The sequence below is a fragment of the Rhizobium sp. CB3171 genome (assembly GCF_029714265.1).
Taxonomy (GTDB): Bacteria; Pseudomonadota; Alphaproteobacteria; order Rhizobiales; family Rhizobiaceae; genus Rhizobium.
In genome coordinates this window covers 2615764-2671716 of the sequence record NZ_CP121652.1, presented here as the reverse complement: position 1 = coordinate 2671716, position 55953 = coordinate 2615764, and the positions used below count along the sequence as shown (strand labels likewise).

General features: G+C 60.0%; 56 protein-coding genes (2 of these 56 cut by a window edge). 19 read left to right on the top strand and 37 right to left on the bottom strand.

Features of this window, described 5'->3' with window-relative positions:
• A protein-coding gene (locus QA648_RS13055; protein WP_104824254.1) for a lytic murein transglycosylase crosses the window boundary here: on the bottom strand, positions 1–112 show its 5' portion. It extends 1112 nt beyond the left edge of the window; only the first 112 of its 1224 coding nucleotides appear in the window; the start codon lies at positions 110–112; its stop codon lies off the left edge, out of view.
• 206 nt (positions 113–318) lie between these two features.
• Between QA648_RS13055 and galU the strand changes: the two genes are divergently transcribed.
• Positions 319–1206 carry a UTP--glucose-1-phosphate uridylyltransferase GalU gene (galU, locus tag QA648_RS13050; protein ID WP_104824253.1) on the top strand — a complete coding sequence of 296 codons (888 nt, stop codon included), beginning with the start codon at positions 319–321 and terminating at the stop codon, positions 1204–1206.
• 57 nt (positions 1207–1263) lie between these two features.
• Here galU and QA648_RS13045 read toward each other — a convergent pair whose 3' ends face one another.
• Positions 1264–2793, bottom strand: a complete 1530-nt coding sequence (locus QA648_RS13045) for an outer membrane beta-barrel protein (protein ID WP_283047360.1) — start codon at positions 2791–2793, stop codon at positions 1264–1266.
• Between the two features lie 196 nt (positions 2794–2989).
• Here QA648_RS13045 and QA648_RS13040 point away from each other — a divergent pair, with 196 nt between their 5' ends.
• Positions 2990–3985: a KpsF/GutQ family sugar-phosphate isomerase gene (locus QA648_RS13040; protein WP_283047358.1), complete on the top strand. Its 996-nt coding sequence runs from the start codon at positions 2990–2992 to the stop codon at positions 3983–3985.
• Here QA648_RS13040 and QA648_RS13035 read toward each other — a convergent pair whose 3' ends face one another.
• Positions 3986–4444, bottom strand: a complete 459-nt coding sequence (locus QA648_RS13035; protein WP_104824250.1) for an NfeD family protein — start codon at positions 4442–4444, stop codon at positions 3986–3988.
• A 1-nt stretch (position 4445) separates the two neighbouring features.
• A complete protein-coding gene (locus QA648_RS13030) occupies positions 4446–5462 on the bottom strand; it encodes an SPFH domain-containing protein (RefSeq protein ID WP_104824249.1) in 1017 nt (338 codons plus the stop codon).
• Positions 5463–5825: 363 nt separating this feature from the next.
• On the opposite strand from QA648_RS13030, the gene QA648_RS13025 reads away from it, so the two are divergent.
• Positions 5826–6734, top strand: a complete 909-nt coding sequence (locus tag QA648_RS13025; protein ID WP_283051328.1) for a S1C family serine protease — start codon at positions 5826–5828, stop codon at positions 6732–6734.
• A gap of 61 nt (positions 6735–6795) precedes the next feature.
• Here the strand turns inward: QA648_RS13025 and hemH are convergent, their stop codons facing one another.
• From hemH to QA648_RS12970, 11 genes are all read right to left on the bottom strand, one after another.
• Positions 6796–7821: a ferrochelatase gene (gene hemH / locus QA648_RS13020; protein WP_283047356.1), complete on the bottom strand. Its 1026-nt coding sequence runs from the start codon at positions 7819–7821 to the stop codon at positions 6796–6798.
• A gap of 98 nt (positions 7822–7919) precedes the next feature.
• Positions 7920–10271, bottom strand: a complete 2352-nt coding sequence (locus QA648_RS13015; RefSeq protein ID WP_283047355.1) for a 5'-nucleotidase C-terminal domain-containing protein — start codon at positions 10269–10271, stop codon at positions 7920–7922.
• Between the two features lie 149 nt (positions 10272–10420).
• Positions 10421–10741, bottom strand: a complete 321-nt coding sequence (locus tag QA648_RS13010; RefSeq protein ID WP_283047353.1) for a hypothetical protein — start codon at positions 10739–10741, stop codon at positions 10421–10423.
• Positions 10742–10775: 34 nt separating this feature from the next.
• Positions 10776–11150, bottom strand: coding sequence for an outer membrane lipoprotein Omp10 (gene omp10 / locus QA648_RS13005; protein ID WP_283047352.1), 375 nt, complete (start codon positions 11148–11150; stop codon positions 10776–10778).
• A 182-nt stretch (positions 11151–11332) separates the two neighbouring features.
• On the bottom strand, positions 11333–12784 hold the full coding sequence (locus QA648_RS13000; RefSeq protein ID WP_104824243.1) for a homospermidine synthase: 1452 nt from the start codon (positions 12782–12784) through the stop codon (positions 11333–11335).
• Between the two features lie 136 nt (positions 12785–12920).
• Positions 12921–13826 (bottom strand): DUF3445 domain-containing protein, encoded by a 906-nt coding sequence (locus QA648_RS12995; RefSeq protein ID WP_283047351.1) that lies wholly within the window; start codon positions 13824–13826, stop codon positions 12921–12923.
• 9 nt (positions 13827–13835) lie between these two features.
• Positions 13836–14204, bottom strand: a complete 369-nt coding sequence (locus tag QA648_RS12990) for a DUF4440 domain-containing protein (RefSeq protein WP_283051326.1) — start codon at positions 14202–14204, stop codon at positions 13836–13838.
• Positions 14205–14246: 42 nt separating this feature from the next.
• Positions 14247–14531 carry a YciI family protein gene (locus tag QA648_RS12985; RefSeq protein ID WP_283047350.1) on the bottom strand — a complete coding sequence of 95 codons (285 nt, stop codon included), beginning with the start codon at positions 14529–14531 and terminating at the stop codon, positions 14247–14249.
• A gap of 4 nt (positions 14532–14535) precedes the next feature.
• Entirely contained in the window at positions 14536–15177 is a 642-nt protein-coding gene (locus tag QA648_RS12980; protein ID WP_283047349.1) for an aminotransferase class IV family protein, read from the bottom strand.
• Complete coding sequence (locus QA648_RS12975; RefSeq protein WP_283051325.1) at positions 15162–16322, bottom strand: aminodeoxychorismate synthase component I; 1161 nt, start codon at positions 16320–16322, stop codon at positions 15162–15164. The genes QA648_RS12980 and QA648_RS12975 overlap by 16 nt, the downstream gene beginning before the upstream one ends.
• A gap of 23 nt (positions 16323–16345) precedes the next feature.
• Entirely contained in the window at positions 16346–18202 is a 1857-nt protein-coding gene (locus QA648_RS12970) for a M3 family oligoendopeptidase (RefSeq protein WP_283047348.1), read from the bottom strand.
• A gap of 222 nt (positions 18203–18424) precedes the next feature.
• Between QA648_RS12970 and QA648_RS12965 the strand changes: the two genes are divergently transcribed.
• The 6 genes from QA648_RS12965 to QA648_RS12940 all read left to right on the top strand — a co-directional run bounded on the left by QA648_RS12965 (position 18425) and on the right by QA648_RS12940 (position 25592).
• A complete protein-coding gene (locus tag QA648_RS12965; protein ID WP_283047346.1) occupies positions 18425–20008 on the top strand; it encodes a sigma-54 dependent transcriptional regulator in 1584 nt (527 codons plus the stop codon).
• Between the two features lie 174 nt (positions 20009–20182).
• Complete coding sequence (locus QA648_RS12960) at positions 20183–22153, top strand: DUF882 domain-containing protein (RefSeq protein ID WP_283047344.1); 1971 nt, start codon at positions 20183–20185, stop codon at positions 22151–22153.
• A gap of 306 nt (positions 22154–22459) precedes the next feature.
• Complete coding sequence (locus tag QA648_RS12955) at positions 22460–23392, top strand: LysR family transcriptional regulator (RefSeq protein ID WP_283047342.1); 933 nt, start codon at positions 22460–22462, stop codon at positions 23390–23392.
• A 142-nt stretch (positions 23393–23534) separates the two neighbouring features.
• Positions 23535–24248, top strand: coding sequence for an SDR family oxidoreductase (locus tag QA648_RS12950; RefSeq protein ID WP_283047340.1), 714 nt, complete (start codon positions 23535–23537; stop codon positions 24246–24248).
• Between the two features lie 56 nt (positions 24249–24304).
• Entirely contained in the window at positions 24305–24547 is a 243-nt protein-coding gene (locus QA648_RS12945; RefSeq protein ID WP_104824233.1) for a 4-oxalocrotonate tautomerase family protein, read from the top strand.
• Between the two features lie 370 nt (positions 24548–24917).
• Positions 24918–25592: a type 1 glutamine amidotransferase domain-containing protein gene (locus tag QA648_RS12940; RefSeq protein ID WP_104824232.1), complete on the top strand. Its 675-nt coding sequence runs from the start codon at positions 24918–24920 to the stop codon at positions 25590–25592.
• A gap of 95 nt (positions 25593–25687) precedes the next feature.
• Here the strand turns inward: QA648_RS12940 and QA648_RS12935 are convergent, their stop codons facing one another.
• The 9 genes from QA648_RS12935 to QA648_RS12895 all read right to left on the bottom strand — a co-directional run bounded on the left by QA648_RS12935 (position 25688) and on the right by QA648_RS12895 (position 37307).
• Positions 25688–27994, bottom strand: a complete 2307-nt coding sequence (locus QA648_RS12935) for a cellulose synthase (protein WP_283047337.1) — start codon at positions 27992–27994, stop codon at positions 25688–25690.
• Positions 27991–29040: a glycosyl hydrolase family 8 gene (locus QA648_RS12930; RefSeq protein WP_283047336.1), complete on the bottom strand. Its 1050-nt coding sequence runs from the start codon at positions 29038–29040 to the stop codon at positions 27991–27993. Before QA648_RS12930 ends, QA648_RS12935 begins: the two co-directional genes overlap by 4 nt.
• A complete protein-coding gene (locus QA648_RS12925; RefSeq protein ID WP_283047334.1) occupies positions 29037–31502 on the bottom strand; it encodes a cellulose biosynthesis cyclic di-GMP-binding regulatory protein BcsB in 2466 nt (821 codons plus the stop codon). Before QA648_RS12925 ends, QA648_RS12930 begins: the two co-directional genes overlap by 4 nt.
• Complete coding sequence (gene bcsA / locus QA648_RS12920; protein ID WP_104824229.1) at positions 31502–33691, bottom strand: UDP-forming cellulose synthase catalytic subunit; 2190 nt, start codon at positions 33689–33691, stop codon at positions 31502–31504. The genes QA648_RS12925 and bcsA overlap by 1 nt, the downstream gene beginning before the upstream one ends.
• A gap of 52 nt (positions 33692–33743) precedes the next feature.
• Entirely contained in the window at positions 33744–34733 is a 990-nt protein-coding gene (gene bcsN, locus QA648_RS12915; RefSeq protein WP_283047332.1) for a cellulose biosynthesis protein BcsN, read from the bottom strand.
• A 303-nt stretch (positions 34734–35036) separates the two neighbouring features.
• Complete coding sequence (locus QA648_RS12910) at positions 35037–35621, bottom strand: hypothetical protein (RefSeq protein WP_283047331.1); 585 nt, start codon at positions 35619–35621, stop codon at positions 35037–35039.
• A gap of 161 nt (positions 35622–35782) precedes the next feature.
• Positions 35783–36043, bottom strand: a complete 261-nt coding sequence (locus QA648_RS12905) for a DUF2312 domain-containing protein (protein WP_104824226.1) — start codon at positions 36041–36043, stop codon at positions 35783–35785.
• A 99-nt stretch (positions 36044–36142) separates the two neighbouring features.
• The gene (locus QA648_RS12900; protein WP_104824225.1) at positions 36143–36448 is read right to left on the bottom strand and encodes a DUF1244 domain-containing protein; all 306 of its coding nucleotides are present in this window, start codon (positions 36446–36448) and stop codon (positions 36143–36145) included.
• A gap of 61 nt (positions 36449–36509) precedes the next feature.
• Positions 36510–37307: an N-formylglutamate amidohydrolase gene (locus QA648_RS12895; RefSeq protein ID WP_283047330.1), complete on the bottom strand. Its 798-nt coding sequence runs from the start codon at positions 37305–37307 to the stop codon at positions 36510–36512.
• Positions 37308–37513: 206 nt separating this feature from the next.
• Here QA648_RS12895 and QA648_RS12890 point away from each other — a divergent pair, with 206 nt between their 5' ends.
• From QA648_RS12890 to QA648_RS12870, 5 genes are all read left to right on the top strand, one after another.
• On the top strand, positions 37514–38002 hold the full coding sequence (locus tag QA648_RS12890) for a DUF1036 domain-containing protein (RefSeq protein ID WP_028752900.1): 489 nt from the start codon (positions 37514–37516) through the stop codon (positions 38000–38002).
• Entirely contained in the window at positions 38002–39441 is a 1440-nt protein-coding gene (gene pyk / locus QA648_RS12885; RefSeq protein ID WP_104824223.1) for a pyruvate kinase, read from the top strand. The genes QA648_RS12890 and pyk overlap by 1 nt, the downstream gene beginning before the upstream one ends.
• 339 nt (positions 39442–39780) lie before the next feature.
• Positions 39781–41175, top strand: a complete 1395-nt coding sequence (locus tag QA648_RS12880) for a selenium-binding family protein (protein ID WP_104824222.1) — start codon at positions 39781–39783, stop codon at positions 41173–41175.
• A 27-nt stretch (positions 41176–41202) separates the two neighbouring features.
• Positions 41203–41832: a hypothetical protein gene (locus tag QA648_RS12875; protein ID WP_283047328.1), complete on the top strand. Its 630-nt coding sequence runs from the start codon at positions 41203–41205 to the stop codon at positions 41830–41832.
• 77 nt (positions 41833–41909) lie between these two features.
• Positions 41910–42545 (top strand): LysE family translocator, encoded by a 636-nt coding sequence (locus QA648_RS12870; protein ID WP_104825200.1) that lies wholly within the window; start codon positions 41910–41912, stop codon positions 42543–42545.
• Between the two features lie 3 nt (positions 42546–42548).
• Here the strand turns inward: QA648_RS12870 and QA648_RS12865 are convergent, their stop codons facing one another.
• The 4 genes from QA648_RS12865 to QA648_RS12850 all read right to left on the bottom strand — a co-directional run bounded on the left by QA648_RS12865 (position 42549) and on the right by QA648_RS12850 (position 44975).
• Positions 42549–43520: a threonine/serine dehydratase gene (locus QA648_RS12865; protein WP_283047326.1), complete on the bottom strand. Its 972-nt coding sequence runs from the start codon at positions 43518–43520 to the stop codon at positions 42549–42551.
• 89 nt (positions 43521–43609) lie between these two features.
• Positions 43610–44182 (bottom strand): DUF4865 family protein, encoded by a 573-nt coding sequence (locus QA648_RS12860; RefSeq protein WP_283047324.1) that lies wholly within the window; start codon positions 44180–44182, stop codon positions 43610–43612.
• Positions 44183–44184: 2 nt separating this feature from the next.
• Complete coding sequence (locus tag QA648_RS12855) at positions 44185–44580, bottom strand: cupin domain-containing protein (protein ID WP_283047322.1); 396 nt, start codon at positions 44578–44580, stop codon at positions 44185–44187.
• A gap of 5 nt (positions 44581–44585) precedes the next feature.
• Positions 44586–44975: a tautomerase family protein gene (locus tag QA648_RS12850; RefSeq protein WP_104824217.1), complete on the bottom strand. Its 390-nt coding sequence runs from the start codon at positions 44973–44975 to the stop codon at positions 44586–44588.
• A 110-nt stretch (positions 44976–45085) separates the two neighbouring features.
• Here QA648_RS12850 and QA648_RS12845 point away from each other — a divergent pair, with 110 nt between their 5' ends.
• Positions 45086–46027, top strand: a complete 942-nt coding sequence (locus QA648_RS12845; RefSeq protein WP_283047321.1) for a LysR substrate-binding domain-containing protein — start codon at positions 45086–45088, stop codon at positions 46025–46027.
• Here the strand turns inward: QA648_RS12845 and QA648_RS12840 are convergent.
• From QA648_RS12840 to QA648_RS12815, 6 genes are all read right to left on the bottom strand, one after another.
• The gene (locus QA648_RS12840) at positions 46006–47055 is read right to left on the bottom strand and encodes an alpha/beta hydrolase (protein ID WP_283047320.1); all 1050 of its coding nucleotides are present in this window, start codon (positions 47053–47055) and stop codon (positions 46006–46008) included. The two genes, QA648_RS12845 and QA648_RS12840, sit on opposite strands and share 22 nt — an antisense overlap.
• 137 nt (positions 47056–47192) lie before the next feature.
• The gene (locus QA648_RS12835) at positions 47193–47822 is read right to left on the bottom strand and encodes a hypothetical protein (protein ID WP_283047319.1); all 630 of its coding nucleotides are present in this window, start codon (positions 47820–47822) and stop codon (positions 47193–47195) included.
• A 98-nt stretch (positions 47823–47920) separates the two neighbouring features.
• Positions 47921–48046 (bottom strand): type B 50S ribosomal protein L36, encoded by a 126-nt coding sequence (ykgO, locus tag QA648_RS12830; RefSeq protein ID WP_003582204.1) that lies wholly within the window; start codon positions 48044–48046, stop codon positions 47921–47923.
• Between the two features lie 153 nt (positions 48047–48199).
• Complete coding sequence (locus QA648_RS12825) at positions 48200–49258, bottom strand: 5-(carboxyamino)imidazole ribonucleotide synthase (protein WP_283047315.1); 1059 nt, start codon at positions 49256–49258, stop codon at positions 48200–48202.
• On the bottom strand, positions 49255–49749 hold the full coding sequence (gene purE / locus QA648_RS12820; RefSeq protein ID WP_028752912.1) for a 5-(carboxyamino)imidazole ribonucleotide mutase: 495 nt from the start codon (positions 49747–49749) through the stop codon (positions 49255–49257). The genes QA648_RS12825 and purE overlap by 4 nt, the downstream gene beginning before the upstream one ends.
• Positions 49750–49767: 18 nt before the next feature.
• Complete coding sequence (locus QA648_RS12815) at positions 49768–49971, bottom strand: DUF465 domain-containing protein (protein ID WP_283047313.1); 204 nt, start codon at positions 49969–49971, stop codon at positions 49768–49770.
• A 229-nt stretch (positions 49972–50200) separates the two neighbouring features.
• Here QA648_RS12815 and QA648_RS12810 point away from each other — a divergent pair, with 229 nt between their 5' ends.
• Positions 50201–50374 (top strand): DUF465 domain-containing protein, encoded by a 174-nt coding sequence (locus tag QA648_RS12810; protein ID WP_081670329.1) that lies wholly within the window; start codon positions 50201–50203, stop codon positions 50372–50374.
• Positions 50375–50583: 209 nt separating this feature from the next.
• On the opposite strand, the gene QA648_RS12805 is transcribed toward QA648_RS12810, so the two are convergent.
• Together QA648_RS12805 and QA648_RS12800 are read right to left on the bottom strand one after the other, a co-directional pair.
• On the bottom strand, positions 50584–50844 hold the full coding sequence (locus tag QA648_RS12805; protein ID WP_104824212.1) for a metalloregulator ArsR/SmtB family transcription factor: 261 nt from the start codon (positions 50842–50844) through the stop codon (positions 50584–50586).
• Between the two features lie 75 nt (positions 50845–50919).
• Positions 50920–51444: a tetratricopeptide repeat protein gene (locus tag QA648_RS12800; RefSeq protein WP_283047311.1), complete on the bottom strand. Its 525-nt coding sequence runs from the start codon at positions 51442–51444 to the stop codon at positions 50920–50922.
• A gap of 211 nt (positions 51445–51655) precedes the next feature.
• On the opposite strand from QA648_RS12800, the gene QA648_RS12795 reads away from it, so the two are divergent.
• Positions 51656–52309: a thiamine phosphate synthase gene (locus QA648_RS12795; RefSeq protein ID WP_283047309.1), complete on the top strand. Its 654-nt coding sequence runs from the start codon at positions 51656–51658 to the stop codon at positions 52307–52309.
• A gap of 9 nt (positions 52310–52318) precedes the next feature.
• Complete coding sequence (locus QA648_RS12790; RefSeq protein WP_283047308.1) at positions 52319–53560, top strand: tetratricopeptide repeat protein; 1242 nt, start codon at positions 52319–52321, stop codon at positions 53558–53560.
• A gap of 57 nt (positions 53561–53617) precedes the next feature.
• Here the strand turns inward: QA648_RS12790 and QA648_RS12785 are convergent, their stop codons facing one another.
• Complete coding sequence (locus QA648_RS12785; protein WP_283051322.1) at positions 53618–55309, bottom strand: chemotaxis protein; 1692 nt, start codon at positions 55307–55309, stop codon at positions 53618–53620.
• 403 nt (positions 55310–55712) lie between these two features.
• On the opposite strand from QA648_RS12785, the gene QA648_RS12780 reads away from it, so the two are divergent.
• Positions 55713–55953: the 5' portion of an STAS domain-containing protein gene (locus QA648_RS12780; RefSeq protein ID WP_283047307.1), read on the top strand. The gene runs 83 nt beyond the window's last position; 241 of the gene's 324 nt are visible here — the first part of the coding sequence; the start codon lies at positions 55713–55715; the stop codon falls past the right edge of the window.

Sequence of the window (55953 nt, the reverse complement as noted above, 5' to 3'; positions counted from 1 at the left end):
ATTTCTGGAACCCGGGGTCCGCATTGGCGTTAATGGGAGTTAGTCCCGCAAAGGCACCGAACGCGAGCGCCAGAGCGAGACCACGAAGGGAGTGTTTGCGGTTTGGGGTCATCAACAGCCGTGTCCATCAATACTTGGATTTCGGTGCGGCGATGCCGGTGGCATTCGCCCAAGCGTGACACTACAGGAACGAAGTCAACAAATTCTTTACCATGGAAGCCGGGGTCAGTCATCATTTGCAAAACAGTAGCAAATTTATACTACTGACCCTTCGATTAGCTTTGGCGCAAAAGCGACGTAATTCCCCAGGAGGTATGCGTGGGACAGCATAAAAAGGTGCGTAAGGCAGTATTTCCGGTCGCCGGACTAGGGACGCGGTTCTTGCCGGCGACCAAGGCGGTGCCGAAGGAGATGCTGACCGTCGTCGACAAGCCGGTGATTCAGTACGTCGTCGACGAGGCGATGGAAGCTGGCATCGAGCATTTCGTGTTCGTGACCGGCCGCAGCAAGCATGTCATCGAGGACTATTTCGACATTCAGTTCGAACTCGAGCACACGCTGCGCCAGCGCAACAAGAATGCCGAACTGTCGCTGCTGAACGGCCTGCTGCCGAAGGCCGGCACGGCGAGCTTCACGCGCCAGCAGGAGCCGCTCGGGCTCGGCCATGCCGTTTGGTGCGCCCGCGAGATCGTCGGCGACGAACCGTTCGCGCTGCTTTTGCCCGACATGGTCATGCGTGCCGAAAAGGGCTGCATGAAGGGTATGATCGAGCTTTATGAGCATAGCGGCGGCAACGTTATCGCCGTCGAGGAATGCGCTCCGGATCAGACGCATAAATACGGCATCGTCGGCGTCGGCGAGACGATCGGCAGCGGCTTCCGTATCACCGAAATGGTGGAGAAGCCGGCCAAGGGCACGGCTCCGTCGAACTTCTTCATCAATGGCCGCTACATCCTGCAGCCGGAGATCTTCCATATCCTGGAACGCCAGGAGCGCGGTGCGGGCAATGAGATCCAGTTGACGGACGGCATGCTGAAGCTTGCGCAAGAGCAGGATTTCGCCGGCTATCACTTCCAGGGCCAGACTTTCGACTGTGGCGCCAAGGATGGCTTCATCCTCGCCAACGTCGCCTTCGCGCTCGCCCGCGCGGACATCCGCCCGACCATCGAGGATGGGTTCAAGGCGCTGGTCGACGCGCTGAAATAGTAGAAAGATCAAAGCACCCTCTCCCCGCTGATGCGGGGCGAGGGAGTGACCGGGGCTTTACCTCTTCACCGTCAACCCCACGCCCGCCTGAAGCTGGCGCGTATCGTCGCCCGTCTTTCGTGACGTGAGCTGATAGCCGACGTTACTGGTCAGATCGAGATAGCGATTGATGCCCCAGGTCAGGCCGAGGGCCGCATCATATTCGGTTTCGTCGGAGATGGTGCTGCCGGACGGATAGTCGCGCCAGATCGTGCCGCCGGTCAGCTTGGCCGTGAGATCGTCGCGTAGTTCCTGGCTCAATGTGCTCGTCAACTGATAGGCGGTGTAGCCGCTTTCGCCCGCTGTCGTGGAGGGTTGGACCGTTGTCGAAAGGCCGATGCTGACGTCGGTGCCGCGCTGCGGCGACCAGGCGAGATTGCCGTCCACGGTCGGCGAATCGATCGAAGCCAAGCGCGAATCGTCGAATTCCGTATGCTGGTAGCCGAAACCGAGCTCGCCCTTCATCTTGTCGCCAAGATCGAGCTCGATACCCGCTTTGCCGCCATAGCTTTGGTTCGAGCGGGCGTAGCCGTTGCTGTCGTGGGACTGGTCGTAGAAGGTGCGGCCGAGATCGGCCTCCAGGAAGGGAATGAGGACAGGCGACAATTCGTAGCCGATGCGCCCGCGCCAGGTGCCGGCCGTCTGATTGCGGTCGCTAAGCGTCACCTGTGTTCCGTCCGACAGGGTGGCATCGGAATAGATGGTGCGGGTTAGCGCCACGGCCGTCGTGCCGCGCAGCAGGCCGAAATCGCGCTCCAGCGATGTGCCTGCGTTGAATTGATTGACGGCCGATTGCTTCGAGGCGCCGGCAATCGCGTTCGGGTCGCTCGTATCTTCGCGGAAGAACTGATAGCCGGCGGTGATATGCGCGGTGGTGTCACTGGGAAGATCAAGGCGCAGATCGGCGTTGATATTGACATTTGGCTGTTCGGCGCCGCTGCCGCTCAGGTTTTTCTGCCAGACGCCCTCACCGGTGACGATCAGCGCATGGCGGTCCCAATCCGATGTCAGGGTGCTGCGCAGATCGGTCTGCAGGAAGCTCCGATCGTCATTGGTCGAGCCGGTGCGGTTGCGCTCGAAGTTGATGGACTGGTTGACGGAAGGCCGCAGAGTGAAGGTGCCGAGCGGTATGCCTTGCACATCCTCGCGATCCGGATGCTGCCGCGCTTTCAGATCATCGACACTGGTCTCGCGCAGATTGACGCGGCGCAGATCGTCATCCAGCGTCGAGCCCGTCGTGGTCGGATCGATGCCGAGTCGCAGGCGTGAACTGGACGGCGTGTCCGAATCCGTCGTCGTCTGTTTCGCGGCTTTGGTCGTCTTGGATTTGGAGGATGTCGTGCCCGTCGTGTCCGAACCGGGAAGATCGAAACTATCTGTGTCGGTCGATGTTGCCGTCAGATTGGTGCTGGAACTCTGGCTCGCGTCGAGCGATTGCGCCTGAACCGGCATCGGCATGGCGAATGCAGCCCAGCCCAGCAGAGCGGATGCAGCGCATGCCGTCAGCCGGAGGGAGCCACCGCCCGCCTTGTTCTTGCCGATGTCCATTTGATCTATGTCTGGCCTTACTGGAAATGCTTTAAATCGTTACCCAAGCGTAAAGGCCCATGGTTAACGCTTCCTTGCCAGCCGACTACAAGGAGTCATGGTGACGGAACTGGCTTTGGTGGCGCGACGGCCGATCTCCGCTGCACAAAATCGATCTCCGGTGGACAGATTTGCAGAAAAGCGTTAGGCCTCCCTCATGAATAAGAGAGCTGTAAGACTCATCGAGAACGGTGCGATCGAATCCGCGATGCGGACGATCGAGACCGAGAGACGGGGCATGGAGGCGCTGGAACGCGCACTGACCAATGGTCTGGCCGAGCCCTTCAGCCGCGCGGTCGAGATCATCGGCGACATCAGCGGCCGCGTCATCATCACCGGTGTCGGCAAGAGCGGTCATATCGGCAACAAGCTTGCCGCCAGCTTGGCCTCCACCGGAACTCCGGCCTTTTTCGTGCATCCGGTCGAGGCCAATCACGGCGATCTCGGCATGATCACGCAGGACGACGTCATCATCGCGATGTCCTGGAGCGGCGAAAGTGCGGAGTTGCGCGGCATCATCAGCTATTCCCGTCGCTTCTCGATCCCGATGATCGCCATTACATCGGGCGAGACCTCTACGCTGGCGCGCGAATCGGATGTCGTTCTATTGCTGCCTAAGGAACAGGAAGCCTGCCCGCACGGGCTGGCGCCCACCACATCGACGCTGCTGCAGCTCGCGATCGGCGATGCGCTCACCGTGGCTCTGCTGGAGGCGCGCGGCTTCACCGCCGAGGATTTCCGCACCTTCCATCCGGGTGGCAAGCTGGGCGCCAGCCTCTCGCATGTCGCCGATATCATGCACAAGGGCGATCGCGTACCCCTGGTCAAGCTGGGCACGGGCATGCGCGAAGCGGTCATGACGCTAGCGCAAATGCGCTTTGGTTGCGTCGGCGTCGTCGATGATGACGGTTGCCTTTGCGGCATTGTGACCGATGGCGACATTGCCCGCAATCTCGGCAACAACCTTGCGGAGATGCGCGTGGACGAGGTGATGACGCGCAATCCGAAGACGGTGAAGGAAACGACGCTGGCGACCGGCGCAATGGCCGTACTCAATCGTCACAACATCTCGGCGCTGATCGTCGTCGACGATGCCCGGCGGCCTGTCGGCATCGTCCACTTCCACGATCTGCTGCGGATCGGCGTCGCCTGATCAGACGGGTTCGACCGTGAGGTCGCGGCCGCTGCTGGCAACGACCTTGACGCGGGTGCCGACTGGCAGATCCGGTCCGTTGACCGTCCAATAAGTATCGTTCAGGCGAATGCGCCCCCGGCCTTCGGTGATCGGTTGGTCGAGCGTCGCCGTGCGTCCGACCAAGCTGGCGCTGCGCTGGTTGAGGAACGGCTCGTCGGTGGCCTGGCTGTTGTTATAGAGATAGTGGCGGCCGATGAGGGTGACGATCACGGCCGTCGCGGCGAAGACAAGTCCCTGCAGTTGCCAGACCCAGAAGGCGCTATCCCAGAAAAGCAGTGACAAAGCGCCGACGATGATGCCGGCCAAGCCGATCCATACCAGGAAGAAGCCCGGCAGGATCAGTTCGGCCGCGAGCAGAATCAGACCTACCAGCCACCAGCTCCAGGGGCCGAGTTCGACGACGAGATTGTCGAACATTTCAGCTCTCCTTTGATGTCAGCGGATTGATCGTCGGCGTGGTGCGTGCGGGGCCTGTCCGGGGACGAGGAGGCTGTGGCGCGCCGCTGCCATCGCCATTGTCGCCGAAGACTTCGCGGGCGATAGCGCCGATGCCGCCGAGCGAGCCGATGATGGAGCTGGCCTCCATCGGCATGAGCACAATCTTCGAATTGCCGGCCGAGCCGATTGCGCTGAGGGCTTCGGTGTATTTCTGCGCAATGAAGTAGTTGATCGCCTGGACATTGCCCTCGGCAATCGCCTCGGACACCACGCGCGTCGCCTTGGCTTCAGCCTCGGCCAGGCGCTCTCGGGCCTCGGCATTGCGGAATGCAGCCTCCCGCTGGCCTTCGGCCTGTAGGACAGCCGCCTGCTTGGCTCCTTCGGCGCGCAGAATCTGCGCATTGCGCAAGCCTTCCGCTTCGAGAACCTGCGCACGCTTTTCGCGCTCGGCCTTCATCTGCCGCGCCATGGCATCGACAAGATCCTTCGGCGGCTGGATGTCCTTGATTTCCACGCGCGTCACCTTGATACCCCAGGGCTCGGCTGCTTCGTCGACCACGCGTAGCAGCCGCTCGTTGATGGCGTCGCGGTTCGACAGCAATTCATCGAGGTCCATCGAGCCCATGACGGAGCGGATGTTGGTTTTGGTGAGATTGAGGATCGCGGTTTCGAGATTGGTAATCTGATAGGCGGCCTGCGCCGCATTCAGCACCTGGAAGAAGGCGACCGCATCTGCTGAGATGCTGGCGTTGTCCTTGGTGATGACCTCCTGCGTCGGCACGGCGAGGACCTGTTCCATCACGTTCATGCGTGCGCCGACCGTTTCGATGAAGGGCACGATCAGATTGAGCCCCGGCTCCAGCGTGCGCATATAGCGGCCGAAGCGCTGGACCGTGTAGCGATATCCCTGCGGCACCGTCTTGATACCCGCAAACAGCACCAGGATGACCAAAACAACCAAGGCAACCGCAAAGATGCTGAACCCACCGATTACCATAAAATCCTCCATGGACGCCCCACACGATGCAGGGTTTGCGTCACTTCAAAGCACTGCCGCGATCTCTGCGTATTCGGGCGAACAAGCGACGCAGCAGGTCAATCAGATGTGGTGGGTTAGCATGTTCTCGGCAAGGGCGGAATGGGCGGTGCCATCCGACTCCTTGCCCTATTTCACGTACGAAAGGGCGGGGGGAAATCTCGTTGTTTGCGGCTGGAACAGACGGTTCCGTCACCCTCCCAATTTCACTCAGGCCTTGCACCTGACCGCACATGTTCATACCTTAAGGGGAGGAAAAGTATCCGGTTTCTGCCGCCGCGCGACCCTCCGAGCCGCGGCATGGCACATCACCAGGGTGAGACGATGAATATCGACAGGACTTTGCGGTCAATCGTGGCCGTGCACGCTTCAATTCCGGACGATGCCTTTACGGCTGGGGCGCTGGGAACCCGGCGGGAAGGCAGCGGTGTGGTCATCAGGGATAACGGACTGGTTCTCACGATCGGCTATCTCATCACCGAGGCCGAGGAGGTTTGGCTTACGACCAATGAAGGCCGCGTGGTGCCCGCCCATGCGCTTGCCTATGATCAGGAGACCGGTTTCGGTCTGGTCCAGGCACTCGGGTCGCTTGGTGTCCCCGCTTTGGAATTCGGCAACGTGGCCAAGGCCGCGATCGGCGATCCCGTGATGATTGCCGATGGGGTCGGTCAATTCGTCCGGGCAAGCATCGTGGCCAAACAGGAATTCGCCGGCTATTGGGAATATCTGCTGGAGGAGGCGATCTTCGTCGCGCCCGCCCATCCTTCATGGGGAGGTGCCGCGCTTCTCGACGCGCACGGTAAGCTATTGGGCATCGGCTCGCTTCACCTGCAGATGGCCTCACAAAATAATGAGGCTGCCGATATCAATATGGTCGTGCCGATCGATTTGTTGCCGCCCATTCTTGATGATCTGCTCAACCGCGGTCAGGTCAATAAGCCGCCGAGACCTTGGCTCGGGGCTTTCTCCGCCGAAAGCAACGGCGAGGTTGTGGTCATGAGCGTGGCAGAAGGAGGTCCGGCCGCCCAGGCGGGCCTGCGTCGCGGCGACGTCATCTCCGAGATCCGGGATGGGGAAGTGGACAGCCTGGCCGATTTTTACCGCAAGGTCTGGGAAAGCGGCCCCGCCGGTGCAGAAATCCCCATGAGGATATTGCGCAACGGCCGCGAAGCATGGCTACGCGTCAAGTCGGCCGACCGCAGCAGCTTTCTGAGGAAGCCGCAGTTGCAATGAGGCAGGGCGGTCGTGGCGGGCGGCTGGAACAGCATCCGACGCCACGGGCGCATGGCAGGCATCAAATCCAGCCAAGCAACTCCCGCCTGACCACTTTTTCCAGCACCCGCATGCCGTCTTCACCGTCGTTCAGGCAGGGAATATGCGTGAATTTCTCGCCGCCATTGTGGCGGAAGGATTCGGCGGCCTGTTCGGCGATTTCTTCGAGCGTTTCCAGGCAATCCGATACGAAGCCAGGGTTGAGGACGGCGATGCGTTTGGTGCCTTCCTTGGCAAGGTGCTCCACCGTCTTGTCGGTATAGGGTTGCAGCCATTCCTCCGGTCCGAATCGGGACTGGAAGGTAAGCATGAATTGGTCTTCGGAGAGCCCGAGCTTTTCGCGCAGCAAACGGCTGGTCTCGACGCATTGCCGATAATAGGGATCGCCTTTCTCGGAATAGGAAAGCGGAATGCCGTGGAAGGAGGCCAGGATCTTCTCCGGTTGCCAGCCGAGCGTGGCGAGGTGCCGGGTGACGGAGTTGGCGAGCGCCTCGATGTAGGTGGGGTCGGCATGATAATCCGGCACGGTGCGCAGTGCCGGCTGCCAGCGCATGGCCATCAGCTTTTCGAAAGCCTTGTCATTGACGGTGGCAGTGGTCGCAGCCGCATACTGCGGATAGAGCGGAAACAGCAAGATACGGTCGCAACCCTGATCCTTCAGCACCTGGATACGCTCGCCGATCGACGGCTTGCCGTAGCGCATCGCCCAATCGACGATAACGTCCGGTAAGTCCATCAGCCGCGCCGCCATCAAATCCGATTGGTTGCGGGTATAGGTGCGCAGGAAACTTTCGTTCTTTTCCTTGTTCCAGATCGTCTCATAGGCCTTGCCGACCTTGCCGGGGCGGGTGTTGAGGACGATGCCGAACAGGATCGGATACCACTTCCATGGCGACCACTCGATGACGCGCTTGTCCGTCAGGAATTCGCGCAGATAGCGCCGCATCGACGTGTAGTCGGTGCCGTCGGGTGTGCCGAGATTGACGAGAAGGACGCCGATCTTGCCGGATTTTTGCTGCGATTGGCCAGTCGGGGCTTCTGCGATCATCAATTGTGGTCCTCTCAACGAAACGGAGCACCTCACATAGGAACAAAAACCGGCCCGGGAAAGCCCGGACCGGCTGACTTTTACGAGACAAATCGTCCTTACTTGGCCGGAATCTTCAATTCACGGCCGATGGTAAGGTGGCGCGCTCTGAGATTGCGGTTGGCGGCCACGAGTTTGCGCCATTCGCCGGCATCGCCGTAGTAGGTCTTGGCGAGATCCCAGAGTGTGTCGCCGGCGGCGATGACATGGGTGGTCGGCGTTTTCGGAGGCTCGCTTGCCTGGGGTGCCGGTGCGGGAGTCTCCGGTGCCGTCGTCGCGGCAGCAGGAGCGGTTGTTGTCGGCGTGGTGGTTGGTGTTGCCGGAGCAGCCGTCGCTGGCGCCGCGGCCTCCGGCGTTGATGTGGCAGGCGTGGTGGTGCCGGGTGCTGAAGTAGCGGGTGCGGTAGTCTCGGGCGCTTTGGTCGTCGCCGGAGCGGTGGTAGCTGGGGCTGTTGTTGCGGGAGCTGTCGTCGTCGGAGGCGTCGCGGCGGGGGCCGTGGTCTCAGGCGTTGACGTGGCAGGTGTGGTGGTGCTGGGTGTCGACGCAGCGGGCGCGGTCGCGGTCGGCGCAGTCGTCGTTGCCGGAGCGGTAGTAGCTGGGGCTGCTGTTTCCGGAGTGGTGGTCGTCGCCGGAGGGGTCGCGGCGGGTGCTGCCGTCTGAGATGTTGACGTCGAAGCAGCGGGAGCCGTCGTGGAGGGGGCGGCGCCGGTATCGGCCGCAGCCGGGGCGGGCTTCTGATCCGATGATGCTGCCTGTTGCGTTTCCGCCGGCTTGCCTGCCTCCGGTTGGGCAGCGGTTGCGGTGCCGCCGAGCTGTGCGATGCGGCCATCGGTGTAGGGCTTGTAGGGATTATGCGACGCCAGATAATCGGCGACCACCGCTTCGAGGTCGGGGCCGAAGTCATAGGCGTTCTTGCCGTTCTGCGCGAAGACGACGTAACCGTCTCCGCCGGCGCGCATGTAATTATTGCTGACGACGCCATAGGTCTTGTTGGGATCGAGCGGCACGAACTCCGTGCCTTCCTGCACAACGACGGAGACGACCCGGCTGCCGGGCGGCTTTGATTTATCGAAGGTATATTTGAGGCCAGCGACCTGCGGGAAACGACCGGCGCCGTCGTCGATCTGGCTGAGGCCGTTCTCCAGCGCTGCCTTCACGTCAGCGCCAGTCAATTGGAAAGTGGCGATGGTGTTCTGGAACGGCAGCACGGTCAGCACGTCACCCATGGTGACGTCGCCGGCGCCGATCGAGGCGCGCAGGCCGCCGCCGTTCTGGATGGCGATAGCGATGTTCTGGTTTTTTGTACGGTCCAGCATGGCGTCGGCGACGAGATCGCCCATGGAGCATTCCTGAACGCGGCAAATCTCACGCGCGCCTTCGATCGGGGCCTGCGTGGCGCCAATGATTTTATGGCGCAGTTCCTCGATCGGCTTGGCCATCTCCTGGACACGGGCGGCAATGGCGGGGTCCTGTTTGATCGAAGAATCGAGCAGGATCGGATCGCCCTTGGCTTCCTTGACGACGCCATTGTCATCGAAGGTGATGACGACATCGCCGAGATATTTGCTGTAGGAGGCCGCCTGGACGACTGGGACTTTATAACCTGCAGGGTTGTCGACCATGGTCGGATAGGGGCCAGCGGCTTTCGGGTCCGTATTCGACAGCAGCGTATGCGAATGACCGCCGACGACGACATCGACGCCGGCGATTCTGGCGATCTGGGCGATGTCGCGCGGATAGCCGACATGGGTGAGCGCGATGATTTTGTTGACGCCCTGCGATTTCAGTGCATCCACTTCGGCACTGATGGCGGCCGCATCGTCGGTGATCTTGACGTGTGGGCCGGGGGAGGAGAGCTCCGGCGTCTCGGTCGTGACCGCGCCGACGATGCCGATCTTCTGGCCGCCAATATCGAGCACGATCGATTTCTTGATGCGGTCGCCGATTTTCGATTCGCCGTCGATGACCAGATTGGCGGTGACCACGGGGAATTGCGCCTTGTCGAGGAAGGCTGCGAGCGGGCCTTCGCCGTCATCGAATTCATGGTTGCCGACGGTCATGGCGTCGATCTTCATATCGTTGAGGAATTCGACCTCGGCAGCTCCCTTGTAGGTCGTGTAGAAAAGCGAACCCTGAAAATTGTCGCCGGCATCGAGCAGCAGGACATTTTGGCCGGCAAGTGCGGCGCGACGCTGGTCGATCGCGGTCTTCAGCCGCGCTGCGCCGCCGAAGCATTCATTCTTGCTTTCTTCGGCGGCAGAGCAGGTGGCGTCGAACTTGTTGATCGGTTCCACGCGCGAATGGAAATCGTTGAAGTGCAGAATGTTGAGCTGGTAATCCGCGAAAGCGGTGCTGGCGCTGAGCGCCAAGGCCGCAACGGCCAAAAGACCCATACCCAAGGGCTTCGTCATCTCTCTCTCCTGTTACTCACCATATCCGGCCCGCCATGTCCCGTAGCGGTACCCCCGGGCCGAATCTTTCCATCCCGGCGAAAAGAGCGCAAGCAAAAGCTGTTGGCTTTATTAGGATTTTGCAAATCAACGGAAAAGAAGCCGCTGTATCAGGCGCAAGCCTCAATGGAGGCATCGCCATAGGATTCCCGCAGGGCGGCGGCGACATTCCAGCCGACGGCAAGAGTGAGAAGCAGGCAGCAAAGTGCTGCGATGCGATGAAAGCGCCGGCTGCCATCGCGGTAAAGCAGGATCGTGCCGGCGCCATAGATCAGCAAAGCAGGCAGGGCGATGATGAAGACGCTTATCGGTCCGTCACAATCGAGCGCCGCGATGCCTTGTGCCTTATAGCTATTGGCAGGCAAAGCCGCCGCCAGGATAGCGACCGGCAATGCGGCGACCAAAACGAGATAGAGCACCAATCTGCGCATGGCGATCTATCCGTCCGCAGCGCCCGTTTCAGCCCTAGCGGCGAGTGAGGGAGAACTGCTTCCCGGCATCGGACGTGCAGTTGAGCTGGGCGGGGCTGATCATGGCGCAGTTGATCTTGGACTGAGTCTTGCGCACCAGCGAGGTCATGTTGATCTCGATCAGGCTGGGAGAAACGCTGGTATAGGTGCCGGAGGCAAGAACCGAATTGCTGTCGGTGGTGTGGGTCGTGAATGTGCCGGCCTGGAAGGTCGAAATGAGGCCGTTTGCATCGCTCCAGTTGCCTTCTACCCCTGTCTGCGGCTGGACGCTGGCGCGCATGGCCGGTGGAGGCCTCGATCCGCCGAAATCGACACAGGCGGACAAGGCTGCTGCGGCGGCGAGAAGGGCAATGCTGGTTCTGATCTTCATAAATGTCTCCCGCGATTGAAGGCGGACTAATGTCATGTTGGTTGCGGGAAACCATGCCGTGGCCATCTGTTGAAAGCAAGGCTTCAGAACCCGTCAGGTTGATTTATCCGGCGAGCGTAACAAAAATGCCCGCACGACCAGTGCGGGCATTTGAGTTTCTGACTGTTCGGATGATCCGTCGATCAGCGAACCAGGATGTTCTTGAACTGCCAAGGATCCTTGGTGTCGATGTCTTCCGGGAACAGGCCCGGACGGCCGTCAAGCGGCGTCCAGTCGGTGTAGTGGCCTTCAACCGGACCGAGATACGGCAACTGCACTTCGAGGCAGCGCTTGTAGTCGATCTCGTCAGCTTCGACGATGCCGGCGGTCGGATTTTCCAGGGCCCAGACCATGCCGGCGAGCACGGCGGAGGTTACCTGCAGGCCGGTTGCATTCTGGTAAGGAGCGATGCGGCGGGTCTCTTCGAGCGACAGACGCGAACCGTACCAATAGGCGTTCTTGTCATGGCCATAGAGCAGCACGCCGAGTTCGTCGATGCCGTCCTCAAGCTCGTCCTCGTCCAGAACGTGATGGACCGGCTGCGCCGTGCCGCCGTTGCCGAACATTTCGTGCAGCGACAGCACGGCGTCGTTGGCGGGATGATAGGCGTAGTGGCAGGTTGGGCGGAAGGTGACGTCGCCATCCTTGTCGCGGACCGTGAAGAAATCGGCGATCGAGATTGACTCATTGTGCGTGACGAGGAAGCCGTATTGCGGGCCAGGGGTCGGGCACCAGGTACGAACGCGGGTGTTGGCGCCCGGCTGCTCGAGATAGATGGCGGCCTGGCAGCCCTTCTTGTGCTTCTTGGCGTTCTTCGGCATCCACGCTTCATGGGTGCCCCAGCCGAGTTCGGCCGGCTGCATGCCTTCGGAGATGAAGCCTTCGACGGACCAGGTGTTCCAGAAGACGTTCAGCGGCTTCGGATGCTTGGTGCGCTGAGTGTCGCGCTCAGCGATGTGGATGCCCTTGACGCCGACCTTCTTCATCAGCTTGGCCCAGCCTTCGCGGTCATGCTGATCCGGCTCGTCGAACTTGATGCCGATATCGTTGGCGAGATTGACGAGCGCCTGCTTGACGAACCAGGAAACCATGCCCGGGTTTGCGCCGCAGGTGGAAACAGCCGTCGCACCACCGGGGTTCTTTGCCTTTTCTTTGCGCACGGTTTCACGCAGCGCGTAGTTGGTGCGGTCGGCGTTTTTCATGTTCTTGTCGAAATAGAAGCCGAGCCAGGGCTCGACGACGGTATCGACATAGAGCACGTCGAGCTTGCGGCACAGCTTGATCAGGTCGAGCGAAGAGGTGTCGACCGAGAGGTTGACGCAGAAGCCCTGGCCGCCGCCTTCCGTCAGGAGGGGCTTCAAGAGGTCCTTGTAATTGTCCTTGGTGACATATTCCTCGATATAGCGGACGCCATGCTTTTCCAGGATCGCCTTGTGGTCGGCGTCCAATTGCGGGTCGATGACGACCATCCGGCTTTTGTCGAATTTGAAATGGCGTTCGATCAGGGGCAAGGTGCCGCGGCCGATGGAGCCAAAGCCGATCATTACGATCGGACCGGTAATTTCGGCATATACCGGATAGTTCTGTTCCGTCATTCTTGTCTCCTTCGAAGGGCAGGACGCCGTTCGGCCTGTGAAATTCAATCAATATGTGCGCGAAAATGCGAGGTGAACGGCTCTAACCATAAATTGATGTCACAATAAAGAGCCGTCCCGGCTTATCGGGCAAATGTCAAGCCGGTGAAGCAACGTCCGCAAGCGCTCGCAATTGTCTCGCCAGCTCGCTTTTCTGGTGCGTGAGGCCCTTATAGGCCGTCTGCTGCTCGTCCAAAGCATCCAATTGCGCGGCAAAACTCAATGCCAGTTCCGAAGCTTTGGGATGGTTCGCGATCGCGGCGATCGGGTCGACATAAACGCGGATGGTAAAGAGGATATCGCCCGATACCGGCAGCTTGCGCAGCGTCTGGCGCTCGACGCGGGCGAAGCGGGTCTCAAGCGTGGGAGGCGTGGCGGCCGGCGGACGGCTATGCTTCGACGTCCGGAGAGACAGCTCCTTCGTCGTGCTCACCGACCAGTTCATCCGCTCGACAGGCTGCGCCACCTGCAGATTGTCGAAGATGCGGGTGATGAGGATGGCATTGCGGGTGCCCTCGCCAAAGCCGGGCACGTCTCCATGAATCGCCTGCATCGGCCGAGCGAATTTTTCCTGAAGCGACCAGGAGGAGGGGAAGGCGACATGGCCGGCGACGAGATGCCAGCCATTCTCCTTGCGCCGCATGATGACGAGATCGTCGGCGACGAGCGAACCGGCCTTCAGGAGCGGCGGCAGGCCGGGATCGGCAAGATCGATCGAGTGACCGGCGGCGGAGATGGTATCGCCGTCGCGGCGATAGATTGCCGGATGCTGTTCGCAAAGATAGGTCGTCAGGAGGTCAAGACATTCCCGTTGCGCATGTTCCGAACCGGCTTCGGAAACGAAAACATCATTGCGGCGGTCGTAAAGAAGCCTTTGCTTTTCATCGAGATAGCGCCCGAGATCGGCGTCCGGCTCGATCCATCGTGCCGGATCGAGCGGCATCAGGCCGATCGTGAAGGGTTTTGCAGAGCCGTCATAGGGTGTGTAGGTCAACAAGGTCATGGATGGAGCTTACTGCGTAAGCGTTCCCTGATGGAAGAGCATTCGCCAGCGCTCCTCCGCTTCCAGCCGCCAGATCGAGCTGCGAAGCGTTCTGACTTCACGACCATCCGGGTAATGGCGGGCCGCACGATAGGTCGCGAGTGCGAGCGTACCGGAGAGCATCTTCAATTCGAAGTCGGTCAGCGTTCGCGAAATACCGTCGGGCTCACCCTCGGCAAGCCGATCGACGATGTCGTGGAACGTATAGAGAGCGCCCGAACTGCCGATCTCGCGAAACTCGGCAGACAACAGGTCCGCCAACGCCTGTTTCGATGTGCGCACCGCCGGATCGAAAAGCCGTTCTTCCAATTCTTTCAGATGTCGACAGAGATCATCCATCACGGTGACGGACGGCATCGGCGAACTCCCTCCCGTTTCAAATCAGACCTTCAGGGCCTCCAATCCTTCTCTGACGGTCGTCAGAGCGATTTCCGCGACGTCATAGGCGGCAACGCCGTGGATGGTGAAGGGATCGGCTGCGACATAGGCTTCCAGTTCGGCGCGATCGCCGCGGGCAAAGATGATGCCGCCAGTGCGCGGCACCTTGCGGCCGGACGCGAGAAACCAGCCCTTCGCATAGCCTTCCTTCACCCAGGCCATATGCGGCTCCATGTGCTTGTCGGCTTCGTCATTGCCCTTGAGATAGGTCAGCGAGAGGATGAACATTGCGTCAATTCCATATGAGTTGTGTGCGGATCAGCCCGCGCAGGGAGTTCCCGACATAAAGCGCACCTTTTTCCAGATCGTCCAGCCTTATCCGACCGACTCGGGCTTTGCGCTGGCAGATGAGTTCGGTGCGCAACACGCCGGCGAGCAGGCCGGAAGAGATCGGCGGCGTTCGCAACGGTCCGGAACCCTCGTCGAGGAAGATCGAGGTAATGGTGCCCTCGCAGACCTCGTCCTTTTCATTGAGCAACAGCACTTCGTCCGCCTCTGCCGACGAATATTCGGCGCGGGCAGCCTCATAGACGGACCGACGGGTGGTTTTGATGCGCAGTAGCTTGTCGGCAGAATCAAGACGAGTTCCAGCAATGCGGACGCGCCAGACGGTATCGGGAGCAAGGGGCGTGAAGGCGGCAGTCGTAACGTCCGTCTGCCCGGTGCGATCGAATGTCAGGCGCACCCGCAACGGAGCGTTCGCATCAGCAACAGCAGAATCGAGTTTCGCAAGCGCATCCTTCGGCGCGGGAAAACCCAATCGGCGGGCGGAACGTTGCAGTCGGGCAAGATGGAGGCGCAGGCGCACGAAGCCCGTCTGCGGCTCGTAGCGCAACGTCTCGATCAGCGAAAAATCCTCTAGCGCTTGATCCATCGATCTCCCATGGCGAAGCGCGCCTTCAACAGGCATTCTTCATATTCCGCCTCCGCCGTCGAATCGAAAACGATGCCGCCGCCGACATTGAAGACGGCACGGCCGTCATCGAACAGCGTGATGGTGCGGATCGCCACGGAAAAGCGCATGGCGCCGGATGGTGAAATCATGCCGATCGCCCCGCAATAGGCGTCGCGCGGGCCATCTTCGAGTTCGTGCAGAATTTCCATCGCCCGCATTTTCGGCGCGCCGGTGATCGAGCCGCAGGGGAAGAGCGCTGCGAAGATATCGCGAATGGTCATGTTAGGGAGTAGCTTCGCCTGCACATGGCTGACCATCTGATGCACAGTCGGATAGGTCTCGATCTCGAAGAGTTTCGGCACGTCGAGCGTGCCGACTTCGGTGATGCGTGAGATGTCGTTGCGCAGGAGGTCGACGATCATGCGGTTCTCGGCCTGCGTCTTCTCGTCGGCCAGCATGGCGTCGATGATCTCGGCATCCTCGACGGCGTCGGCGCCGCGCTTGGCTGTGCCCTTCATCGGATGCGTCTCGATCCAGCCGTCGTCGTCGGTCCGGAAGAAGAGTTCGGGCGAGCGCGACAGGATGATCGGGCCGCCGAGATCGACCAGCGCGCCATATTTTACCGGCTGAAGCTCGATCAGCGACCAGAAGGCGGCGCGGGCGTCGCCATTCCAACGGGCCGTGATGGGCATGGTCAGGTTTGCCTGGTAGCAATCGCCCCGGCGCAAATGCCAATGCAGCCGGTCGAATCTCTCTTTATATATAGGGAAGTCCCACCCGGCTGTGGCGTCGGTCAGAAACGCCTCGTTTTCAAGGCGTTGCAACGGCTGGGCGAGGGCATGACCATCCGCCGCCGGAGCGTCGAAAACGCCGAAAGAGAGCAGCGGCGTCTCGCGGTTTTCTTCAGCGAAAGGCGCAAGCTTTTCCTCGAAGAGGTGACCGGCCTCATAGGCCATATAGCCCGCCAGCCACTTTCCCCCGGCCCTTGCCTTTTGCATCCGATCAAGGGCGTTGAAGAATTCCGCACGTGTTCGAGCTGTGATGATCTCCGCCGGTTCGGCGAAGAGCATCACCTGTCCTGTGCTGTCGTCCCGGAAGAGGACGTAGGGTTGCGTATCGGCCACGTGCGATTCTTTATCAGTGTGCATCAAGCACTCTTATCAAGCGCCTCCAGCTCATCGATGAGCCCTTCGATCATCGACAGTCCCTTGCTCCAGAACGACGGATCGGTGGCGTCGAGGCCGAAGGGTTTCAGGAGTTCGGAATGATGCTTGGTGCCGCCGGCCTTCAGCAGCTCGAAATATTTCGCCTGGAAGCCCTCTTCGGCATTCTGATAGACGGCATAGAGCGAATTCACCAGGCAGTCCCCGAAGGCATAGGCATAGACGTAGAAAGGCGAGTGGATGAAGTGGGGGATATAGGCCCAATAGGTCTCGTAGCCCTCTGAGATCTTGATCGCCGGCCCGAGGCTTTCCGACTGGACGGAGAGCCACAGCTCGCCGATATCGTCTGAAGTCAGCTCGCCGTTCTTGCGCGCGGTGTGAACCTTACGTTCGAATTCGTAGAAGGCGATCTGGCGGACGACCGTATTGATCATGTCCTCGACTTTCTGGGCGAGCATCGCCTTGCGCTCGCGCTTGTCGGTGGTCTTGTCGAGCAAGGCGCGGAAGGTCAACATTTCGCCGAAGACTGAGGCGGTTTCGGCCAAGGTCAGCGGCGTCTGGCACATCAGCGCGCCTTGGCCGCCGGCAAGCACCTGATGCACGCCATGGCCGAGCTCGTGCGCCAGCGTCATGACATCGCGCGGCTTGCCCATATAGTTGACGAGCACATAGGGATGTGCGGAAGGAACGGTCGGATGCGCGAAGGCGCCCGGCGCCTTGCCGGGACGCACCGGCGCATCGATCCATTCCTCATCGAAGAAACGCTTGGCGATATCAGCCATTTCCGGTGCGAAATCGCCATAGGCGGAGAGAACGGTCTGCTTCGCCTCGGTCCAGGGGATCAGCGCATTAGAGGTCTCGGGCAGCGGCGCGTTGCGGTCCCAGAAATTCATCTGTTCCATGCCGAGCCACTTCGCCTTCATCTGATAATAGCGATGCGACAGGCGAGGATAGGCGTCGCGCACGGCGGCGGCCAATGCATCGACCACCTCGCGCTCGACGCGGTTGGCCAGATGCCGGCTGTCGGCGATATCCTCGAAGCCGCGCCAGCGGTCGGCGATGTCCTTATCCTTGGCAAGCGTATTGGTGATCAGGGTGAAGATGCGCAAATTGGCCTTGAAGGTCTCGGCGAGAGCCATTGCCGCCTTGCGGCGCAGCTCGGTGTCTTTCTCCTGAAGCATGTTCAACGTGACTTCCAGCGGCAGCTTCTCGCCGTCCACCTCGAAGCGCAGCTCCGCCATGGTCTCGTCGAACAGGCGATTGAAGGCAGCGGCGCTGGTCATGGATTTTTCCAGGAATAGCTGCTCCAGCTTGTCCTCAAGCTGGTAGGGCTTGTCCTTGCGCAGGTCGACGATCCAGGGACGGTAATGGCCGGCGGCTGGGTCGTTTGCCATGCAGGCGTCCATCACCGCATCGTCGATGCGATTGAGTTCCAGCGGAAAGAACAGCAGATGGGCGGAATAGTCGGTCAGCCGCGCCTGCACGTCGCCATAGAGCTTGCCGTTGGCCGGATCGCTGGTGTTTGAGAAATAGGTAAGGCCCGCGAAGGAGCCGAGGCGGCCCATGATATCGTCCAGGGCTTCATAGTCCTTCAGCGCTGCACCGATGCCGGCTTCACCGGTCTTGGTGGCAGCGTCCGCAAGTTTGCCTTTCCACTTTTCCTCAAACGCGATCGCCGCCTTTCCGGCCTTTTCCATATCACTGACAAAGGCGGTGGAGGTGGCGGACGGATAGAGGTCGCTGAGCTTCCAGGCGGGCAGATCGCCGAGGGCGGGATTGGTTGCGGCGGCCGCCGGGCCGGCGGAAAAATTAAAGGATGAATGGAGCGAGGTCGGGCTCATGGGCGGTATTTCCTCTGCTTTTCTTTGCGGAACAGTCCGGTTCCTCCGTGTCTATTCGGCTGAAAAGGCCGCGGCAAGGGCGATTTCCTCGAGATCGGACAACCGAATTCATAGGCACCGTTACATTCGTCATAATGATTAAAATACGATGCTTTGGCAAAACTTCGTGTTCAAGCCTTTCTGCGAAGGTCCTCATCAGGTTTCGCATGAAGTGAGGCACCAATGACCGTATTTAATAGCGCCAAGGGGGGCGCGCAGATTCTCGTTGTTGAGGATGATCCGATTCAACGCCGTCTGCTGAAAAACGCTATCGAGCGGCACGGACACGTTGCTCATCTGGCGGAGAATGGCCGTTTTGGCCTTGAGATACTGAAGCGCAACAGCGATCAGATCAATGTGATCGTGCTCGATCTCATGATGCCGGAGATGAACGGCATCGAGTTTCTGAGCGCGCTGCGCGATATGGGCACCGAGGTGCCCGTCATCGTGCAGACCGGGCAGGGCGGTATCGAGACCGTAGTGCAGGCCATGCGGGCCGGCGCCTTCGATTTCGTCGTCAAACCGGTATCGCCGGAGCGGATAGCGGCTTCGATCGCCAATGCGCTGAAGCTCGATCAACGCGAGGCTAGGGCTCGCGCCGGACGCAGGTCGCGCTCCAGCGCGATCAGTTTCGACGACATCGTTTCTGCAAGTCCGGCGATGATGCGGGTGATCGATCTTGCCCAGCGAGCAGCGCAATCGAACATCCCCGTGGTGCTCGAGGGCGAATCCGGCGTCGGCAAGGAGCTGGTGGCGCGTGCCATCCAGGCCGCCAGCGACCGCGCTGGCAAGCCCTTCGTGACGGTCAACTGCGGTGCCATTCCGCACAATCTCGTGGAGAGCATTCTCTTCGGTCACGAGAAGGGCGCCTTTACTGGCGCTGCCGAGCGGCATGTCGGCAAGTTTATGGAGGCGGACGGCGGCACGCTGTTCCTCGACGAAGTCGGCGATCTGCCGCTGGAGGTGCAGGTCAAGCTCCTGCGCGCTGTACAGCAAGGCGAGATTGAGACGGTCGGCGCCCGCGTTGCGCAGAAGGTCAATGTCCGGCTGATCTCGGCCACCAACAAGGACCTGATCGAGGAGGTGAAGGCCGGCCGGTTCCGTGAAGACCTCTACTATCGCCTCAACGTTTTCCCGATCACCATGCCGGCGCTGCGTCGTCGCAAGGAAGATATTCCGTATCTTGCTCGTGCCTTCGCCGACCGATTTGCGCTCGAACAGAAGCTCGGCCATTCGCTTTCGATCAGTCCGGGCGCCCTGGCGTTGCTGACCGCCTATGACTGGCCGGGCAATATTCGCCAGCTCGAAAACGCGATCTTCCGCGCTGTCGTGCTGTCCGAGGGTTCGGAACTGGTCGAAGCCGATTTTCCGCAGATCGCGGCACAGTTGCCCGGCTATTTCACTGCCGAGCATCCGACCTTAGTTGTGGATAATTCCGAGGCTTTCAGCATCGGCGCGGAGACCGGCGAGAGGTTTGAGCGCGGGACGCGTGTCAGTTCCACGGATGCGGTTACAACCCCGCCGCTATCGGTCGTCGAAACACCGTCTGTTTCGGCGGCAGACAATGTCATCGTCAGTACGGACCCGTCCGGTGACGTCAGAAAGCTCGCAGATGTTGAGGAAGAGCTCATTCGATTCGCTCTCAAATTCTATCGAGGACAAATGAGTCAAGTGGCAAGGAAGCTCGGAATCGGGCGGTCGACTCTCTATCGCAAGTTGAAGGACTATGGAATAGACCCGGATGACCCGCAGAAACATGCGGCTTGAGCGTATATTAACGTTTAGGCAAGCATATTTTGTTACCTGTCGTAAAGCACTTGTTAGTGCATCGTTCACCATGTATGAAGAGGGCGACCATGTGTGGCATTTTTGCCATCGTGTCACCGCAATTGACAGCCATTTGGAACACGATGCGACATTGTCTGTCGGACGGGGATCGAATTGCCGAATCTGATTGGAAATACCAAGCTTAATAGCTTGAGCAGGCTTTTTGCGTGCTCTGAGATATTTCGTAAGGTGGCCAAGGTCGTAGCCGTTGGTCTTCTTGCGATGGCTGTTTCCACTCCGGTTTTCGTTGGAACCCCCTCCCAGGCAGGCGGCGAAACCCGCAGCCTCAAGATCTATTACGTCCATACAGGCGAAAAGGCTGTTATCACCTACAAGCGCAATGGAAAATTCGATCCGGACGGTTTGGAGAAACTGAACCGCATCCTGCGCGACTGGCGTAAAAACCAGCCGACCAAGATGAACCCGCGCTTGTTCGACCTGATCTGGGAAGTCTACCGCGAAAGCGGTTCGCATGAATTCATCTATGTCGTCTGCGGCTTCCGCTCGCCGGGAACCAACGAGATGCTGCGCACGCGTTCTGCCCATACGGGCGTCGCGAAGAAGAGCCAGCATATGCTCGGCAACGCGATGGATTTCTATATTCCGGACGTCAAGCTCACCAAGCTGCGCGAAATCGGCATGAAGCTGCAGGTCGGCGGCGTCGGCTATTATCCGACATCCGGCTCGCCCTTCGTTCACATGGACGTCGGCGGCGTGCGCGCCTGGCCGCGCATGGATCGCCAGGATCTCGTCCGTCTCTTCCCCGATGGCAAGACGATGCATATTCCGGCCGACGGTCGGCCGTTGCCGGGCTATCAGGAAGCGGTTGCCGACTATAAGCGCCGCATGTCTTCCGACGATATCCAGATCGCCAGTGCTTCGTCTCCGCGTCGTGGCTTCTTCGCCAGACTGTTTGGCGGCGGTGCCGACGAGGAAGAGGACAATGCGGATGAAGGCGCACCGGCAACGGCAGCGCCGACCACGGTCGTTGCCAAGAAGGGCCAATCCGCTCCTGCGGCGACGGATGACGGCGGCGATGACAGCCAGCCCGAAACCCAGGTTGCAAGCATAAACGCGCCCGTTCCGCAGGTTCGGCCAGCCTTCGGCAATCAGCCGGCGGGCAGCGAAGTGGCTTCGGCTCTGATGTCGCCGCCGCATAACGCCGCTCAGGATGCGCTTGCCGCAGCCATGCCGGATGCGAACGACCAGCAGCAATATGCGGATCTTCGCGCCTATCACGTTCCGGTTCCGTCGCTCCTTGACCGTCGTTCGCCCGGTGATGCTGAGCTAGCTTCGGCAGAGTCAGACCAGACCGCGGGCGTGCCGGTTCCGGTTGAGCGTCCGGAAATCGCCGAAAACCTGCTTGCTTCCGCCGATGCCGATCCGGACGCGATCGATGATGCGGCCGATGAAGGCACGCTCTCGCCGTCGATCGTGGCAGCTCTCGAACAGCATCGCGTCGATCAAGCGGATGTAAATGCTGGCGTTCCGGTTAATGCTGATGTTCCGGTCAATGTGGCCGCCAACAATGCCGCATCCAAGGATGAGATGCCGGTGAAGACTGCTGCGGATACCGCGGCGCCGGCCAATGCCGTTGGCGACAGTGACGCCGTCCGGGCGATCGCTGCGGTCTCGCCGCAGAAGCGGCCGGGACAGCAGATGCCGATGCAGGTCGCGGCACTTGCGCCGACCACCAATGAGATCAAGGTCAGCAGTGGCCGCTTCAATGATAGCTTCGAACCGGCGCTGTCGCAGGAGCGTCCGATTGCTGCCGGTATCGCGACCAAGGGCGGCCGGCCGAATAGGCAGGATGCCGCAGTGGCCGATGCCGGCCGTGCGACCGTGACCACCGAGCCGAAGCTGACCGAGAAGATGATTTCGCAGTGGGCGATCGCCAATGCCCGTGTCGAAATCGTCAACCGCCCGGTCAAGGCACCGCGCTTCGTCAGCCCGACGCTGCGCGCGCAGCCGACCGCCGTCTATACCGAAGGCTTCAAGGTGCAGACGGCATCGATCGATCCGGAACGCTTCAGCGGTTCGGCCGTGAACTTCCTGCAGGTAAAGAAGTTCAATTCGGTCGAATAGCCCCACCTCCGCCGATCCAAAAGAAGACCGCCGAAGCGGTCGGTTTCGCTTCGGTGGAGCCGGCCGTTGATGTTCTCTAGGTTCGAACGGGGCTCAACGCTGTTCTGAGTTCAGCCGAAAACACTTTCTCCATCGAACACCCGCGCGATCATCAGCTCGACCCAGGCACGGGCGATGCGGGTCGGTACGATGGCGTCGCCGATACCTTTGGATTGCTTTCGGGCGCTTCGGAAGGTGCGTATTTACGCCAGGCGAAATTCCGACGAAAAGTGTCCGTCACGAACCACAATTCCGCGGAGCCTTAGAATGGATCGGATCGACGCAATGAGGGTCTTCGTCACGGCGATCGACGAGGGCAGCCTTGCCGGCGCGGCGCGCAAGCTGAAACGATCGCCGACCGCGATCAGTAGGGCCCTGAGTTCGCTGGAGGCCCATGTCGGCGTCGAGCTGCTCCATCGGACAACTCGCACGCTCAAGCTAAGCGAGGCCGGTCAACGCTATGTGGCCGCATGCCGGCGGGTACTCGTCGAGCTCGAGGAGGCCGACATGGTGGCGGGAGGCGAGCGTTCGTCACCGCGCGGCACTCTGACCATTTCGGCGCCGCCAATCCTTGGCGAAGAGGTGCTGCGGCCGATTCTGGATGATTTTCTCGAGCTTCACCCCAGCGTCTCCGTTCGGTTTCTGATGCTGGATCGCTTCGTCAACCTCGTCGACGAGGGCGTCGATCTTGCGCTCCGCATCGGCAATTTGACGGATTCGTCTCATATCTCGACCCGCATCGGCGGCGATGTAAGGCGCGTCGTCGTCGCATCGCCACGTTATCTCGCCGGCAATCCGGATATCGTCGAGCCGTCCGATCTCGCCAAACATCAGATCGTGGCCTTCAGCAATTTCGGTCTCGATTCCTGGAGCTTCACCCCAACGAAAGGATCGCCAGTTCCGCGGACGGTTCATTTTACGCCTCGATATATCGTCAATAGCGTGCGCGCCGCGGCGGCATCGGCGGTAGCCGGCATTGGATTGACGCGGCTTTATTCCTATCACGTCGCAGAATATGTCCGGGAAGGCCGGCTCAAGATTGTGCTCCCCGACGCCGAGCATCCCGCGCTTCCGGTCCATTTGCTCGCACCACCGGGCCGCATGTCCGTGCCAAAGGTTCGCGCCTTCGTCGATCATGCCGTCCCTCGTCTGCGCGTCGAACTCAATCGCATAGCGATGGAAGCAGGCTCTTTGCCTTGATTGTGCCGATATACGGAGGAGTGTCTGCCAAAGGTCGGCAATTCTCCCGAATGACGAATGCATCTAAATCAATAGCACCGACGCCGACGGCGTTGGGCGGCCCGAAACCCCGGCCGCTGCACTTGAAAAGGATGCACACATCATGAGCAGTCAACAGAAGGTCGCCATCATCACCGGAGCCTCGCAAGGGATCGGCGAGGGGCTTGTTCGAGCCTACCGTGATCGCAACTATCGTGTCGTCGCAACCTCCCGGTCGATCAAGGCCAACTCTGACGCAGGTGTACATACCGTGGCTGGCGATATCGCCGACCTGGAAACCGCGGAACGGGTAGTTCGCGAAGCACTTGAGCACTTCGGCCGCATCGATACGCTGGTCAACAACGCCGGCGTCTTCCTTGCCAAGCCGTTCATCGAGTTCACTCAGCAGGACTTCGATCATAACATGAGCGTGAACGTCGCCGGCTTCTTTCACATCACGCAGCGCGTTGCTGCGGAGATGCTGAAGCAACGCTCGGGCCATATCGTCAACATCACCACGAGCCTGGTCAATCAGCCAATTGCCGGCGTGCCAGCCGCGCTCGCCTCCTTGACCAAGGGCGGCCTCAACTCGGTCACTCAGGAACTGGCGATAGAATTCGCGAAAACCGGCGTCCGCGTGAACGCGGTATCGCCAGGGATCATCAAAACGCCGATGCATGCGCCGGAAACGCACGAGGCGCTTTCAGGCCTGCACCCCGTCGGCCGGATGGGCGAGATCCGCGATATCGTCGATGCGGTTCTCTATCTTGAGACGGCGAATTTTGTAACCGGTGAAATCCTCCACGTCGATGGCGGCCAAAACGCTGGCCGCTGGTGAAATTGCAGCGCCAAGGCAATTAAGTCCTCGAATCCAAATCTTGAAAGGAAACAGTCATGCCGATCGTTACCGTACAGGTTACTCGTGAGGGAACGAACCCCGACCGGAATTCGGTCACCGCGGAAGAGAAAGCCGCCATCATTGCCGGTGTCAGCCAAGTGTTGCTTGATGTGCTGAACAAACCTCTGGAATCCACCTATGTGGTGATCGAGGAGGTGGATCTGGACAATTGGGGCTGGGGCGGCCTTCCGACGGTCCAATATCGAAAGCAGCGCGCCGCAGCGGCGGCAAAAGCCTGAGCTTCAGGCTTGCATCGTTGACGGCGGATGGTTGATGGCAACAACGGCTGAGATGACGGGCGACGCTCTCTGTGTCGCCCGTCTCAATGTCTCTTGAGCGCAAGAATCTGAATTTTCAGGAAGCACGGAAGCGCTTTGCTTGGTAAAGTGCAGGTGCTTGTCGGGCAAGGCGGTAGAAACCCGTGCCTGGCGGTGACATCAGAATCCGGCCGAGATCGACGCTCGTGGCCGTCCTTTCGCAGTTGGCCGTCTTGATGATTCTACAGTTCCGGCGGCTGTCGACATATCGAACCGATGCATATTACGCATGCTTTCGCACGCCGGCGGAATGCTGGGGTGTCCGGTAAAATCCAATTCAGGAGTAATGCCGATGAGCAAGATTTTGATTGTGCTGACCTCCCATGATCAGCTTGGCAATACGGGAAGAAAGACCGGCTTCTGGCTGGAAGAGTTTGCGGCCCCTTATTACGTCTTCAAGGACGCCGGGGCTGAGATCACGGTCGCATCACCCAAGGGTGGACAGCCGCCGATCGATCCCAAAAGCGACGAGCCTGAAAATCAAACTCCAGCGATGACACGCTTTAAGTCCGATAAGGACGCGCAAGCCGTGCTGGCCAATACCGTAAAGCTCGCGACCGTCAACGCTGCCGACTTCGATACCGTTTTTTATCCCGGCGGTCACGGTCCCATGTGGGATCTGGCGGAAGACAGGAAATCCATTTCCCTGATCGAGGATTTTTACAATTCGGGCAAGCCGGTTGCCGCCGTCTGCCACGCGCCTGGGGTTCTGCATCACGTACAATATCAGGGGCAGCCTCTGGTCAAGGGCAAGCGTGTCACAGGCTTTGCGAACAGCGAGGAGGAGGCAGTCCATCTTACCTCCGTTGTTCCTTTCCTTGTGGAGGATGAACTGAAGCGCCTTGGCGGCAGGTATGAGAAGGTCGCCGACTGGCAGAGCTTTGCCATCACCGATGGCAGGCTGGTAACCGGTCAGAATCCGGCATCATCAACGGCTGCCGCTCAAGCGCTGTTGAAGCTGCTTTGACCGCGGGCTGAACCGACGAGGCAAACAGGAGGGGTTCAGCTTTCCACGGAAATGCTGAACCCCTCTATCGTTTGGCCAAACTTGTGCTGCCAAAATCAGTCGCCGGGCTTCGCATGCGTGGCGAGCCTCAGATCGTTAAGCCCGCGATTTCCGTCCTTGTTGCCGGTTGCAGCCACGGCGGTGAATATGCGCTCGGCATCGTCGTACATTTTGAGATTGAGATAGCAGTAGCCGCGCAGAACCATGAGATCGACGCGTTCCTGCTGCAGTTGCGCGCGTTGATCGAGATAGATCAGGGTTTCCTGATAGCGTTTGCCGGAAAATGCCGTAAGCGCCCGATCGGCGAGGATGGCAACCTGCAATTCGGCAGCACGCTGGCGGCTGAGAGGAGCCTTGGCTGCAGCAACAGCCGCATTGTTGGCGAGCCCCACGCGCAGATAGGCGAGGCTTTGTCCATAGGCCGCGTCTTCGCGCGCCTTGCCGGCAGGGCTGTTCAATGCGACCTCGAAGGCTTCGATCGCCTCCATCGGGCGATTGAGGTCCATGAGGCACCAGCCGCGATTCAAAGCATCCGCCGGATTGAGGCGCTGGGCATTGATCGTCGCGGAGCAACCTCGCAGTCCGCGGGCGCCGCGGCGAACCGTCGTGACTTGTGTCTCAGGCCCGCTGTATACCACGCGCGCGGTCGTGCGCTGGCGCGTGTTGACATTGGTCTCGGACGGCGCAGGGGTTGCGAGCGGTTGTACATTGGTCGGAGCAGCCCCCATTTGCGGCGTGGTTTGATTTGGCGAAGGCAGCGGCGCATAGCCAATGGGCGCTTGAGGCGTGACTTCGCCGAGCCTGGCGATACGCTCCGAACGGCCCGCCCATAGCCGTTGAATTTCAGCGACACCCTGCCGGTCATTCAACTGATTGCGGGTGATGGCCAGGCCATAGGCGGACGGCTCATCGTCGGGTTTCCAGCGCAATGCGGTCTCGAACCAGCGTATCGCGGTTTGCGGTTGGTTCAGTGAACGCGCATACCAGCCGAATTCCTGTGCAGTCGGCACGTATTTTTGCTCAATGACTTCGGCGGCCATGCGGCTCAGCACGTCTTCGCTGAGATTGGCTGGCGGTTGCAGCGCCATTAGATTGGCTGTGGCCGCGAGATAGGTTGCTGTCGCATCCTTGGACTCGTTCCGCCATCTGTACATGACGTCTTCGGCTTCCTGCGGCTTATGATCGTCGATCAGGATCAAGGCCAATCCCTGCGATGCCGAAGCGGAATCATCCTTTGCGCGGGCCATGCGAAACCATTTTTCCGCTTCGCTATTGTTTTGGTGGCGCAGATGATACCAACCAAGCAGCAGGGCGTCGGACGCGAGACCCTGGGTCTCAGCCGCACGTTCCACTTGAGAAATATAGTCCGGCGCCACGGACAGTTTCGGATCATCATTGCCCTCGGCGACGAAGCGCCGCGCAAGGTCCGTGCGGATGCTGTCAAATTCCCGCCCGCCATTGCCGTCGGGTTTCTCCAGGGCAAGGAGATCCTGCATGGGCTGATAGGGCATCAGCGCCGATGCCTTTTGAACGGTTGCGAGCCTCTCCTGAGGATTGACGCAATTCTTCAGGATGTAGACGTAGGCGTCCTGGCCGCGGGTGGACCTGTTGGTCTTGATGAAAGCCTCTGCGACACGCCACAAAATGTCGATGTCACTGCAAGTAAGCAGGCTTGGCGTGTTGGCGCCGATGTCGACCACGGTTGCATATTGTTTGAGATCGGAGGCGTTGACCAGACGCGCCCGCGCTTCGGCAATATCGAGACGTTCCAGCAAGTCGGCGGGCGGTTGCCAGCCGGTTTCCGCCGCCTGGCGATCCGCGATGGCCCTGCGCAGCTCGGCGTAGCGCCCTTCGGAGTAGAGCTGCCACATGGCTTCGAGCTGCTTGTCGCTGTTTTGCGGGATGGCCAGCGGATCGGCTGGCGGCACCCAATCCGGATAAAGCGCTTGCAGGCGGGAAATTTCTGCCTGTAACCTGGCCTTGTCGCCGTGGCTTGCGAAATAGCGAAGTGCGCTTTCGTCGACTTTCGGCGGCGGTGTGGGCTGCGGTGTGGCCGACTGAGGCGTCGCTTGCGCAACGGCGTCCGGTGTGTCGGATGCCGCTTGGGCAGGTGGCGAAGTATCGGACAGAACTGCGGAAGGTGCTGTCGCCTGGATACGATCGGATACGGCTTTCATATCCAGCGGCGGGGAGTTGAAGGCTATGTCGACTGGCTTGATGCTTCCGGTCTGGGAAACTTGACTATCCTGACGATTTTGCGCGGCCAGCCCTAATCCCTCTTCGAGATTCCCACGGCCTTTCGTCGCGATGACCAATCCCGCCACCACGACTGCCGCCGAAACCGTAAGTAGGGAGGATTTCATAAGCACTCCGGATGTTTCTCCTCAACGAAAGCCAGGCCCAACAATTGAAGGGTCGACGGATAGTAGAGTGACGGCACGAATTGCCGAACCGAAGCGGGCAACTTCGCCCCGCTTGTTACACACGCCACAACATCGTTAACAATTCGATAACCGGGGTCCGTAAGTGGCTGTTTTGGCTTGCCAGTTTCCAGATCGATGGTGGCCGGCTCATCGCCTTCGACCGTCATGCCCGCCTGCAGCCGCGTCAACAGCGCCTTGTCGGAAATCCCCGCCCGCACAAGGTAAAGCGGGATGCGAATCGCATTGTAACCGAATTCGGCGTCGAAACCGTCAGCGGGTTTCGGCTTCGCCCGCAGGCTCACCCAGTCGGCCGGTAATTTTCGTGGTCCCAACTGTATCGACTGCAGCAGGGATAGGCCGTCATCCGTAAGCTTTTGCCATTCGTCAGATGGTGCCAGCAGTGCCATAACGGGAATGGCTTCATAAACCCAGTAGGATGGATTGACGACCGGCCCGTCATCGCGTTCCGAGGCCGCATAGCCTTTGATGCCCGGGAGAAGCAGTGTTCGTCCGCCTGCGTGGACCACGGCATGCGATAGAAGCGCCTGCGCTATCGTCGCTGCCGCCTCCAGATAGTCCTTCTTGTTCCATGCCGATCCCGCCAGCGCCAGGGCGTAAGCAATCAGTATGTCGCCGTCGGAGGCATTGTTCGTGTCCGTGACGTGCGGAGTGACGGCCGGGTCCCATATCCAGGCGGCGAGACCATCGTCGCGCAGCAGCAGCTCGGTTCGCGTGAAATACCATATTTGCTCGAAATCGGCGGGACTGTTCGAAAGATAGGCAAGCAACAAGCCGTAGCCTTGTCCCTCGCTGTGGCTGATATTGTCGTTTCCGTTGTCGACGATGCGGCCGCTCGCATCGAGGAATTTCGCCTTGTAGGCGGCCCATGCCTGCGGATCGATTGCAGCGCGTTGCGCCGCAAGTGGCTGGCACATCGTCAAAAGAGCGACGCCGCCGGCAACGACCATGGTTTGCCAGCGCCTCATCCGCGCCTGCCGATCTTGGCGAGGATTCCGGACGTCGCGACGCCGAGCAGCAAGAAGAGGATGATAAGCAGGAATGCGTAGGACAGAATATTGGTCGAAAGCCAGTTCGCGGCAATCAGGCGGTAGTTGGTAAACGACCAGGGCTGAGTCATGACGAAGTCGAAGCGGCTGACGGGTACCGTGTCGACCTTTCCGGTCTTGCTGGAATAAACGGTGATATGACCGGCAATCTGCGGCCAATCGGCCTGGGATGTCATGGCTTCGACTCCGGCTCTCAAGTCCTTTGCCGAAGGCGCGGTGACGATCGTCCAAGAGGATTCGCCCGTGGCGCTCGCTCCCTGCGCAATCATGAAGCTGTTGAGATTCGAGGGCGTGAAGACACGCTCGGCACTGGGAATGAACTGCAGCGAACTCAGCGAGATATCGAAATTGCGGCGCATCCAATCCTGAAACAGCGAAATCTGGCGCTGCAATGCGCCGCCGCCGATTCTGGAGCGCCACTCGTCGAATGTGACAGTCGTTTCCGATTGGCCATTTTGCCCGGCTGTGGGGGGACGCCAGGATGCTTGGCTGGCCGTCGCGATATTCATCTGCGACAACGTCGTCGTCGGCATCTGCGAAATCGAGCCGACGAAGATCGCATCGCGGTTTCCAACGCCGCTCGGCGAGGCGATAAGATCCACATCGATTGGATGTCCTGCAACAACCGCCATTTGTCCCAGCAATGTTGCCGTTGCGGATACGGTGTCGGGATCAGCACGGTCGATGAAGAGGGCGACCGGCGCGAGACCACGATTGTAAGGATAGCTCGTGCCTGCCAGTGCTGCCAGATTCGGACGCTGGGCGACCCTGGCGAAATCCGGCATATGAAATTGACTTGTATCGAACAGTGCGAAACGTGGCGTCGTGTTGGAGGTCGTGCCGGGCGCGCAGGCTTGGTCCTCGTTGGTCAGCAACATCGCTTCCAGCGTCACCGTATTGAGACCAGGTTTGAAATGGCGCATCGTCACGCGAATGGGCAGATGCCTGAAAATGCCGCCACCTGTCGCAGTAATCGGCTTCGTCGTAGCGATGCTTCCATTGACATAAACGTCGACATGGCTTCCCGGCAGAACGTTCTTCGCATAGGCGGCGTCAAGAAGGATGGTCGCTTCGCCATAGGCATTGGCATAGAAGTCCGACGGGATTGCCACATTGAAGCTGGTGTGGAAGCGGCGGCCCGAAAATTCCGTCGTGTCGATGCCCAATTGCGAGAATGAGAGGCTCGTGTCCGAAAACAGGAATGGCGCATCCGGCGCGGTCCAGCGCTGGGTTATCAAGATATCCCGGCGGACGGTCGGATCTCTGTCGGTCGGCGAGACGATGGTATCGATGGCGCCGGAAACCGCCTGCCAGGACGGCCCGCTGACGAGAAGGATCGTCGAGCCCGTGCGCGGATCCTTGACGAAAGTTGCCAGTGCGGCGGTCTGTGCTGCCGCCGGTGCCGAAAACAAAGGCTGCAGCTCGGCGGGCGTCCCGACGAGCACCGTCATCTTTCCGGGACCGGGCGGAGGAAGCGTGTCCGTGCTGAAAGAGAAAGTCTCATTCGGCATTCCGCTCAGCAGCGAAAGGCCCTGGGCCAGCCGCATCAGCGGTTTTGTGGTGCCCGGTTGCGCCAGAGCCGGTACGACGAGGTTGAATTCGGTTTTGCCGGCACCATCGACACCGATTGCGCGGATTGCATCCGTGCTCGACAGTCTTTGTGCATCCTGTTCGCTAAAGCTTAGATAGGTCTTCGCCGGATCGATATCGGACCAAAGTTCGTAGGTTGATTGGATGTTGCAATCGGTGCGATGGCGTTGTGTCGCTTCAAAGGTCACCAGATTGGCGCCCGGCTGCAGCAGACCGCGCGGGATGTCGAAACTTATCGAGGAGGCGCTATCCGGCGAGCCGATCTGCTGCTGGCCGATAGGGCGATTGTTGAGAAAGATGGTCAGTTGCGAAGCCTCGGGGGCAACGACGACCGCATTCTGATAGGCGAAATTGAACTTGGCCGGAGCGGCGGCCTGTTCGGGAGTGAGGAAAATCGACCACGATTTCCGATCATATTCGCCTTGCAGTCGGAAGTCTGTGAACGGCACGACATACCGCCGGAAATCAGCGGCCGCCGGCGTTGCCGCCGCCTGTTTCACCACCGGAACATTTTGCGCCGGTAGGACGGGCGCGACCTGTGGCGTGCTTGTTTTGGGTGCGGTCGCCTGCGGAGTCGCGACTTGCGGAACTGCCGCTTGCGGAGTGACCACCTTTGGACTCGTCGTCTGTGGGGTGGTCGTTTGCGGTGCAGTGACCCGCGGCATCAATGTTTCCGGCATGATCGGCTTCGCACCCTTCGGCCGTTCACCGGACATGTCGAAAGGCGCCGTCTGAGCATGGGCGATCGTGGCGCCAAGCAGGAAAATCAGCGCTGAAAGGACGCTTTTCATCAATTGCTCGCCTTTACCCCTTGCTGCTCCGCCTCGCTTTCGGATCGCATGCTGCGGAAAAGATAAAGTAAACCGCGGCTTGTCTGATAAAGCGACAGACCCACAAACCATATGGTTCCGCGAATGATGCCGGGATTGCGGCGGCGGGCCTGCTGGAACTGCGTCCATTGATCGGAGTTTGCAAACACCAGATCCGCAATCAGGCGATGATCCAGGGCACCTTTCGGGACATATTGGCAGCCGATTGTCGTTATCTCACCGGTTCGCTGGACGTTGCGGACGACAACCGGCAGCGTCTCCATTTCCGCGCCGCTATATGGCTGAAAGCGGAGGACCCCTTCCGCACCCACGACGATCGGATCAAGCTCCTTGTTGAAGACATTCAATCGCGCGCCGTGGACGGAAACGTCCTCGATCGAGGCGGAATTCCACCGGCCGTTGACGCCGAATTCGCTGCGACGATTGACCCTGACGCGGCGCGAGGAAGACCGCTCGCCACGCTCTGAAACAACGCCAAGCGCACAACCGGACAGGACCAGGTTGATCATATTCCATCCGCCGACGACGAGCGTCACATCCGCTTTATAGGGTTCGGCATAGATGCGGTATATCGTTACCGCGACTGCGAGGATCTGCACGGCGAAAATCACGAAGAAGGGGCGGCTGATTTCGGAAAGACGGCTGGTAGAAATCGACTCATCCTTGGCCGTGACCTTGAACGTCGGTTTTCGCGGATTGAGCATGACCGAGATGACGGCGGGCAGCAAATGCACCGTCTGGACATATTCATAGAGCTCCGAAATCCACGGCCAGCGGAAGGAGCCGTAGAGATAGTTCTGCATCATGAGGTTCACGAGCATGTAGGCAAGCGTGTAGGCGAGGAATTCGCCGCCGGACGCCGTGAAGATCTCGAGATCGAAGAAAAGATAAAAGAGCGGCGCGAACAGGAAAATGGTGCGAGGAAAGGGAAAGAGCCAGAAAAGCGTGGACGACATGTAGCAAAGCCGTTGCGGCAACGAGAGGCCTCGCTTCAGCAGCGGGAAGCGGAAGCGCAGGATTTGCATCATGCCCTGAGCCCAGCGGCTGCGCTGGCCGATGAAGCTTGCAAACGTCGCGGGCTGCAGACCGGCAATCAGCGGCTTGTCGACATAGATGCTGTTCCAGCCGCTGCCATGAAGGGCCAATGCCGTTTCGCAGTCCTCGGTGATGCTGATGCCGCTGAAGCCCTTTTGCGATTCCAGTGCGGTGCGGCTCAATACAGCCGCCGAACCGCAGAAAAAGGCGGCATTCCACTTGTCCAGACCGCGCTGAATGATGCCGTAGAACATCTCGTTCTCACTCGGCATGTTGTCAAAAGTCTTAAGATTGCGCTCCAGCGGATCGGGATTGATGAAGAAATGCGGCGTTTGGACGAGAAAGAGCTTCGGATCGTCTTCGAAATAACCGACGGTTTCGAGCAGGAAATCGCGGGCCGGCGCATGGTCGGCATCGAAGACGGCGATCAGGTCGCCGCTCGAATGCTTCAAGCCGTTGTTGAGGTTGCCGGCCTTGGCGTGCTCATTGCGGTCGCGCGTCAGATATTCGACATCGAGATCGTCGCAAAGCTGCTTGAGTTCGTTGTGACGCGCAATTGCTGTCTGCGATTCCAAAAGTTTGGTGGAATTGCGCTTCTGTAAAGTGCCGCCGTCGTCGAGCAGCCAAACCTTGAGTTTGTCGGCCGGATAATCCATCGCCTTGGCGGAGGCGAGTGTGTTGGCGAGAAGCTTTGTGTCCTCATTGTAGGACGGAACGAAAACGTCGACGGATGGAAATTGCTGTACCTTCGATGCGCGGGCGGTGCGTGGAGGCAGGGGCGTCGCAACGATGAAAAGGCTGAGCATCAGCATGGCGACGTTGTACATTTCTGCAAGATAGAGCAGCAGGCCAGGGATGAAATTTTCCGGCTGATTGACGGGTGGCAGGGTGTTGGTCGTGCGCCAATAGACATAGCGCAGCACGATCGACGTGCCGAAAGCCAGCGCAATCAGCCGCCAGGTTCCCTGAGCCTTGAGGATCTTGATGATCGCCATGATGGCAACGACAGCGGTGCTCGCGATGAGCTGAGTCTGCAGGTTGACCGGCAATGTGATCAGGACGATCCCGCATAGCGAAACCACCATCCACATCAAGATGCTTCGCGCTGTTTGCATCGATGTCCCTTCAATGGCGCTGAGCCGCACGCGTGTCGGCGCTCTAGGTTGTTTATCTCCGGCAGGCCGCGGTCGCGGCCGCGTCGCCGATACAGTCTGGGGATGGTACGATTGTACCGTTGGTTCCCATCGTTCTGGGCTGAACCTGTGCCGGTATCTGCGCCGGCGCGGTCGTGACACCTGTCTGGGGCATGCTGCCCTGCGGATCGGGCAATGGCACGCGAGGACCGACTGCTTGAGGCGGAGCCACCGTGACGGGCTGCGGCTGGACCGGGATCTGGCGACGGACGACGGCGGGACGAACCACAACAGGGCGGACTTCATAGCCGCTGGCCATCGCACCGTTTCGGTAGCCGCCCGCATCCGGGTAAATCGGATCGCCAGGATGGCCGAGCAAAGCATCGGCTCCTCGCGGGGCACCATAGGGGTTCAAGGTCTGGCCTTCGAAGCCGCCGGCGATCGTGTAGCCGTAAACGGTGCTTAGGAGCTGCCGCTCGTTTGCCTGCGCATCGCAGAGCCGGAGCCTGACCTGAACCGTGCTGAAATTACGCTGCTCCACCGGCGGGGAATGACCGGCACGGATTTGCTGCCAGGCATAAATGCAGGTATCGCCCGCCCGGCTCTGGCCAGAAGCATAACCGAAGGGGCCGTAGCTGTTCTGCACGAAGTTTGCGGAGCGAGCGAGGCGAACGCCGGGTATCGTCGCAGCCATCTCACGCGAGATCGCGCCTTCGCTGATCATTTGATAAGGCGTGCTGCCAAGTCCCGGGTTCGAGCCGGACGCGCCGAGAAACTGCACTTTGAGAAAGTTCTGACCGGCAACCGACGATGTCGTGGAGAGCGATATCGTTTGCTCTACATCGTCTTTATGCTTGCGCTCGACCACGCTGACGATGGCAGGGCCGCCGGGCGGCGGGAATGCCAAAGCTTTTTCATTAGGCACGGTTTCCGCATCAGCCGATTGCCGCACTCCGCCCGTTGTCGTGCAACTGGTCGCTACCACGGCCAATGTTACGAGGGCTATTATTCTGACTAAGTGCATCTTTGATCGCGGCAATCATTTGTCGTTATATTCACGGGCAAATTACGCGATGAATTTTGAAATCAAGCCCCTGAGTTCAATATTTAGGTTAAGCGCAATTATGGTTAATTATCAATTAACAATGAAAGGATTGGTCAAATCTTAGGGCAGAAACGACGGTTTTCCGTTATTTCGGCGCGCTAGCCGCACTGCTGCATAAGATGATCGAGGCCACATCGCTTTCGCGGCCGCAGCCTTGAGATGAACTGATAGCGGACCGAGCAACCGTCGTCGTGAGGATTGTCCTGGCACTTGGCCGTAGTATTATCGCACAGGGTCCACCACGACCCTCAACGCTGACTCGCCCTTCCGATATGCTCCCAGCGAGGCAGCCCCCACGTTGGCAATAAAGTCTTCGCCACCATCCACGATCGACGCCATGACCGTCCTGCGCGGCTCGACGACGACTTCGGAAACGTCGTAGTCGGAGTCATCGGAGGGCTCGGCGTAGGAAATTTGACTGGAGGACGCCACCAGGGGATCACGGGTTTCGCATTCCGGGAGGCACGATTCAAAAGTGCGTGTCGCATCGTACCGTTTCGAAGTTGCTTTCGTCGCAACTTCGGAGGACGTCCTGATGATGGTGGGGATCGGAAGGTTTGTCGGCGTTGACGCTACCGTTGCCGTGGAGACGTCCGATGGCGTCTGCTGCGGAAGTGATGCGAGGAGATCGTCCTTTGCAGGCCGGATGTTTTGCGTGTCGGCAGCGAAGACGGTTGCGACTTGCGGCAAAGGGCGGGACGCTTCTATGTCTCCCCCGCCGATCCACCAGGACACACCCAATCCTGCACCGGCGAATGCGAGATATAGAATCTTGCTCTCGATGAACCTCGAAATTGATACAGCCATCTCTCGGACTCTTTCTCACCGTTGAAACCGGTCTGAGAAGAACTCCAAATCAGGGCGCAATTTTCGCCCAATGATGACCGGAAAGCGGCTGATTGTTCAAAAATATTTCGGCGAAAGCGGCGGAATGAACGCGCTCCTCGCGCTTCCATTCCGCCGAAAGCTTATTCCATTCCAAGCGCGGCCATGTAGGTCTGCAGAATGGATTCTTCCTCGAGGCGCTCATTGGCGTCCTTTTTGCGCAGGCGGATGATCGTCTTCATCGCCTTCGTGTCGTAGCCCCGGCCTTTCGCTTCCCCGAACACGTCCTTGATGTCGTCGGCGATCGTCTGCTTTTCTTCTTCCAGTCGCTCGATGCGCTCGATGAACTGGCGGAGTTCCGCCGCCGCTACGTTGATATCGCCGGTCGTGGCCACTTCTTCCATGTGTCATATCCTCTCTTGCGGCCTTGAGGCCTGAATTCGATGGGCCGTTGACCTGCCGTGAATGGAGCGCGAGGTCAAGCCGTCTCGATGAACGTCGCCCTATTCCTTCGGCCTGTTCTGCTCAAAAGCGGCTTTTTGCACAGCGGAAGCCTCCGTCTGGTGCAGATTTTTCCAGTCCTCGTAAGGCATGCCGTAGACCATTTCGCGCGATTCGTCCTTGGTCACCGGCAGGCCCGCTTCCTCTGCCGCCTCGCGATACCAGTTGGACAGGCAGTTGCGGCAGAAACCGGCAAGATTCATCAGGTCGATGTTCTGCACGTCGCTCCGCTCGCGCAGATGCGCGACAAGGCGCCGGAAGGCGGCTGCCTCCAGTTCGGTCTGCTGTTCCTTGGTGAGCTCAGTCATCTCTGTTTCCTCACGTCATTTTTCCCGCACGATGGCGTCCGAAGCCGCTTTTGATTTGGCGTCAAGCTTCGTCGTACGGGCCGGTGCGCGACGGATAGCGCTTGTATTCGTGCAGCGCCGGGTCGTCGTTCATCGCCGCAAAGATCGACGCCAGCCGCGCGGCCCACTCGCTGATGCCCGCCTCATCACCGATCAAATCCTGGCGGACTTCGAGCAGCGCGTGTGCGATGCCCTTGGCCATGCAGTGGCGGTACATGGTGTCGTTCCTCAGCGCCCCGTCATAGGGTTCGTTGTCGCCTATAACGAGATTGGTGTCGGCGCTGAGCTTTGCAAGAAGCGGCAGCACGGCGCGATCGTCGCTGTCCCAGAGCACGCTTGCATGCCAAGGGCGAGGGACGCCCTTCCAAGCAGGTGTGAAGGAATGCAGCGACAGCACCAGCGGCGCCTTGCCCGTCGCGTCGGCGACCGATGCGATCGTCTCATCCACGACGCGGTGATAGGGGCGGTGGAAGGCTTCGATGCGGTAGTTCCACTCTTCCTCGGTGATTGGATGATTGCCTGGGATGATCGCCCCGTCGGAGATTTTCATGATCAGGGTCGGGTCGTCTTCGCCGCGGTTCGGGTCGATCAGCAGGCGGGAAAAGCCGCCCAGCACGGCGGGCACGCCGAGCCGCGCCGAAAGTTGGCGGCAAAGCCCCTCGATGCCGATGTCATAGGCGATATGCCGCGAAAAGGCAGTTTCGGGCAGGCCTAGCCGGCCATAGCGTTCGGGGAGGTGCCGCATCGCATGATCGCCGAGGATGACCATGCCTTTGTCACGATTGCCGGTTATGATTTCGAAAGATTTGAAGTCATTCATGTGGATTGTCGATTATCGCATTTTTCAGCCCGTTGTTTGATTGCATGCGCGGGCAGAAGGTGCAAGGCTCGGCCTCTTGATCGGGCGAGAGCGAGGCCGTAGGGCACTGCTACCATCCCGTGAAGAAAATATAATCGATTAGAGTTGCGTTGACATTCGTGGGATGGCAGCGCAAGAAGACGCAACAACGAATAACCGGGAGCCCATTGGAAGCCGTGTCCAGCCAAGTCGCGCCAAGTTTCGTTACGCGGTCAGGGCCGCTTGCCCGATTCGCATTCTTCATCCTTGCCGCCGCCGCGCCATTTTTCTTCATGCCAAATGCAGCCCATGCCGATTTCCGCGTCTGCAACGGTACGCAGAATCTCGTGGGTGTGGCGATCGGCTATCGTGCGAAGGAAGGCTGGGTGACCGAGGGATGGTGGCAGGTTCCGGCCACCACCTGCGCGACTTTGATCGAAGGGCCGCTTCAATCCCGCTATTATTACCTCTACGCAGAAGATGCAGCTCGCGGCGGCCGCTGGACGGGCGATATCGAAATGTGCGTGGCGGAAAATGAATTCAAAATCCCAGGCGTGAAGGATTGCTACGCGCGCGGTTACCAGAAAATGGGATTCAAGGAATACGACACGGGGCGTCAGGCGAGTTGGATGGTTCAGCTCTCCGATACCCCGGGCAGCCAAGAAAGCCAGAATTGATGAAACGCAACCGAAAAGTCAAAATCCTAGCGACGCTCGGCCCAGCTTCCTCCGAAGAGGAGATGATTCAGAAGCTGCATGAGGCCGGTGCCGACCTCTTCCGCATCAACATGAGCCATGCCAGCCATGACCTGATGCGCACGCTCATCCAGCGTATCCGCGCCGTCGAGGCCCGCTGTGGCCGTCCGATCGGCATTCTCGCCGACTTGCAGGGTCCCAAGCTGCGTGTCGGTAAGTTTGCCCAGGGCAAGGTCGATCTCAAGCCCGGCCAGACCTTCACGCTCGACAACAACGATACGCCCGGCGACAATACCCGCGTGTTCCTGCCGCATCCGGAAATCCTGGAGTCGGTTCAGCCCGGTCACCGGCTGTTGATCGACGACGGCAAGCTCGCGCTTCGCGCTGAAAAGTGCGACGGCAAGAGCATTGTCACGACCGTCATTTCCGGTACGAAGATTTCCGACCGCAAAGGCGTCAGCCTGCCGGATACGCTGCTTGGCGTCGGCGCGCTGACCGACAAGGATCGCACCGACCTTGACGCCGTTCTCGCCACCAACGAAGTCGACTGGGTTGCGCTCTCCTTCATCCAGCGTCCGGAAGACCTGTCCGAAGTCCGCAAGATTTCGCGCGGCCGCGTCGGCCTGATGTCGAAGATCGAGAAGCCGCAGGCTGTCGAGCGCATCGAGGAAATCATCGAGCTTTCCGACGCGCTCATGGTCGCCCGCGGCGATCTTGGTGTCGAAATGCCGCTCGAAGCCGTTCCCGGCATCCAGAAGCAATTGATCCGCGCCTGCCGCCGTTCCGGTAAGCCGGTGGTTGTCGCCACGCAGATGCTGGAATCGATGATCTCGGCGCCGGTTCCGACCCGTGCCGAAGTCTCTGACGTCGCCACCGCCGTCTTCGAAGGTGCTGACGCCGTCATGCTGTCGGCCGAGTCCGCTTCGGGCGACTATCCGGTCGAGGCCGTATCGACAATGGCTTCGATCGCCAGCACCATCGAGCGCGAGCCGCACTATCCGGGCATTATCTACGCCCAGCGCGCGCAGCCGGAAGCAACCGGCGCCGACGCTATCTCGCTCGCTGCCCGTCAGATCGCCGAGACGCTGAAGCTCGCTGCCATCGTCTGCTACACCTCGTCGGGCACGACCGGTCTGCGCGCTTCGCGCGAGCGCCCGCAGGTTCCGATCCTGGCGCTGTCGCCGATCATCCAGACGGCCCGCCGTCTGTCGGTGGTCTGGGGCATGCACTGTGTCGTCACGCATGACGCCACGGACCTTGACGATATGGTCAACAATGCCTGCCGCATCGTCGCCGAGGAAGGCTTCGGCAAGCCCGGCGACCGCATCATCATCTCCGCCGGCGTGCCGCTCGGCACCCCCGGTGCGACCAACATGCTGCGCATCGCCTATATAGGCTCTGACGGCCAATCAGGCGTCTGATTGCCGGTATTTACAAGTATCGAAGCCCGCTGCCTGAGAAGGCGGCGGGTTTTTGCGTTATCGGACGGCCATCGCTATCGCGCCAACCCTCATCTTGGAAAAATAGCCGGTCGTCGTGGTAAGGGCGCCGGCGAAAAAAGCTGCCCAAACCCGCCTTTATTTGAGATAATCGCGTGGGGAGGATTGCCTCTGCTGAATGTTCAGCCGGGAGGACAGTCGCAAATCAGTATCTCATTGAAGCATTTGATCCTGCCCCGTCCGCAGCGATGAGCCTGCTGTCGGCAAGCATCCAGCGAACATCTTTCACTGTTCAGCAATCGCGAGCCAGGAGCACTTCACATGGTAACGTGGAAACCCGATCCGAGCTTTTATCCATCACCGCGCATGGCCATGAAGGCCGCGCCGGAGACACTTGCCTATGTCGTCGCCTTCGATCCGACGCGAGCGGTTCCCGACGAGCTCGCGGTCGTCGATGTCGATCCCAATTCAGCCTCTTACGGTCAGATCGTCACCTCCGTCGCGATGCCCAATGTCGGTGACGAGTTGCATCATTTCGGCTGGAATGCCTGCTCGTCCTGCCTTTGCCCGAATGCGCCGCATCCGCATGCGGAGCGCCGTTATCTGGTCGTGCCGGGATTGAGGTCTTCGCGCATCCACATCATCGATACCAAGCCCGATGGCCGCAAACCATCGATCGTCAAGGTCATCGAGCCCGGCGAAGTCGCCGAGCGCGCCGGATATTCCCGGCCCCACACCATTCACTGCGGACCGGAAGGGATCTATGTCGCCGCTCTTGGCAATGCCGAGGGGAAGGGACCGGGCGGGGTGTTCCTCATGGATCACGAGACCTTCGAGGTGCGCGGCCAATGGGAAATGGATCGCGGACCGCAGCAGCTTTCCTATGATGTCTGGTGGCACCTTGGTCACGATACGCTCGTCACCAGCGAGTGGGGTACGCCGGATACATTCGAAAACGGCTTGATCCCGGAAGTCCTGCTCGGTGCAAAATATGGCCGCCGTCTGCATTTCTGGGATCTGCACAAGCGCAAGCATCTGCAGACGATCGATTTCGGCGACAAGTATCAGCTCGTATTCGAACTCAGACCCGCGCATGACCCGACCAAGGCCTATGGTTTCGTCAACTGCGTTCTCAGTCTTGAGGACCTCTCCTCCTCGATATGGGTCTGGCATCGCGACGGGGAGAAGTGGGCGGTGACGAAGGTGATCGACATTCCGGCGGAGCCGGCCGATCCGGAGCAGTTGCCGCCGATGCTCAAGGGCTTCGGTGCCGTGCCGCCGCTCGTTACCGACATCGATCTTTCGATGGATGACAGATTTCTCTACGTCTCCTGCTGGGGGACCGGCGATCTGCATCAGTATGACGTCTCCGATCCGTTCAAGCCGAAGCTGACGGGGAAGGTCAGGATCGGCGGCATCGTTTCGCGCGCGTCGCACCCGAAAGCGAAGAATGGCGCGCTGAATGGCGGCCCGCAAATGGTCGAGATCAGCCGCGATGGTCGCCGCGTCTATTTCACCAACTCGCTCTATGGCGCGATCGACGAGCAGTTCTATCCCGATGGCCTTTCCGGCTGGATGGTAAAGCTCGACGCGGGCGCGGACGGCGGCATTGCCTTCGACGAGAAATTCTTCGTCGAGTGGCCGAAATCGCATCGTCCGCACCAGGTCCGCTTGCAGGGTGGGGATTGCTCGTCGGATTCCTATTGCTATCCGTGAGCAAAGGTCAGCCGGACGAGGCGCCCCATGAACGAACTCTGGCCCTGGATGCTGCTGGCGGGATTGGGCGCCTTTCATGGCCTCAACCCCGCGATGGGATGGTTGTTTGCCGTGGCGCTTGGCGTTCATCGGCAGAGTTCCGCAGCCGTGGTCAAGGCGGTGCCCGCCATTGCCCTTGGCCACGCCGTATCCATCGCGCTTGTTGCCGGAGCGGTGGTCGCTGTCGGTCTTTTTGTGGATCAGGGCGCCGTACGCACGGTCACGGGGCTGGGTCTCATCGCATGGGCTATCTGGCATCACTTTTATGGACACCGGCACCGCGTTCGCATCGGCATGCGTACTGGGCTTACGGGCCTCGTGCTCTGGTCGTTTTTGATGGCGACGGCCCACGGCGCCGGGCTCATGCTCCTGCCGGCCTTGATGCCGCTCTGCCTTGCGGGGTCACCATTGCATGACATCGGCGGGGATGCGTCCGCGGCGATGACGATTGCGGCCGTCGGTGTCCACACCCTTGCGATGTTAGTGGTCACAAGCCTCGTTGCCCTCGCGGTCTATCGCTGGGTCGGGCTCGAAATATTGCGCAGCGCCTGGATCAATGTGGATCTCGTATGGACGCTGGTTCTGCTTGGCACCGGTACTGTGCTGTTGGTCGTCTAGAGGTTGTGGAGATCCATCCCCATGCTTGCAAAGCGCAGCGGTGCATGCAAGTTTCCGACAGTCATGGGGAGGAAATCATGCACACTGCCACGCTGCTTGCCTTTGCCACTGTCTCCTTCATCGGCATCGCGACGCCGGGGCCGACCGTGCTCCTGGCATTGACCAACGGCTCGCGCTACGGCGTGCGCCGCGCCCTGGCGGGCATGGTCGGCGCCGTGCTGTCGGATTTCGTGCTGATCGGCGCGGTTGCCATCGGGCTCGGCGCGTTGCTGGCCGCCTCGGAATTCTGGTTTTCAGTGCTGAAATGGGCGGGTGCTGCCTATCTTGCCTTTCTCGGCATCATGATGCTGCGCTCCAAGGGAACGATCGACGGCATGCTCAAGGCCAGTGCCGGGCAGGCGAAAGGGACGATGCTGTCCATTGGAATGAAGAGCTTCATGGTCGCGGTGACCAATCCCAAGGGTTATCTGTTCTTCTCGGCCTTTTTGCCGCAGTTCATCGATCCTGCCGCACCGCAAATGCCGCAATATGCCATCCTCGCGGTGCTTTTCGCTTCGCTCGATTTCGCGATCATGTTCGGATACGCCGCTTTCGGCTCGCAAGCCGTGCGTTTCCTCAAGACGGAAGGTACGAAATGGCTGGAACGCGCCTGCGGTGGCGCGCTCCTCGCCTTGGCCGGCTCGCTGGCGCTTTATCGTCGCGCGACGAATTGACGGTTAGTGGCGGCGCAGCGCCGTTTCGAAGACATCGGTATCGACATTGCCGCCGGAGGTGACCGCAATGACCGTGTCGCCGTCGATCTCATTGCCATGGAAAAGGGCGGCCGCCAGCGCAACGGCGCCACCAGGCTCGACCACGATCTTGAGGCGAGTGAAGGCGAGTGCCATGGCGTCCAGCGCTTCCTCGTCGGTCACGACAAGGCCGGGGCCGCAGAGGCGCTTCAGGATCGGAAAAGTAATATTGCCAGGCTGTGGAGTGATGATGGCGTCGCAGATCGAGCCCTGCAGAGCGGCGTTGCGTTCGATTTTGCCGGAGGCAAGAGAGCGGGTGGTGTCGTCAAAGTCCTTGGGTTCGCAGGGGCGGACCTTGAAGCCGGGCGCGCGGGCTTCCAGTGCCAGTGCAATGCCCGAGGTGAGGCCACCACCGCCGCAGGGGGCGAGCACAGTCGCGGCATCGATGCCCTCTTCGGCTGCCTGTTCGGCGATTTCCAGCCCTGTCGTTCCCTGGCCGGCGATCACCAGCGGCTCGTCGAAGGGCTTGATCAGGGTGAGGCCGCGCTCCTTGGAGAGCCGCGCACCGATCTCGTCGCGATCCTCCTTGATGCGATCGTAGAGTACGACCTCGGCGCCCAAGGCGCGGGTATTGGCGATCTTCAGCTTCGGTGCGTCCGTCGGCATGACGATGACGGCAGGGATGCCATGCAGTTGCGCGGCAAGCGCCACACCTTGGGCGTGATTGCCGGAGGAGAAGGCGATGACGCCCTTGGCACGCAGGGAGCGTTCCAGCCCGGAAACCGCCGACCAGCCGCCGCGAAACTTGAAGGAACCAGTATGCTGCAGGCATTCCGCTTTCACAAATAGCCGCCGCCCGGCGATCTCATCCAGGAATGGGGAGGAGAGAAGGGGAGTGCGTCGCGCGCGACCGTCGAGGCGATCGCGAGCGGCTTCAATCATTGCAATATCGACCATGGAGGGAACACTCTTCTGCTGCGGAAAGGCTGTTCATCCATAAAACGCCGTGGTTCTCTTTAAAACAACGACTTTGTCCCGGTGACACTTCAACCGGCATCCGACAAAGAAAGGTGGCCGACATCGTAGATCTGGACGCTAGGCCCCAAAACGTCTTTTGGCAGATCGGCAAGCAGACGGAAACGCACCTGCGTCCAACCGGCCGGCTCGAAGGCGGCGACGGAAGCAAGCGCTTCGCCGCGCGTGACCTCGCCGGCGGCTGCATCGCTTTCGCGCTGACGGATCTCGGCAAGCGGCGCGTAAGGCTCCATCTGAACGATCTCGCGGATGGCGAACCGGGCATCGCGAATATCCGGCGAGATTGCAGTGTGCCAGACGACCCAGGTCTTCACCTGCGGCCAGCCGAAACTTTCCGTCACCCCGGCAAAGCCGGGACCGCAGATGAAGTTGCTCAAGCCCTCATCCTTTTCCCAGACATAGAAGGGCGAATAGAGGTTCTCGCGGCTTCCTGTCCTGGCATCGCCTTTCCGAGCGGAGAGATAGGCCTTGAACTTCAGACCGGGAAAATCGTCAAGCATAGGCCCCTTGTCGCGGATGCGGCGGTCGATGATCGCCATGTCATAGTCGGCGGGCAGGGTGAAGCTGTATTGCATGGCAATCATGGTCAATCCTCCAGCCAGGTCACGGCGGCGCGGTTCTGTGCGGCCTGAATGCTGATATAGGCGAAGGTGCTGTCCGGCGCTGCGCCATGTCTGTGACGCTCGCCGGGTGCGAAGGTGATGCAGTCGCCGGCGCGCAGTTCCTCAGTCGGTTCGTCGTTACGTTGGGCAAGGCCGACACCCGACAGGACGTAGAGAATCTGGCCATGTGGATGGGTGTGCCAACGGGTCATGATGCCGGGTTCCAGCGTGCAGCGCATGGCAGTGAGCCCACCATCCTTGTTGTTTTCGACCAACATTTCGACCCAGAAGGGCGCATTGGCGATGCCCTCTGGCGAACGCTGGGTGGCGGTGCCGGCACGATGGATCGGAAGTGGCTGTCGAATGCTTGTCTGGTTCATCGTCGTCAGGCCTGTTCGATCATCTGCGCGATGCCGTCTGCAAAGGACCAGTCCTCGCGCGTCGTCGTGATGATGTTGATCATGATATCTTCGGGCCGAATGCCCGGCGCATCCGCAAGCAGGGTGACGAGGCGGCGATAGAAGGCCTTCTTGACTTCGGTCGAGCGCGGTTTGCCGATGGTGATCTGGAAGAAAACGTAATTGTCCGAGCGCGGGCCGCCGAGATAGGTGCGGTCGAAGATCAGCTCGTTCGGCTCCAACTGATGGATTTCCTGAAAGCGATCCGTGGGCGGCACATCGAACGTTTCGACCATGGCGCGGTGGAAATTATCCGAGAGCGTCTGCAGATATTCCGGCGACTTGCCGCGGAGAAGGGAAATGCGGGTGAACGGCATGGGAAACTCCTGTCATCTGTCCACTTGACGGGGCAACAATGCCACGGGATAATCATTCGGAAAATCAGATAATATTGGATCGATAGTCCCAAAAATGTGAATAGTTGATCATGCGGAAAGTTATCTTCGATCTCGACGTTCTGCGCAGCTTCGTGACAGGCATGGAACTTGGCAGCTTCGCCAAGGCGGCGGATCGGCTCGGGCGTTCGACGTCTGCGATCAGCGCGCAGCTCAAGAAACTGGAGGAACAGGCGGGCACGCCGATCTTCCGCAAGGCTGGGCGCGGGCTGGCGCTGACGGAAGCCGGCGAAACCATGCTCGCCTATGCGCGGCGGTTGCTGGATCTCAACGACGAGGCGGCGACTGCGCTTCAAGGCGCGGATCTGGAGGGATGGGTGCGGCTCGGCCTGCAGGAGGACTTCGGCGAGACACTCTTGCCGGAGGTGCTCGGCCGTTTTGCGCGCGCGCATCCGAAGGTGCGGATCGAGGCGCGTGTGGTGCGCAATGCCGAGCTGGTCGAGCGCGTGACCTCCGGCAAGCTCGATCTGGCCCTTGCCTGGAGCGACGGGTTTCGCACTGCCCATACCGATCGGATCGCGGAGGTTCCGATGTGCTGGGTCGGGCCGGCGCATGATGCCACCCATTGGCGTGCCGATAGCGGCGAACCGCTGCCGCTCGCGTCATTGGAAGCGCCCTGCCTGCTGCGGTCGATCGCGACCAAGGTGCTGGACCATGCGGGCATCGGCTGGCGCATTTCCTTCGTCAGCCCCAGCCTTGGCGGGCTCTGGGCTGCGACGGCCGCTGGGTTGGGCCTGACGGTGCGTACGCCGTTGGGTTTGCCGGACAAAGTGCGGCTTATGGCGCTAGGCGAAGCCGGTCTCCCGCCGCTGCCGAAGCTCGATCTGGTCCTGCATCGCGCCGAAGCGGAAGCGAACCCGGCGACGGAGCGGCTGGCGTCGATCATGCTGCAAGCCGTGCGGCAAACGGTGGACGCGACGCCACAGGGGCGGGTGTTTGTCGATGCGCTGGATTACGAACTCGTGACCGCCTGAGCGGCGGCGGCTTCGCTCGGCAGCACGGTCTTCAGGCGGGCGAGGCGGGCTTCCGCCTCCTGAGCGAAAGCCTGGAGATCGCGTGACTGGCCGGCGAGGTGCTCCATCGCGGCGATGGCCACGTCGGTCGCGAGATAGTCCGGCTTGTGGCCGAGATGGCGGATGGTGATGAGCTCGGCGCCCGCAATGTCGCGCGCAAGGCCTCGCGAATGCAGCTCTTCCATGACGATATCGTCACTATCGCCGGTGATGATGACGGTCGGCGCCGTGATCTCGCGGTAGCGTGGTGCTTGGGCGCAAACATAGGCGAGGAGATTGGCAACGTCGGCTGCGTTGTTGCGAAAGGCCCTTGGCCGCAACACCAGCTCCGGCGCGGTCTTCGCTATGTAATCGGCAGGCCGCTGATTGGGGCGGAAGACGCCGAGCGTACCGCTTTCGACACGGTGCAGGCCGAGCGGGATCACCAGCAGATGGGCAAAGAGCCAGCCGAAGACGGGAAAGGCGGCAAGCGTATAATACCAGTCGATTCCGCCCGGCCACGGGTGGGTCGCCGGTGCTAGGAAGAGCAGGCCAGCCGTCTTGTCGGGATGGCGCATGCCGAAGGCGGCGGCGATGGCGCCGCCGAAGGAATGGCCGACGATGATGGCGTTTTCGATGCCGCGTTTCTCCATCAATCTGGCGATCGCGTCGGCCTGGCCGGAGGGCAGGGCATTTTCCGGGCCGCCGCGCTCGGAATAGCCATGGCCGGGCCGATCAACGAAGAGCATTTCCGCCCGACCCGCGAGCGGGCCGGCAAAGGCCTCGAATTGGTCGCGCAGATTGCCGCTGGCGCCATGGATGAAGACCAGCGGTGGCAGATCGGCCGTGGCCGGGCGCGGCAAGTGCAGGGCGTTCATGCGGAATTCGCCGATATCGGTCAGCTCGCCGATATTGGGATAGGCCTGCTCGATCGCGCGTGTCTTATACGCCGAGAAACCGGCTGCGGCGGCAAGAAGCAGGACAAGAGCACAAAATAGAACATCGATCATTGCAGTATGAAGTAGAGAATTGGACCACCAGCCTATCCGACGTTCATGACCTCTCGTCCGCCGTAGGCCTGCCCGTTGTTGTAAAACCCCAGACCATGCCGCTTACAGGTGGAATCACCAGCAAGCAGACAGATGCTCTAGGTGCGGCTGCCGGCGATTTTTTCAGAGAGGGTATTAAACTGGTCCTGGGCGGCGCGATTCGCTGGATAGATCTCAAGGAAGCGCTCCCAGGCCTTCAACGTCAGCTCGTCATTGCCGGTTTCGTTTAGGATCGCGGCCATGCCGGCAAGCGCGCCGAAGTGGCGCGGCTCTATCCGTAGCACCTGATTGATGTCTTCCATCGATTTGCGATAGTCGCCGATGGCATAATTCAGCGTCGCGCGGCGGTTCCAGCCCTCGGCATAATCCGGCTTCAGCGAGATCACCTGGTCCAAGAAATCCATGGCGGCGGCATTGCGCTTTTCCTGGATGGCCTTATCGGCCCACTGCATCAGGAGATTGATGGTGGCGCTGCCGGAATCGCTCCATTCCATGCGAATCTGGTCGGCGATAAGGCTCGCCTGGTCGGGATTGCGCTGGCGCTTCAACGCCGTGAAGAGATTATCGATCTGCTGCTTCGACGACAGGCTGCCGGACGCGGCGTTCGGATCTTTTTTCTCAACGATATTAGAATCATCCGCCATAGCGACATGCGGTGCGGCGGCGGTCAGAGCGAGGAGAATCGGCAAGGCCAGATATGACAAAGCAAAAATGCGCATGGCGGGCATAGTAGCCCGCCAATGTCGAAGATCAAAATAATTTTGATGTGATCATCTCAAGCGACCGCGAACGGTCCGCCTGGCCCATGGCCAGGCGCCACGCAAAATCAGCCCTGACGAGCCTTGTAGCGCGGGTTCAGCTTGTTGATGATGTAAATGCGGCCCTTGCGGCGGACCAGACGGTTGTCACGGTGACGCGCCTTGAGCGACTTGAGCGAATTCTTGATCTTCATTTTTCTGATCCGCGATGTTTGAGGGGGAATGTCACATTCGCCCGGTATCTTTAACAATCAAAAGCGCGCTCAGGGCGCGCTCTTTAGGGTGGGCAGCAAATACCCTGTCGCCTGGGCCCTGTCAACCATGTCAGGGGTTTTTTCCCAGGGCTGTTAGCGGCGAAGCTGCGTGACGTGGCCCATCTTGCGGCCGGGACGCGACTCCGTCTTGCCGTAGAGATGCACCAGCACGTCATCCTGGCTCAGCCAATCGGGAACCGAAAGGATATCGTCGCCGATCAGATTCTGCATCACGCAGTCGGAATGACGCGCCGGATTGCCGAGCGGCAGGCCGGCGACGGCGCGGATGTGCTGCTCGAATTGCGAGACAACGCAGGCCGCTTCCGTCCAGTGGCCTGAATTGTGCACGCGTGGGGCCATTTCGTTGGCAATCAAGCTACCGTCGGCAAGCGCGAAGAACTCAATGCCGATGACGCCGACATAGCCGAGCGCGGTCAAAATCTTCTCCGCCGCCACGCGTGCCGCCCCCGCCGTCTCCGCGGAGATTCTGGCGGGAAGGGTGGAGGTGTGGAGAATGCCGTTGCGATGGATATTTTCCGCCGGATCGTAGCAGGCGACGCTGCCGTCCAGGCCGCGGGCGGCAATGATGGAAATCTCCCGCTCGAACGCCACGAAGCTTTCGAGAATCAGCGGCACGCCGCCGAGCGCGGCATAGCCGCCTTTGGCGCTGTCGGCGGACGAGCGATAGACGCGCTGCCCCTTTCCGTCGTAGCCGAGACGGCGAGTCTTGAGCACGCCCTGGCCGCCGAAGTCGGCAAGCGCCGTTTCGAGATCGGCCTGGCTGTCGACGGCATGGAAGCGGGCGGTCGGAATGCCGCAATCGTTGATGAAGCGCTTTTCGGTCAGCCTGTCCTGCGCCATCTCCAGCGCCTTCGGCGGCGGGTAGACGGCAATATCTTTGGCAAGCCTTTCGGCGGCGGCGACCGGCACGTTTTCGAATTCATAGGTGACGACGTCGCAGCGCTTCGCCAGTTCGGCAAGCGCGATGGGATCGTCATAGGCGGCCACGATCTGGTCGTCCGCCACCTGCACGGCCGGGCAATCGGCTTGCGGCTCAAGGATGATCGTGCGGAAGTTCAGGCGAGCCGCCGCCATGGCCAGCATGCGGCCGAGCTGGCCGCCGCCGATGATGCCGATCGTTTTCGCCGTCATAGGTCGTCCATGGGATATTCTGCAACGGCAGCGCTCTGCCGGGCGCGCCATTCGTCCAGCCGCTCGGCGATATCCTCGTCGCCAAGCGCCAAGACGGCGGCGGCGAGAAGGGCGGCATTGATCGCGCCAGCCTTGCCGATCGCCAAGGTGCCAACGGGAATGCCTGCCGGCATCTGCACGATGGAAAGAAGACTGTCCTGGCCGGACAAGGCGCGGGACTGCACCGGTACACCGAAGACCGGCAGCGGCGTCATCGAGGCGGCCATGCCCGGAAGGTGGGCGGCGCCACCGGCACCCGCGATGATGACTTTAAAGCCCTCGTCGCGTGCGCCCTTGGCGAAGCTCACCAGCCGGTCCGGCGTGCGATGTGCGGAGATGATGCGCGCGTCATAGGTGATTTCCAGCGCCTCCAGCGTGTCAGCGGCGTTCTTCATGGTTTCCCAGTCGGACTGGCTACCCATGATGATGGCGACGGGCGGTCTTTCTGTCATCATCGTCGCGTCTGCTCCTCAGGCGATAATGTCGGGAATGATCTGATCTTCCAGCTTGGTAAGCTTGTCCTTGATGACGAGCTTCTTCTTTTTCATGCGCTGGATGCGGAGCGCGTCGCAGCCCGTCAGGATCATGGCGTCGATTGCGGCGTCGTAATCCTCATGTTCCTGACGCAACCGCGCCACGATCAGCCTGATTTCCGCCTGTTCCTGATCGGCCATTCCTATTTCCCCAATGCCCTGCGGACTCGTGCTCGTTCCGCCTCGTGAATTCCGCAAGCTCCTATCACCAAATGACGGTAACGGGAAGTTATCCTTCATCACGAATTTGCCGCTCATAAGCCACGTTTTGGCCTTCGACAAGGGTCCAATATTATGGCACAGTAGTAGGGTTGACACCTAGAGCTTTGGCGATGGATGGCCAAGGTTCGTAAGAGGAAGGAAGGGTCATATGACTGTTCAAGCTCATCTTGAATCGCTCGAAAAGAAACATGTCGCTCTCGAGGAGGAGCTACATTCTGCACTGACATCTCCCTCTATCAATGATACCGAAATAGCCGACATCAAGCGCAGAAAGCTGCGCCTCAAAGACGAAATCCAACGTCTGCGATCGTCAGTTCACTGACACAACGTCTTCCTGAGGACAGAAAGCCGCCGATCGTGGCAAGGAAGACAGGCGGGCCAAGAGGCCCTGAAACAATTCCTTTGTAATAGACGGTGACTACTCCAGTCGATACGGATGCGCCAACTTCAAAACGTGAGGAGTGGGAGTTGGCGCAACTTTCCTGAGAAAGATCGGGAAATTGCTGCAGAGCGCGCGCAAGAGAGCCAGTCTCAGGCCCAGAACTGATCCAGCCACAAATTGAGCTTATCAAAACCGCGGCTGTTGACCGCGTAGATGCGCTTCGTGCCTTCGGTGGTGACGGAAACGAGATTGCTGTCGAGCAGCGCCTTGAGATGCTGCGATACGGCAGGGCGGCTGATCGGCAGGCCCTGCGCCAGTTCGTTGACCGTTTTCGGTGCGCGGCGGAGCTCCTCCAGCAGGTGGCGCCGGTTCGGATCCGCGATGGCTGCGAAGGGGTCCATGATCGACATGGCGAGAAGCTACGTCAAACGCCAAAGAGCGGCAAGTCAATTGTGCGCCGCATGATGAATCATGTTGGTCGCGCCCTACTTTTGTTGTTGCGGAAGCAAAATATCGGAAAAGTCGGGCATGTTCTCGTCGGATTTCTTCTTCCAGTAGGCCGCCTGCTGTGGGTCCTTGGGAACTCCTTGGCCCTGTCCGTACAGCATACTCAGCCAAAATGCGGAGAACGGTTCGCCCTGTTCCGCGGCTTTGCGAAACAATTCGGCCGCCTTGGCATAATCCTGATGTACGCCGCGGCCTGCAAGATACATCTCTCCCAATGCGAATTGTCCCTTAGCAATGCCCTGTTCCGCTAGCTTTTGAAACCAGAAGGCTGCCTGAGTGTCGTCCTGCTTAACGCCTCGCCCGTAAGCGTAGAGAGTGCCGACCATGCCTTGAGCCGTCACGTCCCCTTTCAGTGCTCTTTCGTGATAAAGCTTGAAGGCGGTGGCATAATCCGACTTCTGATAGGCTGTGAAGGCTTCATCTGGATCGGCCAGGGCGACCGTGCGAACCGCGCAAAGCGCTAGGCTCAATATTAATGCGAATATTATGCGCGCTAGTTTCATATGATTTATCACGAATCCCAACCAGTCGGCGATCAGTCCCCTAGCTTTATTTTGGTGCTGCGGCAAATATCAACTTGAGTCTTCCGTTGTCGGGCGGGCAATGCGCAGATCAGCGTCTGTTTCCCCTTGTCAGCAAGTGCTAACGGATTTACTCACAAGCATCGAATGGGTGCGCCATCCCTGATAAATGAACGCAAATATGGAAGCTTGCATGACCGTGCCCGAAGATCGCTGCCGCCTTGTTCTCATCGTTCCCGATATCGCCGATATGGAGGAGCAGGCGAAGGCGGTGGCTGACGCGTTGCGAGGCGGGGATGTGGCGTCGGTGATCATTCCGCAATATGGGCTCGACGACAGCACCTTTCAGAAGCATGCGGAAAAGCTGGTGCCGGTGTTGCAGGCGGCGGGTGCTGCGGCGTTGATTGCCGGAGATAGCCGTGTCGCGGGCCGCGCCAAGGCCGACGGGTTGCACATTACCGGCAATCTTGCCGAATTCACCGAGGCGGTCGAGAAATTCGTGCCGAAGCTGATCGTCGGCGGTGGCAGCGCCACGGACAGGCACAATGCGCTGGAGATCGGCGAACTGCGTCCCGACTATATCTTCTTCGGCAAGCTCGACGGCGACATCAAGCCGGAGGCGCATCCGAAAAACGTCGCACTCGGCGAATGGTGGGCCTCGATGATCGAGATTCCCTGCATCGTCATGGGTGGCACCGATCCGAAATCGGCGTTGGAGGTGGCTTTGTCGGGCGCCGAATTCGTGGCGCTGCGCACGGCCGTTTTTGCCGACCCTTCGGCGGCGCCGTCCATCGTTGCGGAAGTGAATGCGCTTCTCGACGAAAAAGCGCCACGGTTTGAAGATTGATAGCAATCCATGTCGCTCACGCCTCGATTCCGTCACCGTTTCTTTGTTGCTGCGCTCGCCGTTGGGCTGACGGCATTGCCGCCGCTGGCGGTGGCCCAATCGAACAACAGCGATACGTCGCTGCCCGGCATTACGACACAGCCGGAAAAGGGCAGCAGGCCCACCGATAGCGGACAATCCGACGATGCTGCGCAGCCGGATGAGACTGCGGCGCCGGACGATAGCGCGCCGGCACAAAATGATAGCGTGGTGACGCGGCCATTGAATGCCACCGTCGGCACTTTCAAGACGGAGAAGGTCGGGCCCGGCGCCGAGCCGAAAGCCGACGATGCCATCAAGCCTTCCCAGGGTGTCGGCGTCTTTGATCGCATGGGCGCGAAGCTGCCCGACCTGCCGCCGGAAAAGCCCTTTACCGGCAAGGTCGACGAAGCTTATGGCGCTTTCCAGCGCGGCTATTACCTGACCGCGTTCCAGAAAGCCTTGCCGCGGGCGCAGCTCGGTGATCCCGCGGCGCAGACCCTGCTTGCAGAACTGATGTCGCAGGGCCTCGGCGTCAAACGCGACACCAAGGACGCTGCCTTCTGGTATGGCAAGGCGGCCGAGGGCGGCGATGCGACATCGATGTTCAAATACGCGTTGCTCCTAATGGAAGGGCGCGACGTGCCGCGCGACGAGAAGAAGGCGGACGAATGGATGAAGAAGGCGGCCGATGCCGGCCAGGCATCCGCCGAATTCAACTGGGGGCAGAGCCTGACGGCGGACAATCCAGGCATCAAGGGCCTGCAGATGGCTCTCCCATATTATGAAAATGCGGCGCAGCAGGGCATTGCCGATGCGCAATATGCCGTCTCTCAGCTCTATCTCAATCTGCCCGACCTGCCGCAGGAGAAGAAGGAACAGGCCCGTGAATGGCTGTCGCGCGCCGCCAATGCGGGGTTCGACACCGCCCAACTCGACATGGGCATTTGGCTGATCAACGGGATCGGCGGCAAGCAGGACCTGGAGAACGGTTTCAACTGGATGAAGGTCGCCGCCTATCGCGGCAACGTGGTCGCGCAGAACAAGCTGGCGCATCTCTATATCAACGCGCTCGGCACGAAGCAGGATCCGGTCGCCGCGGCCACCTGGTATGTCATCTCGCGCCGCGCCGGTCTCAAAGATCCGGAGCTCGAGGATTTTTACCAGGGCATCGAGGACTATCAGCAAAAGGCCGCGATCGACGCCGCGAACAAGTTTCGCAGGTCGCAGTAATGCTTAGCGCGCAGCGTTTATTTGAACGCATGGCGCTCTACGTGAAAGCCAATCCCGCTAGAACAAAGCATCCGCGAAAAGATCTTCGTCGTCTGATTTGACCGGCGCTGCCGCAATCGGTGCCGCTCTAACGTCCATGGCGATGATATCGCGATGGACGTTGCGTTCCTGCGCCATCGTGTAGGTCTTAAAGATGCGGGCGCTGAGCGGCGCGATGATTTCTTCCAAATCGCTGACATCGGCCATATCGCTGCCGGCCATGTCTTCGAGCGTATCGGCACAATTTGCCAAGGTTTCGCCGAGGTCGCGCTGGAAGTCGAGCTTGCCGATCGACAGCATAATCTTGTTTGCCACTTCACGGCCATGCGCCGAGAGGGTTTCCAATTCGCCATCCATGATATTGGCGGCGGCGCGGATGGTGTCGACGGCCGAGATCAGCCTCTCGTCCAATCGATAGTCTGAGGCCTCCTGGCCTGAGGTGACGTTGCCGGCTGCCGTTTCGAGAGATGCGAGGCCGGAGACGATCGCGTCAGCGGATTCATCGAGCTTTGCCGCAAAGATACGTAGTTCGGCGGTGACGACGTTAATCGAACGGCCTTCTTCACCCATGCGGCTGCAGCGCAGATTGGTGTTAAGCGCCATGTAGTGGATGTCGGTCTTGACGGCGCGGATGGTCTCGATGCGGTGCAACAGGTTCGAGGCCGTGCCGAGCGTCGACTGGCTGATGCCATCGGCCTGAATGCGGGCTGTTTCGACCTGTTTGACGATCGTGTGGGCGGCGGAGACGCTCTGTTCCAGTGCGCGCAGCACATTGCCGTCGCCGCTTCTGCCGTCGGGCTTCATGGCGTCGCGCAGCTTCAGGATTTCCTGCGTGTCATGGCTGAAGCTGGCGATCGTCTTGACGACGCTACCGGACTCCCGCTGGAAGTCCGTGACCATGTCGCGCATTTGTGCCGCCGTCAGGTGATGAATGACATTTTCGAGCCGCTGGCGGGCATCGGTATCGAGCTTGCTGCCCTCATCGCTTGCGAGAAATTCTTCCAGAAAAGCAAAGGCGCTTTGTATGTGCTCGATGCGCTGGCGGGTAATGTCGCCGATTTGCAGAGCCGAAAGGGTGGTCGCGACCTTGCTTTGCACTCCGCGGGCGATAGCGCCAACTTCGGCGGCGATCACAGCGAGTTCTTTACGGTGAGCAGCGATGGTGCGGGCATCCTTTTCCAGTGCTGCTACCACTTGCGGAACGTTGCGGTCATACGCCTTCGCGGTGGTGGCGCCAAAGCCCATGGCGACCTTCAACTCGCGTTCGAGGGCGCCGAGCTGCTGGGCGAAGGTGTTGACTTCATCGGTGCCGGAGTGAATGCGCTCCAGAATTTCCTCGGCAAAACCGGCAAATTCGGCAATGCCCGCACCGGTGATCTTCACCGTGACGGCGAAGGTACGCAGGTAACGCATGGTCTCCTGCATATCGGTGACATGGGCATGCAGCTTGGTGCCGGCCTCAGCCAGAACGGCGAAATTCTGCTGACGCCTGACCTCAAGTCCGGGCAGGTCGGACAGGCCGCTCACCGTCTGCAACAGATCGGTGGTAGTGTCGCTGGCGCCATCGCTGTCGAGCGCCTTGGTCAACCTGTCGAGGGATGACAGGAGTTGGTTCAGAACCTCCATGACGGACAGGAGAACAGCGCCGCCGTCGAGAAAGCGTTTCTCAACCTCGCTGCGCGCCGCTTCCAGGGTGCGGCTGACATCCATGGCCTGCGGGAATCCCCGTGGGCGGTCGATGCGGCGTGCCAGCGCTGTTGCGTATGTCATGTCTGTCCCTTTACTTGGAAAAAGGCCTGTTTGACTCAACTCTTAAATGTGGGATGGAAAATTCCGGTAAATTCTCCGGACTCGTGGGCGTTGCATGCCAGACTTTCCCCGGCAGCGTTAATATTCACTCACCGGAAAGTGCGTGTTTTGATCTATTCGATTTAACCGCCTGAATCCCAATCATATTTTCATCGTAAAATTTGAGTGGTCATTTATGCCAGGTGAGAATTCACATCCCCTGAAACGACGAATTATACAACCTGTGTTTACTCCCTCTTAAGGCTGACATGAGATTCAATAGTTATTGCTCAAGTATTCGTTTGGTAGCGGGGCCAGATTTGAAATGGATGATAAATATTCCGAATCTATTTCCCTGCCGAATATCCTGAGCATCAGGAACATTTCCGAAATTTATCAAAGTATGACTTTGAAGCTTCGGGACGGCAAAATGCTTGTCCTGGAAGTCGCCGACGATGCGGAAGCCGATTTGAGCTTCGTGCAATTGGTCGAGTCGGCAAGGATGGAGGCGAAGGCCTCCGGCAAAACACTTCGTCTTTCTTCGCCGGCTAGCGGTTCTGTTTTGA

What these genes read in the sequence shown, in the direction of transcription:
- QA648_RS13045 (WP_283047360.1), bottom strand. Translation starts at nt 2,793, where the DNA reads ATGGACATCGGCAAGAACAAGGCGGGCGGTGGCTCCCTCCGGCTGACG.
- QA648_RS13040 (WP_283047358.1), top strand. Translation starts at nt 2,990, where the DNA reads ATGAATAAGAGAGCTGTAAGACTCATCGAGAACGGTGCGATCGAATCC.
- QA648_RS13035 (WP_104824250.1), bottom strand. Translation starts at nt 4,444, where the DNA reads ATGTTCGACAATCTCGTCGTCGAACTCGGCCCCTGGAGCTGGTGGCTG.
- QA648_RS13030 (WP_104824249.1), bottom strand. Translation starts at nt 5,462, where the DNA reads ATGGTAATCGGTGGGTTCAGCATCTTTGCGGTTGCCTTGGTTGTTTTG.
- QA648_RS13025 (WP_283051328.1), top strand. Translation starts at nt 5,826, where the DNA reads ATGAATATCGACAGGACTTTGCGGTCAATCGTGGCCGTGCACGCTTCA.
- hemH (WP_283047356.1), bottom strand. Translation starts at nt 7,821, where the DNA reads ATGATCGCAGAAGCCCCGACTGGCCAATCGCAGCAAAAATCCGGCAAG.
- QA648_RS13015 (WP_283047355.1), bottom strand. Translation starts at nt 10,271, where the DNA reads ATGACGAAGCCCTTGGGTATGGGTCTTTTGGCCGTTGCGGCCTTGGCG.
- QA648_RS13010 (WP_283047353.1), bottom strand. Translation starts at nt 10,741, where the DNA reads ATGCGCAGATTGGTGCTCTATCTCGTTTTGGTCGCCGCATTGCCGGTC.
- omp10 (WP_283047352.1), bottom strand. Translation starts at nt 11,150, where the DNA reads ATGAAGATCAGAACCAGCATTGCCCTTCTCGCCGCCGCAGCAGCCTTG.
- QA648_RS13000 (WP_104824243.1), bottom strand. Translation starts at nt 12,784, where the DNA reads ATGACGGAACAGAACTATCCGGTATATGCCGAAATTACCGGTCCGATC.
- QA648_RS12995 (WP_283047351.1), bottom strand. Translation starts at nt 13,826, where the DNA reads ATGACCTTGTTGACCTACACACCCTATGACGGCTCTGCAAAACCCTTC.
- QA648_RS12990 (WP_283051326.1), bottom strand. Translation starts at nt 14,204, where the DNA reads ATGGATGATCTCTGTCGACATCTGAAAGAATTGGAAGAACGGCTTTTC.
- QA648_RS12985 (WP_283047350.1), bottom strand. Translation starts at nt 14,531, where the DNA reads ATGTTCATCCTCTCGCTGACCTATCTCAAGGGCAATGACGAAGCCGAC.
- QA648_RS12980 (WP_283047349.1), bottom strand. Translation starts at nt 15,177, where the DNA reads ATGGATCAAGCGCTAGAGGATTTTTCGCTGATCGAGACGTTGCGCTAC.
- QA648_RS12970 (WP_283047348.1), bottom strand. Translation starts at nt 18,202, where the DNA reads ATGAGCCCGACCTCGCTCCATTCATCCTTTAATTTTTCCGCCGGCCCG.
- QA648_RS12965 (WP_283047346.1), top strand. Translation starts at nt 18,425, where the DNA reads ATGACCGTATTTAATAGCGCCAAGGGGGGCGCGCAGATTCTCGTTGTT.
- QA648_RS12955 (WP_283047342.1), top strand. Translation starts at nt 22,460, where the DNA reads ATGGATCGGATCGACGCAATGAGGGTCTTCGTCACGGCGATCGACGAG.
- QA648_RS12950 (WP_283047340.1), top strand. Translation starts at nt 23,535, where the DNA reads ATGAGCAGTCAACAGAAGGTCGCCATCATCACCGGAGCCTCGCAAGGG.
- QA648_RS12945 (WP_104824233.1), top strand. Translation starts at nt 24,305, where the DNA reads ATGCCGATCGTTACCGTACAGGTTACTCGTGAGGGAACGAACCCCGAC.
- QA648_RS12940 (WP_104824232.1), top strand. Translation starts at nt 24,918, where the DNA reads ATGAGCAAGATTTTGATTGTGCTGACCTCCCATGATCAGCTTGGCAAT.
- QA648_RS12935 (WP_283047337.1), bottom strand. Translation starts at nt 27,994, where the DNA reads ATGAAATCCTCCCTACTTACGGTTTCGGCGGCAGTCGTGGTGGCGGGA.
- QA648_RS12930 (WP_283047336.1), bottom strand. Translation starts at nt 29,040, where the DNA reads ATGAGGCGCTGGCAAACCATGGTCGTTGCCGGCGGCGTCGCTCTTTTG.
- QA648_RS12925 (WP_283047334.1), bottom strand. Translation starts at nt 31,502, where the DNA reads ATGAAAAGCGTCCTTTCAGCGCTGATTTTCCTGCTTGGCGCCACGATC.
- bcsA (WP_104824229.1), bottom strand. Translation starts at nt 33,691, where the DNA reads ATGCAAACAGCGCGAAGCATCTTGATGTGGATGGTGGTTTCGCTATGC.
- bcsN (WP_283047332.1), bottom strand. Translation starts at nt 34,733, where the DNA reads ATGCACTTAGTCAGAATAATAGCCCTCGTAACATTGGCCGTGGTAGCG.
- QA648_RS12910 (WP_283047331.1), bottom strand. Translation starts at nt 35,621, where the DNA reads ATGGCTGTATCAATTTCGAGGTTCATCGAGAGCAAGATTCTATATCTC.
- QA648_RS12905 (WP_104824226.1), bottom strand. Translation starts at nt 36,043, where the DNA reads ATGGAAGAAGTGGCCACGACCGGCGATATCAACGTAGCGGCGGCGGAA.
- QA648_RS12900 (WP_104824225.1), bottom strand. Translation starts at nt 36,448, where the DNA reads ATGACTGAGCTCACCAAGGAACAGCAGACCGAACTGGAGGCAGCCGCC.
- QA648_RS12895 (WP_283047330.1), bottom strand. Translation starts at nt 37,307, where the DNA reads ATGAATGACTTCAAATCTTTCGAAATCATAACCGGCAATCGTGACAAA.
- pyk (WP_104824223.1), top strand. Translation starts at nt 38,002, where the DNA reads ATGAAACGCAACCGAAAAGTCAAAATCCTAGCGACGCTCGGCCCAGCT.
- QA648_RS12880 (WP_104824222.1), top strand. Translation starts at nt 39,781, where the DNA reads ATGGTAACGTGGAAACCCGATCCGAGCTTTTATCCATCACCGCGCATG.
- QA648_RS12875 (WP_283047328.1), top strand. Translation starts at nt 41,203, where the DNA reads ATGAACGAACTCTGGCCCTGGATGCTGCTGGCGGGATTGGGCGCCTTT.
- QA648_RS12870 (WP_104825200.1), top strand. Translation starts at nt 41,910, where the DNA reads ATGCACACTGCCACGCTGCTTGCCTTTGCCACTGTCTCCTTCATCGGC.
- QA648_RS12865 (WP_283047326.1), bottom strand. Translation starts at nt 43,520, where the DNA reads ATGGTCGATATTGCAATGATTGAAGCCGCTCGCGATCGCCTCGACGGT.
- QA648_RS12860 (WP_283047324.1), bottom strand. Translation starts at nt 44,182, where the DNA reads ATGATTGCCATGCAATACAGCTTCACCCTGCCCGCCGACTATGACATG.
- QA648_RS12855 (WP_283047322.1), bottom strand. Translation starts at nt 44,580, where the DNA reads ATGAACCAGACAAGCATTCGACAGCCACTTCCGATCCATCGTGCCGGC.
- QA648_RS12850 (WP_104824217.1), bottom strand. Translation starts at nt 44,975, where the DNA reads ATGCCGTTCACCCGCATTTCCCTTCTCCGCGGCAAGTCGCCGGAATAT.
- QA648_RS12845 (WP_283047321.1), top strand. Translation starts at nt 45,086, where the DNA reads ATGCGGAAAGTTATCTTCGATCTCGACGTTCTGCGCAGCTTCGTGACA.
- QA648_RS12840 (WP_283047320.1), bottom strand. Translation starts at nt 47,055, where the DNA reads ATGATCGATGTTCTATTTTGTGCTCTTGTCCTGCTTCTTGCCGCCGCA.
- QA648_RS12835 (WP_283047319.1), bottom strand. Translation starts at nt 47,822, where the DNA reads ATGCCCGCCATGCGCATTTTTGCTTTGTCATATCTGGCCTTGCCGATT.
- ykgO (WP_003582204.1), bottom strand. Translation starts at nt 48,046, where the DNA reads ATGAAGATCAAGAATTCGCTCAAGTCGCTCAAGGCGCGTCACCGTGAC.
- QA648_RS12825 (WP_283047315.1), bottom strand. Translation starts at nt 49,258, where the DNA reads ATGACGGCGAAAACGATCGGCATCATCGGCGGCGGCCAGCTCGGCCGC.
- purE (WP_028752912.1), bottom strand. Translation starts at nt 49,749, where the DNA reads ATGACAGAAAGACCGCCCGTCGCCATCATCATGGGTAGCCAGTCCGAC.
- QA648_RS12815 (WP_283047313.1), bottom strand. Translation starts at nt 49,971, where the DNA reads ATGGCCGATCAGGAACAGGCGGAAATCAGGCTGATCGTGGCGCGGTTG.
- QA648_RS12810 (WP_081670329.1), top strand. Translation starts at nt 50,201, where the DNA reads ATGACTGTTCAAGCTCATCTTGAATCGCTCGAAAAGAAACATGTCGCT.
- QA648_RS12805 (WP_104824212.1), bottom strand. Translation starts at nt 50,844, where the DNA reads ATGTCGATCATGGACCCCTTCGCAGCCATCGCGGATCCGAACCGGCGC.
- QA648_RS12800 (WP_283047311.1), bottom strand. Translation starts at nt 51,444, where the DNA reads ATGAAACTAGCGCGCATAATATTCGCATTAATATTGAGCCTAGCGCTT.
- QA648_RS12795 (WP_283047309.1), top strand. Translation starts at nt 51,656, where the DNA reads ATGACCGTGCCCGAAGATCGCTGCCGCCTTGTTCTCATCGTTCCCGAT.
- QA648_RS12790 (WP_283047308.1), top strand. Translation starts at nt 52,319, where the DNA reads ATGTCGCTCACGCCTCGATTCCGTCACCGTTTCTTTGTTGCTGCGCTC.
- QA648_RS12785 (WP_283051322.1), bottom strand. Translation starts at nt 55,309, where the DNA reads ATGGATGTCAGCCGCACCCTGGAAGCGGCGCGCAGCGAGGTTGAGAAA.